The organism is Pararhodobacter sp. CCB-MM2 (assembly GCF_001691415.1).
Classification (GTDB): Bacteria; Pseudomonadota; Alphaproteobacteria; order Rhodobacterales; family Rhodobacteraceae; genus Pararhodobacter.
The window spans coordinates 1-57,671 of record NZ_LRRR01000013.1 but is presented as its reverse complement, the minus strand read 5'-3'; the positions used below and the strand labels follow the sequence as shown (position 1 = coordinate 57,671).

Below are 57,671 nucleotides of genomic sequence, written 5' to 3'. Positions count from 1 at the left end.
TCGAGAACCCGCAAGAGCTGGGCAAATACCTGCCGCAGCGGTGGCGCGATCATATCCGTGATTATGCCCTGCGCACGCCCAACCCGTTCCTGGGGGCGATGACCTATCCGCGCATGACGCCCGGCAACGGTATGCGCCGCGACAGCTGGCCGCCCAGCGGCAAGCCGCCGGCGTCGGACCTCGGGTTTCTATGTGAACAGCTGCTCGAGCAGTGCAACATCGAGCACGGCATCCTGCAGCCGCTGGCGGCGGGGGCGGTGACCAACAATCAGGACCTTGGCGCCGCGCTCTGCGTCGGCATCAACGACTGGCAGATCGACAAGTTCGCGGGCCCGGAACCCCGTCTGCGCGCGTCGATCTGCGTGGCGCAGGAAGACGCGACCGAGGCCGTGGCCGAGATTGATCGCCGCGCCCATGATCGTCGTTTCGTGCAGGTCTCGATCCCGCCGCGCACCATCGAACCCATCGGGCGTCGCCGCTATTGGCCGATCTTTGAAGCGGCCGAGCATTACGGTCTGCCCATCGGCCTGCATACCGGCGCCTTCGGGCAACGGCCCAACACGCCCTCCGGCTGGTCTTCCTTCTATCTGGAGGAACATTACGCAGCCTCGAACAGCCTGCAGACGGTGATCGTCTCGATGATCATGGAAGGCGTGTTCGAACGATTTCCAAAGTTGAAGATCGTCGTCGTCGAGGGCGGGTTCTCGTGGGTGCCGTCGCTGGCTTGGCGGATGGACCGGGAATGGAAGCGAATGGGCGGGGAGGTGCCTCAGGTGAAGCGCAAGCCCAGCGAGTACCTTCGCGACCACTTCTGGTTCACCACGCAGCCCATTGAAGAGCCCGAGGAGAACCGGCATCTCGCCGACCTCGTGCGTTGGATTGGCGCGGATCGGCTGATGTTCTCGACCGACTATCCGCATTGGGACTTCGATGATCCTCGCTTTGCCTTCCGGACGCCGCTGGATCCTGACGATCGGGCAAAGATCTTCCGGGAGAATGCGATGGCGCTGTTCCGGTTGGATCATAGGTGAGGCGATTGAGGGCCCGTGGGTTGTGCTGGTGCATACATTGAGTGCGAAGGCAAAGCTCACGGGGTTCTTTGCTGTCTTGGCCTTGCGCCCTGACATCTGAGCTTTTTCGTTCGTGAGATCTGCAGGCGCCTCTGTGAGGAAGTGCTGTTAGAGATATGAATAAAAGAGAGAAAATGTATCTGCCGGTATTGCCGGTGGGGTGATCTCCTATGCCGGAATGATCGCGATCTTCATGCGTTAAATATAACTGGAAAATGATGTGACTCCGATGTTGCTTAATAAAATTCGCTGTGTTTGCATACATTGAGGAGAGGCGGTGTTTGCCAACTCGCGGCCCCGGAAACGGGGCGCTGGGCGGCAGAGCCGGAGGCGCGGACGCAGGTCCGCACGGGAGGAAGCACATGTCCGCTACAGCGGCCAAAGGGCCTGTTGCTGGTCCTGAGACTGGCATGGCCACCGATAAAGTCCTGCTCAGTGTCGAGGATCTGAAACTCGATCTGCGCGACGAAAACGGCTGGGTCCGTGTCCTCGACGGGGTCTCGTTCGACATCCGTCCCAAAGAGACGCTGGGCGTTGTCGGTGAGAGCGGCTGTGGCAAGTCGATGACGGCCCTGTCGATCATGCAGCTGTTGCCGCCGCGATCCGCCCGGACGGAGGGACGGATCAATTTTGCCGGCCGGGATTTGCTGTCGCTCTCTCGCCGCCAGATGAGCCGGATCCGGGGACGCAATATCTCGATGATCTTTCAGGAGCCGATGAGTGCACTGGACCCGGTGTTCACCGTGGGCGCGCAGATCCGCGAGACAGTGCAATGCCATTTCGACGTCTCCAAGCGCGAGGCCGACGAGCGCGCGATTGACGCGCTGGACAGCGTTGGTATCGCCGCGCCGCGTCAGGTGGCGCAGCTCTATCCGATGAGCCTGTCGGGCGGTATGCGCCAACGGGTGATGATCGCCATGGCGCTGGTCTGCGAGCCCGATCTGATCATTGCCGATGAGCCGACGACGGCGTTGGATGTGACAATCCAGTCGCAGATCATGGACCTGCTGCTGAACCTGTCGCAAAAGCGCGGGACAGCGATCCTGTTCATCACCCACAACCTCGCGCTGGTGTCGCAGAATTGCGACCGGATGATCACCATGTATGGCGGCCAGATCATAGAAGGCGGCCCGGTGTCCGAGGTGCTCGCCCGGCCCCTGCATCCCTACACGACGGGCTTGTTGCACTCGATCCCGGATGCAGGCCGGGCGCGGGGGACGCTCAATGCCATTCCCGGCCGCGTGCCGTCCTTGAGGGCGATGCCCCCCGGTTGCCGGTTCGAGCCGCGCTGCCCTCATGCCACCGCACATTGCACGCAAGCCGTCGCGCTTGAGCGGATCGCTGAGCGGCAGATCCGCTGCCATCGCTGGCAGGAACTGGCCGGTTCGGCAGCTCCGATGACGGCAGGTGCGCTATGACGATGGCAGGCGTGGACGTACCCGCCCTGAGCGTTCAGGACATGACGGTGTCCTTCGGGCGCACCCGCACCATCGTCCGGGCCGTGGACGGCGTGTCTTTCAGCGTCGCTCCCGGCGAGATCTTCGGGATCATCGGCGAATCCGGATCGGGCAAGTCGACCCTGGGACGGGCGGCTGTCGGCATGATCACCCCCTCGGCCGGGGCCGTGCGACATGGTGATGTGGATCCCTTTGCGCTGAGCAGGGCCCAGATGAATGCCCATCGGCGCAAGTACCAGATCATCGCGCAGGACCCGAATGCGGCCTTCAACCCGCGGATGACGATCCTGGAAAGCGTGATCGAGCCGATGGCCATCGCCCGCACCGGGACGCGCGCTGAGAGACGGGCGCGAGCGCTGGAGATGCTGGACACCGTCGCGCTGTCGCCCGAGATGGCGATGCGCTACCCGCATGAGCTGTCGGGCGGCCAGAAGCAGCGCGCGAATATCGCCCGTGCTCTGGTCCTGGATCCCGAGGTGCTGGTCTGTGACGAGGTCGTCGCGGCGCTTGATGTGTCGATTCAGGCGGACATGCTGAACCTGTTCTGGCGGCTCAAGCGTGATTTCAACCTGACCTACCTGTTCATCAGCCACGACCTGAACGTCGTCAGCCATATCTCGGATCGGGTGGCGGTGATGTATTTCGGCAAGATCATGGAGATCGGCCCGGCCGACGACGTGATGAACCGTCCGCTGCATCCCTATTCCGAGGCCCTGCGCTCGGCCGAGCCAGAGATAGCAGCTTACGAACAACGGGCGCGTGAGCGGATCATCCTTCAGGGTGAGATCCCCAGCGCGCTCAATCCGCCTGCGGGTTGCCGTTTCCACACCCGGTGCCCCCGGGCGGTGGACCTCTGCGCCAGCAATGAACCTGACCAGCGTGAGCTGATCCCGGGCCGCTTCGTGGCCTGCCATTTCGCCGAAGAGATGCTGGCGCGCTTCCTGCCCGTGGGAGGCGGGCAAGAAGCTGAATGCGTCAGCCAAGAGTGAAACGTCGCGGCAACGCATGCCGCAAACAGGGAGAGAGAAATGCACAGAGTGATCTATGACAACACCCTGCGCCCGAGCCGTCGCTCGGTGCTCAAGGGCGCCGCTGCTCTTGGTGCGGGGATGATGCTGCCGCATGGCGCCATGGCGCAGGACAGCACCCCCCGGCGGGGCGGGACCTTGCGGGTTTCCATGCCGTATAATCCGGCCTCGCTGGACCCGATCACCGGGCGCAACCTGCCCGACTTCAACTCGCTCTTCACGATTTACGATGCGCTGATCGGCTTCGACGACACCACGCTGGAGCTGAAGCCGATGTTGGCGACCAGCTGGGACTGGGCGGACGACACCACGCTGGTGCTGGAACTGCGGGAGGGTGTCAGCTTCCACGACGGTACGCCCTTCGACGCGGAAGCGGTGGTGTTCAACTTGCGTCGGGGGCTCGATTACGCGCGCTCGAATGTGAAATCCGACCTCAATGGCGTCGAGGAGATTACCGCGACCGGGCCGCTTCAGGTCTCGATCCGTGTGGGGGCCCCGAATGCGGCGCTGCCGGCGGTGCTGTCGAACCGGGCGGGCTGTATGGTGTCGCCGGCCTCCGTGCAGGCGGCCGAGGAAGGGAATATTGATCGCGCGCCGGTCGGCACCGGACCCTTCCGCTTCGTCGAATGGCGTGACAACGACCTGATCAGCGTGACGCGCAACGATGATTACTGGCAGGGCCCGGATCTGCCGTATCTCGATGCCATCGAGTTCCGGATCATCAATGAGCTGAACACCGCGGCGCGGACCGTCACCTCGGGGCAGGCGGATGTGGCGCTGAACCTCGCGGCGCAGCAGATCATGGTCGCCCGCCGGTCCGAGGACATCATTGCCACGGCGACAACGTCGATGACTTACTACACCGCCTTCTTCAACTACGCCCGCGGCCCGCTGGCGGATGTGAAGGTACGGCAGGCGATGAACTATGCCCTGAACCGCGCGGACCTGCAGCAGGTCCTGATGCTGGGCCTGGGCGAGGCGACCTCGACCATCTTCCCCAGCGAATTCTGGGCGACCGGACCGGATGCCGCGACGCATTATGCCTACGATCCGGACCGCGCCCGTGCGCTGCTGGCCGAGGCAGGCCATCCCGACGGTCTGGTGATCGAAACGCTGTCATGGCCGGATCAGGCCGCGATGCAGCGCACCGAGATCATCGGCGAGCAATTGGCGCAGGTGGGTATTCGCCTGAACGTCACGCCCGTGCAGCCCGCGCAAGCCATCCAGGTCTTCATGATCGAGGAACAGGGCGACATGCTGATCTCGCCTACGGGGGGCAACCCCGATCCCTCGCTGGCCTATGATCGCCAGTTCTCGGGGACGGCGTTGCGCAACGCGGGCAAGATCGAGCTGCCGGGTTACCGCGAGCTTCTGGATGCCACGCTCTCGACGCTGGATTTCGATGCCCGTCGCGAGAAGCTGCTCGAGCTGGAGCAGTTCGTGATCGAGAACGCCCTGCACCTGCCGCAATACATGTCTGCCGGCATGTCGATCCAGACCGGCAAGGTGAAGGATTTCACCTACGGCATCCTGACGGCACCGCGGCTTGAAGCCGTGTGGCTGGACGAAGCCTGACGGACGACGCCTGATCAGGGCGAGAAGGGGAGGAACGCCATGCATGGCGTAGGCAGAATGGTGCTCCGGCGCCTGGCGCAGCTGATACCGGTGATGATCATCGCGACCTTCGTGGTGTTCGCGCTGGTGTTCCTGATGCCGGGCGATCCCGCCGTCACCTTGGCGGGCGAGTTCGCCTCGGAGGCCCGGATTGAGGAAATCCGTGCGCTCTATGGCTTCGATCAACCGTTCCTCGTGCAATATGCGAACTGGTTATGGAACGCGTTGCACATGGACCTCGGTCGGTCGCTGTTCTCGAACGAGGAGGTCAGCACGCTGATCCTCTCGCGTCTTCCCCATACCGTCCTGTTGGTGGTCTACGCGCTGATCCTTGGCGCGGTCACGGGTGTCCCCTTGGGCATTCTGGCTGCGACAAGGCAGGGCACACGGCTGGACAAGGCGATCACCAGCTTCGCCTCGCTGGGCGTTGCGGTGCCGAACTTCTGGCTCGGCATCATCCTCGTCTCGACCTTCGCTCTGGATTGGCGGCTGTTACCGGCGACGGGGGCGGTCTCGATCTTCGAGGACCCGCTGCAGGCGATCTACTATGCGACCCTGCCGGCCTTCGCGCTGTCGACCAACGTGACAGCGGTGCTGACGCGGCAGGTCCGGTCCGCATTGCTGGAGGTGCTGGGCTCACAGTTCATCCGGACGCTTCGGGCGAAGGGCCTGCGCCCGCACGCGGTGCTCTGGAGCCATGGCCTGCGGAACATCGCTGCCACCATCCTCACCGTGGCGGGGTTGCAGTTCAACCTGCTGTTCTCGTCTGCGGTGATCGTGGAATCCGTCTACGCGGTGCCGGGCGTCGGCTCGCTCATCAGCTACTCGGCGCTGAACAAGGACTTCCCTGTCGTGCAGGGCGTGGCGCTGGTTCTGGTGGTGCTGGTCATCGGCATCAACCTGCTGGTCGATGTCCTGAACTCCATTCTTGATCCCCGCGTGGCGGCCTCGACATGACCGATCTCAATGCAAACGGGCGCAACATGGCTCGGACAACCACCCCGTCGCCATCGGTGACGCCCTCGCGTCTTGCGGCGTTCCTGCGCTGGCTGCGTAGCGATCTACGCGCGGCCTTGGCGCTGACCTATCTGCTGATCCTTGTGCTGGCGGCCGTACTGGCCCCTTTGCTGGCACCTTATTCGCCGACCGATCAGAACATCATGAACATGCTGGCCGAACCCTCGGCCGAGCATTGGCTGGGCACCGATGATCTGGGGCGGGACACCCTCAGCCGCCTGATGTATGGCGCCGGCAACGCGCTGTATGCGGCCGGGCTGGCGGTTGGCGTCGCGGTGGTGATCGGCGTGCCGGTGGGCGTGTTCATCGGCTTCGTCGGCGGCTGGATCGACGAGGTCGTCAGCCGGGTCATCGACGCCGTGCTGGCTTTCCCGCCGATCGTGCTGGCCGTCGCCATCACCGGCGCGCTGGGCATCGGGCTCACCAACGCCATGCTGGCTGTGGGCTTCGGGTTCGCGCCGTATCTGGCGCGGACGATGCGGGCCCAGACTTTGGTGGTGCGCGGCTCTCTCTATGTCGATGCCGCGGTCGGCTTTGGCGCCTCGCGGTTCCACTTGATCCGCAAGCACATCCTTCCCAACGCTATCCAGCCTGTTATCGTCGAAGTGACGCTTCTGCTGGCCGTGGCCCTTCTGGCTGAAGCGGGTCTGAGCTTCCTGTCACTGGGCGTGCAGGCGCCCGAAGCCAGCTGGGGCGGCATGCTGGCACGCGCCTATTCCTATATCGAGATCGCCCCCGCGCAAATGTACGCGCCGGGCTTCGCCATCCTCTGCACAGCCCTTGCTTTCAACGCCTTGGGCGAGTCGATCCGGGTGCTGCTGGACCCGACGGTCAAGCGGCACTGACGACCCCTCTTTCGCGTGTCAGCGAAGGCCCGGACCATACATTCGGGGGCGGAGCGACTAGATTGGGCCATGACGGCGGGTTCGCATCGGCGAGGTTGCCGTCATGGCGTGCAGGAGCCGCGCGGCCTTTGTCCCTTGCTGCTGACTGCCGTTGGTTGCACGCCACGCGTCCGCTGCCACAGCAGGCGGTGACCGGGCGTCAGAGCCGTCCTAGTCGCCGCGCCAGCCGTCCGCCCACGCGGCTTCAATACGCTTCACCGTCTCGTGCAACATGCCGACGTAAGCCGGCACCTGATCATCCCCCAGCCGGTCGATCGGGCCCGAGATGCTGACCGCGGCGACAACGGCGCCATGCCGGTCGCGCAGCGGCACCGAGACGCCCTTTGCGCCCTCGTTCACCTCGCCGACGGCCACGACATAGCCCTGCTCGCGGATCTGCTGCAGCTGGGCGCGCAGCACGGCGGGATCGGTGACCGAGCGTTCCGTCACCTTGACCAGATTGGTGCAGACGCGCTCGATCAGCGCCTCGGGGGCCCAAGCCAGCTGCGCCTTGCCGCCCGACACCAGTTGCAGCGGCGCCCGCGCGCCCAGATGCGCCAGCGTGCGCACGACCGAGCGGCTCTCGATCCGGTCGGCGACGAGGTTCATCAACCCGTCGCGCGTGTTCAGCATGACATTCTCGGGCACTTGCTCGGCCAGCCGGATAAGCTCGGGATGGGCGGCCGTGACCAGCGAGTTGCGACCGACCGCCAGCGCGCCGATCTCGAACATCTTGTAGGTCGTCTCGTAGAGGGTGCTGTCGTCGACCTGCCGGACGTAATCCAGCTCCTGCAGCGTCTGCAGCAGGTGGAAGGCGTTCGAGCGGGTCATCTCGTTCTGCCGGGCGATATCGCTCAGCCGCATCGGCCCGCCGGCGCGCGACATGGATTCCAGCATGCGAAAGGCCTTGGCGACGGATTTCAGCATGCTGTGTCTCCCCGGATCGCGGCCAGCGCCCGGTCGCGTTCGCGTTCCAGCAGGGCCAGATGGCGCGGCCTGTCCTCAGGGCGGAAACGGCTGGCCGGGCCGAGGATGCCGATGGCCCCCAGCGCGGGCGCGTCCCCCGCACCGAAGCGGATCGCCAGCTCGAACGTGTGGCGCTCCGGATGCTCGGCCAGCAGGGCCACGCCGTCGCGGGTGGTCAGCGCGGTGCCGAAGGCCGTGTCCGCCGGGTCGAAACGGCTGTTCTCGGTCAGGATCGCGGCGGGCGAGCGGCCGGGCAGGGCGGCGGCCATGACCACCATGCCCGAGGGCGTCGGCAGCATGAAGGCCGCGGTCTCGCCGCTCTCACGCGCCAGGGTGTCGAGATAGGGCATCAGCGCATCGCGATAGGGAAAATGCGCCGAGACGCGCTGGCCGAGGCTGACCAGCTTCAGGGACGGCACGTAATGGCGCGCGACGGGGTCGTGCTGCAGATAGCCCGAGGCGGTCAGCGTGGTCAGCGTGCGGTGGATGTTGCTCTTGGGCAGGCCGGTGTTGCGCGCGAGTTCGGTGACCGTCACGGGGGCATCCGCGAAGATCGCGCGCTCGAGGATATCGAGGCCTTTCAGGAGGGTGCTGTCCATATGCGCTCAGGTCCCGGTCGCTGTCCCTTTCCTGATAGAGTTCCAACATGTGGAACGCAACGGGGATGACGTGCGGGACCCGCAGCGCTATGGGGTGGCGGTGACGATGGGGCCCAGCTTGCCTTGCCCCCATTCGGTCCAGGACCCGTCATAGAGCCGCGCCCGCCGTCCGATCCGCGCCAGCCCCAGCGCCAGCACGCAGGCGGTGACGCCCGAGCCGCAGCTGAGTACCGGCTCCGGCCCGACCTCGGCGAACATGTCGCGCAGGGTCTCGGGCGTGGCGAAACGGCCGTCCGGGCCGGTCAGCGTGGCGAAGGGGCGGCAGACAGCGCCCGGCATGGCGCCGGATTTCAGCCCCGCGCGGGGCTCGGGCGCGCGGCCGTCGAAACGGTCCTGCGCGCGGGCATCGACCACCTGTGCCGTGCCCTGCCGAAGGGCCTCGGCCAGCGCAGTGCCGGTCAGGACCCGTGCGGCGTCGAAGGGCCAGTCGCGCGGGGCGACGGGCGTGACCTCGACGGGGCCCGAAGCGACGGCATGCCCCTCGGCCCGCCAGCGCGCCAACCCGCCGTCGAGGACATGGACATTCTCCAGACCAAACAGCGTCAGAGTGAACCAGACGCGCGGCGCGCTGAAATGGTTGAGGCTGCGGTCGTAGACCACCACCGGCCGGGTGCCGTCGATCCCCAGCGCCGCCATCGCCCGCGCGAACGTGTCCCCGTCCGGCAGCATATGCGGCAGCTCGGTGCCCGGCGCGCTGATCGCGTCGATGTCGAAATGCCGCGCGCCGGGGATCCGGGCCTCGACCACGGCGGCGCGGGCCTGTTCCGGCGCGGCGCCAAGGCCATAGGTCGCGTCCAGCACGACGACGTGGTCCAGCCGTTCGGCCAGCCAGCTCGGGTCAATCAGGGGATCGGTCACCATCGCACCTCTCAGGGGAATATCTTGCCGGGGTTCATCAGGCCTGCCGGGTCGAGCGCCGTCTTGAGCCGCCGCATCAGCGCCAGCGCCGGCCCATGCTCGGCCTCCATGTATTTCCGTTTCCCAAGCCCGACGCCATGCTCTCCGGTGCAGGTGCCCTCGACAGAGAGCGCCTTTGCCACCAGCGCGTCGTTGAAGGCCTTCACCGCCTGCATTTCGGCCTCGGAATTGGTGTCGACCGAGAAGACCACGTGGAAATTGCCGTCGCCGACATGGCCCATGATCGAGGCCGGGACCGGCACATCGGCCAGAAGGCCCTTGGCGTGCAGGATGCAGTCGGGCAGGGCCGAGACCGGCACGCAGACATCCGTGGCCCAGCCCTTGGCGCCCGCGCGCTGGTTGACCGTCGCGTTATAGGCCGAGTGCCGCGCGCGCCAGAGCGCGTTGCGCTCCTCCTCGCGTTCGGCCCAGCGAAAGCCGGTGCCGCCATGGCCCTCGGCGATCTCGCCGAACAGCGCGATCTGCTCTTCCAGCGCGGCGGGCGCGCCGTGGAATTCGAGGAACAGCGTGTCGGTCTCGGCCTCGGCGCGCTGCGAGAAGGCGTTGACCGCGCGGATACAGCCCGCGTCCAGATATTCGACCCGCGCCAGCGGCAGGCCCAGCTGGATCGCCTCGATCGCCGTGCGGCAGGCGGCATCCGGATCGGGGAAGCGGCAGACGGCCGAGCGGATCTGTTCGGGCCGCCCGAAGAGCCGCAGAGAGACCTCGGTGATCACGCCCAAAGTCCCCTCCGAGCCGAGGAACAACCGCGTCAGGTCATAGCCCGCGGCGCTCTTGCGGGCGCGCCCGGCGGTGCGCAGGATCTCGCCCTCGGGCGTCACCACGGTGAGCGACAGTACCGCCTCGCGCATCGAGCCATAGCGCACCGTCGTCGTCCCCGAGGCCCGCGTCGCCGCCATCCCGCCCAGCGTCGCATTGGCGCCGGGATCGACCGGGAAGAACAGCCCGCTGTCGCGCAGATGGTGGTTCAACGCCTCACGCGTGACCCCGGCCTGCACAGTGCAATCCAGATCCTCGGGACTGACGCGCAGCACCCGGCCCATGCGCGTCATGTCGAGGCAGACCCCGCCCTGCGGCGCGCTGGCATTGCCCTCGAGCGACGACCCCGCGCCGAAGGGCACGATGGCCAGGCCGTGGCGGGCGCAGAGGCGGACGATGGCGGCGACTTCGTCGGTGCTCTCGGGCCAGACCACGGCATCGGGCAGGCCCGGGGCGTGATGGGCCTCGGTCCCGGCATGCAGGGCACGCTCGGCCTGACTGTCCGAGACGCGCGCGCCCAGCAGTTCCCGCAGGGCGGACAGGGCCGTGTCATCCATCGTCATTCTCCGTCCTCGCTGGTGGGTTTGGTATGGGGTGTTCTGGAATATGGAACATAATGCCAAATAAAGAAACAGATTGCGCCGCCCGACGTCAAGCGCCGTTTGCGGGTCGGTGCCCGGGCCATGCGGCCTCCCGGCTTGACAGGGGCACTTGCTGCGGGCGATATGTTTCTTATCGCGTCAACTTGTTCCGTATTTTGGAACGAATGAGGCTCCCGGAGGGATTATGACCAAACGCACCGCACCGATTTCCATCGACCGCATCATCGAGCCGCATTCGGTTGCCCTGATCGGCGCCAGCGAAGATTACCGGAAGTTCGGTGGCCGGATCCTGCATCACCTCTTGGAGCATGGCTATGAGGGGCGGGTCTTCCCGATCAACCCCAAGCGCGACGAGATCCTCGGGCTGCCGTGCTACGCCTCGGTCGCCGACCTCCCCGAGGCGCCGGATCTGGCGCTTGTCGCGGTGCCCGCCTCCGCGCTGGAACAGACCATCGAGGCCTGCGGCAGGGCCGGGGTCGGCGCCTGCGTCGTCATCACCGCGCAGCTGGGCGAGTTCAGCGCCGAGGGCGCCGCACTCGAAGCGCGCATCGTCGCCCTCGCCAGGGCGCATAACATGCGGCTCATCGGGCCCAATTGCATGGGCCTCATCGTGCCGTCGAACCGCATGGCTCTGTCCTCGACCCCGACGCTGCGCTACGCCGAGGCGATGCCGCAGGGCCGGGTCGCCTTCGTCAGTCAGAGCGGCGCGATGATGGGGACGCTGTTCCTGCAGGCCTATGACCATGGCGTCGGGCTGTCGGGCATGGTCAGCATCGGCAATCAGGCGGATCTGGAGCTTTGCGACTTCCTTGAGGGCTTCATCGATCATGCCGGCACCGAGGTTATCTGCCTCTATGTCGAGGGGCTGAAATCCCCGGCCCGCTTCCGTGACCTCTGCCTGCGCGCGCGGTCCGCGGGCAAGCGCATCCTCGCGGTCAAGGCCGGGCGGACCGAGGCCGGCTCGACCATGGCGCGCTCGCATACCTCCAGCCTCTCGGGCTCGTTCTCGGCCTTCGAGACGCTGTGCCGCGAGACGGGTGTGATCCTGATCGACGATCCCGACGCGATGATCCTCTGCGCCGGCATGCTGGCCCGCAACCCGGCCGCCAAGGCGGCGGGGGCGGGGATCGTCTGCGCTTCGGGCGGCGGCGGCGCGATCCTTGCCGACCAGCTGGCCCTGCGCGCGCTGCCGGTCACCGCCTATGCCGAGGCCACCCGCGCGCGGCTCTCGGCGGATTACCTGCCTTCGCATCAGAACAACCCGCTCGATCTGGGCGGCCATGTCGGCGGGCTGGAATTCGGCATCTTCCAACGCGCCATCGACGCGATCCACGATGATCCCGGCGTCGGCATCCTCGTCTATGTGATGACCCCGCAGCCGATGATGCCCGAGACGCTGGAGCATGTGATCACGACCTGGCAGCGCGGCGAGAAACCGGTGGTGCTGGTCCTGAATACCTCGCGCTTCGGGGCCGAACTGCGCGAGCGGGCGCTGGCCTCGGGGATCCCCTTCGTCACGCGCACCGACGACCTGTTGCGCGTCCTTGCCACCTTCCGCGCGGATGCCGAGGCGGCGGGCGTGATGCGTCTGCGCGAGCCGGCCCGCCCCGCCGATCTGCCCGCGCCCGCGATCGCGGCGACGGGGTTCCTTACCGAACCCGAGGCGAAAGCCATCCTGCGCGCCTATGGCGTCGCGGTGCCGGCGGCGACCCTGTGCGAGACGGTCGAGGCGGCGGTTTCGGCGGCGGCGGTAACGGGCTATCCGGTGGTGCTGAAGGGCGTCGTGGCCGATGTGGTGCACAAGAGCGACCTCGGCCTCGTCAAGGTCGGGATCGGGGACGAGGCGGCCCTGCGCCGTGCCTTCGCCGAGATCGCCGCCGCCATCGCGCAGGCCGCGCCCGGGGCCGCCCTGCGCATCGATGTGCAGCAAATGATCGGCGCGGGGACCGAGCTGATCGTCGGCCTCAGCCGCGAGGAGGGTTACGGCCCGCAATTGGTGCTGGGCGCGGGCGGCATCCATGTCGAGCTGCTGAAGGACGTGGCGCAGAGGCGCGCGCCGGTCTCGCCCGCCGAGGTGCGGAGCATGCTCGAGGGGCTGCGGATCTGGCCGCTTCTGGACGGTGCGCGGGGGCAGGCGCCGCTGGCGGTCGACGCCGCCTGCGAGGCCATCGCCCGACTGTCCTGGCTGGGCGCGGACCTTGGCGAGAGGCTGACAGATTTCGAGGTGAACCCGTTCCGCGTCACCGAGGACGGGGCCTATGCGCTCGACGGGCGCGGCACGCTGGCCTGAAACCCGCCCCAGTTCTGCACGAAGCCGCAGGCGTTCCTCGCCTGCGGCTTCGTCGTTCCGGGGCGGCGGCGGAGGGAATCATGCGTGGCCTTAGGGCGAGGGGCAGGGGGCGCGTAGCGGGACCCGTGAGGGATCTGCCGAGGCTTTGTCGGCGCGCGTGATGGGCAGATGCGGTGAAGCCTGAGAACGCTGGGCGCTCTCACGCAAAATTCTCTCATATAATCAGAGTTCTGCGAGCACGATGCTCAAGGATCTCGTTCGTCGTACCTCGGCTGGAGTTCCATTATTTGGAACATAATATCTGTTTACGAAACACTTTGCGCTATGTTACGAATTTCCATGGGAGGCGCACTTGGGGAGAGTTGCGCCGTCATTGGGAGGATGAACCATGAAATTCAGCGTTTTCGCTTTGGCCGCTGCTGGCGCCTCGGTGCTCGCCGGGGGCGCGTCGGCACAGGACTGGCCCGCGCGGCCGGTGACGATGATCGTCCCCTACAACCCGGGCGGCACGACCGACATCCTCGCCCGTCTCGCCGCCGATGCCATCGCCGCAGCGATCGGCCAGCCGGTCGTCGTCGACAACCGTCCGGGCGCCGGCGGCGTCGTGGGCGCGACGCTGGCCGCAGGCGCGGACAATGACGGCTACACGATCTTCTTCGGCAACAACGCCACCAATGTTGTCCAGCCGCTGATCAACCCGGCCGTGATGTATGACGCCGTTACCAGCTTCGACGGCATCGCCACCACCGCCGACGCCGCCGTTTTCATCGGCGTGGGCTCGGCCACCGGGGTCACCGATCTCGACGGCATGGTCGCCTATCTCAACGCCAATAGCGCCAAATACGGCTCGGCCGGCGTGGGCTCGATGGGGCAGTTCTCGACCGAGTATTTCCTGCAGCAGACCGGCACGCAGGCGACGCATATTCCCTATCAGGGCAGCAACAATGCCGTCGCCGCGATCCTGTCGGGCGAGATCGAGTTCATGGCCGACCCGGCGGTGACCCGGCAGATCGACTCGCCGATGATGAATGTGATCGCCGTCCTCTCGGCCGAGCGTCACCCGGGCTATCCCTCGGTGCCGACCGCCGTCGAGCAGGGCTATGACCTCAGCCTGACCGGCTGGTTCGGCATCTTCGCGCCCGAGGGCACCGACCCCGCCATCATCGCCGCGATGAGCGCACCCTTGGCCGACATGGTCGCCAGCGAGGCCTATCAGGAGCAGGTGCTGACCATGGGCCTGCTGCCCAACTACCGCGACGCGGCGGCGACCGACGCGGTCGTGGTCGACGACACCGCGGTCTTCACCCAGATCCGCGACGCCGCCGGCATCTCGATCAACTGACCCTCCTCCCCGGCGGGCCGCGGGCGCTCACGCGTCGGCGGCCCGTTTGGACCATCACACGCGAGCGGGCCATGATCTCTCAGCACATCCATTATTCCGAAGCCGACGGCATCGCCGAGATCACCCTCGACCGGCCGGCCAAGCGCAATGCCCTGACCGGCGCGATGTTCGCCGATCTCGAGGCCTGTTGGACCCGTTTCGCCGAGGGCGACGCGCGGGTCGCCATCCTGAAGGCGAGCGACGACGCTGTGTTCAGCGCCGGGGCTGACCTCACCGACCCGCCCGAGCAGTTCTGGCATGGCGTGCCCGAATTCGGCTTTCGCTGCGACAAGCCGATCATCGCGGCGATCAGCGGCAAGGCCATTGGCGCGGGGCTGGTGATGGCGCTGATGTGCGACTTCGTGATCCTCTCCGAGACCGCCGAGCTGATCTATCCCGAGGCCCGGGTCGGCATCGCCAAGGGCGCGGCCAGCGTGCTGGTGCGGCGCGGCCCGCTTCGGGTGATCATGGAGATGCTGATGACCGGCGATCCGCTTTCGGCACAGCGCGCCTATGAGACCGGGATCGCCAACCGGCTGGTGCCCGCGGGCGAGCATGTCGCCGAGGCCCGCCGCATGGCGCGGCAACTGGCCGACAACGCGCCGCTGGTGGTGCAGATGCTCAAGCGCCTGTCGCTCGACGCGGCCGGCTATGCGCCGGTCCAGACGATGTTCGACGTCACCAGACGGGTCGAGCAGGTCGTCGGCAGTCAGGACGCCATCGACGCGCTCGAGGCCTTTCGCAACAAGCAGAAGCCCGTGTTTCACGGGCGCTGACCCCCTACGCTGACCGGAACCGCTGAACGGGAGGATCCCGATGACCAAGACGGCGCGACAACGGCCCCCGCTACGCCATATCCTGACCTCGAAATCCGGCCTCGGCGCGCTGCTGCTGTTCCTCGCGGCGGCGGTGACCTTCTCCGAGGTCGCAAAGCTCCGGCTGGGCACGGCTAGCGCGATGGGGCCGGGCTATTTCCCGGCGCTCTTGGGCGGGCTCTTTGTCCTTTTCGGCCTGATCCTGGCCGTCGAGGCCTGGCAGAAGCCCGATGAGCGCCTCAACCCCGGCCCGCTGAAACCCGCGCTGCTGGTCATGGGCGCCATCGTCCTCTTCGCGCTGCTTTACCGGATCGCGGGGGGCGCGCTGGCGATCACCGGGCTCCTCGTCGTTTCGGCGCTGGCCGAGCCGAACCGGACGTTGAAGGAGCTGGCGCTGCTGGTGCTGGGGGTCATCGTCTTCGTCTGGCTGGTCTTCGTGCTGGCCCTCGATTTGCAATTCGACATGCTTCCGACGTGGTTGACGCGATGATCGACAATCTTCTTCTGGGCTTCCAGGTCGCCCTTTCGGCGCAGACGCTGATGTATTGCTTCATCGGCGTGTCCATCGGCATGTTCATCGGCGTGCTGCCCGGCGTGGGGCCGCTGGCGGCGATCTCGATGCTGCTGCCGATCACCTATTACATCACGCCGACGGATGCGCTGATCATGCTGTCGGGCATCTATTACGGCGCGCAATACGGCGGCTCCGTCGCCTCGATCCTGATGCGCCTGCCGGGCACGGCCTCCTCGGCGGTGATCTGCCTCGACGGCTACGAGATGACCCGCAACGGTCGCGCCGGCGCCGCGCTGTTCCTCTCGGCCATCGCGTCTTTCATCGGCGGCACCATCGGCATCATCCTGATGGCCGGCTTCGCCCCGGCTCTGGCGAATTTCGCGCTGCGCTTCGGCAGTCAGGAATACTTCCTGCTCATGGCGCTGGGCCTAGTCGCCGCCTCCACCCTGTCCGAGGGCTCGGCGGTGCGCGGGCTGGCCATGGTGGTCTTGGGCGTGGTGATCGGCATTGTCGGCCTCGACCATACCTCGGGGACGATGCGCTTCGTCTATGGCCAGTTCGAGCTGATGGACGGCGTGAGCCTCGTCGCCTCGGCCATGGGCCTCTTCGGCCTGTCCGAGATCCTGTCCAACATCGGCGGCCGCGACCGGCCCCTGCCGACCGAGAAGGTCTCGATGCGCACGATGATCCCGACCCGGCGCGAGTTCCTGGATTCGCTGCCGGCGATCTGGCGTGGCACGGCCATCGGTTCGTTCTTCGGCACGCTCCCCGGCACCGGATCGACCATCGCCTCGTTCTTCTCCTATGCCTCGGAGAAGAAGCTCTCGCGCAACCGCGCGCGGATGGGGCAGGGCATGGTCGAGGGCGTCGCCGGGCCCGAGGCCGCGAACAACTCGGCCGCGCAGACCGCCTTCATCCCGACCCTGACGCTGGGTGTGCCGGGCGACGCGGTGATGGCGCTGCTGCTGGGCGCGATGATCGTGCATGGCGTCAATCCGGGCCCGCAGATGCTGCAGGAAACGCCCGAGATGTTCTGGGGTCTGGTCGCCAGCTTCTGGCTGGGCAATTTGATCCTGTTGATCTTCAACTTGCCGATGATCGGTCTCTGGGTCGGCATGCTGCGCATCCCCTACCGGGTGATGTATCCGGCGATCCTGGTGCTGGTGGTGATCGGCACCTATTCGATCCGCTACTCGGTCTTCGACATCTACCAGCTGCTGGCCTTCGGCGTCCTCGGCTACATCCTGCGGGTGCTGGCCTTCCCGGCGGCGCCGCTGGTGCTGGGCCTCGTCCTCGGGCCGCTGATGGAGGAGAACTTCCGCCGCTCGCTGATGTTGGCGGACGGGCATTTCACCACCTTCGCGACGCGCCCGATCAGCGCAGTGCTGCTGGTGGCCATCATCGCCATTCTCGCCGTACAGATCGTGCTGCCGCTGGTCAGCTGGTTGCGGCGCCGGGGCGAGGCGCAGGTGTAGGGCGTCCCAAAGCGGCTGCGCATCGCAGCGCCGTGTCGGGTGGCTGCCTCGTGCGTGCCAATGGACGCTGTGCTCAACAGAAATGCCCCGTCATGAGACGCACGGAACGCTCTGCGCTTTCCACGATTCTGTCTCAGGGGAAGTGGTGCCGGCGGAGGGACTCGAACCCCCGACCTTCTGATTACAAATCAGCTGCTCTACCAACTGAGCTACGCCGGCCGTCCCGCGGGCGCGGCGTTCCGAAATCCGCGTCCGACGGGCTGGTGATAGCGGCAATCCCGCAAGGCGACAAGTAGGACCTGACGGCCGCCCCGCCTGAGCCTGGAGAGAGCTTTCGGAACAAAGGCTTGGCCTGCCGGATCAGGGGCGCAAGGGGGCGCATGGGCTTGCCATCCAAGATTGGGCAAGGCTAGATGCGGGCATGGAAATCGCCTTTCATCTTGGCGTTCATCAGACGGACAAGGATTTCCTTGTCCGCTGCTTGATGCGCAACCGCGAGGCCCTGCTGCAGCAAGGCATCGCCGTACCCAGTCCGAGTCGGTATCGCCAGCAACTACGCCAACTGGCGTTTGAAATGAGGGGCGCGGAAACCTCGGCCGAAACGCAGGAGGCCCTGCTCGACGGTATTCTCGATGAGGATGACGTGCAGCGCGTGGTCTTCTCGGCTGAGAACCAGCTGTCGCTGCCACGTTGGGTGGTCAGCGACGACCAGCTGTACCACGCAGCGGCGGATCGGGTAGCCTTGCTGAAGCACCTGTTTCCTGAGGCGTCGCTGCAACTGTATCTGGCAATCCGCAACCCGGCCAGTTTCCTGCCGGCGCTGGTGGCTGACGACAAGTCCGGCAAGATCCTCGAGCAGATCCAGAAGAGCGACCCCTTGGCCCTGCGCTGGTCGCGCCCCATCGCCGAGATCGCCGAGGCGCTGCCCGATGTGCCGATCACCGTCTGGTGCGAGGAAGACGTGCCGCTGCTATGGCCCGAGGTGTTACGCGCGGTATCGGGACATAGCCCTGAGTTGGTTCTGGACGGCTGGCTTGCGCGATATTGGTCGATGGTCACGCCGGAGGCCCATGAAGCCATGCGCCGATGGTTCCAGAACAATCCCCCGATCGACGATGCGTCTCGCCGCAAGACCCTGTCGGTCATGCTGTCACGAATGGCCAAGCCCGAGGCGGTTGAAAGCGAGCCGATGCTGCCGGGCTGGACCGAGGCGACCGTGGACGCGCTCGATGCGCTCTACGAGGAAGATATCGACCTGATCGCGACCCTGCCGGGTGTCACGCTGCTCGAAATCTGAAAGGGCCGCCCCGGACCGATGACACGGGGCGACGCCGTCGTCACTGCATGCCCAGGGCCGCTTTGTACAGGTCGAGGACGGCCTCTTCCTCGGCAATCTCGTCGGGCTTCTTCTTGCGCAGCGCGATGATCGTGCGCAGGGCCTTGGTGTCATAGCCGCGCCCCTTGGCTTCGGCCATCACTTCCTTCTGTTGGTCGGTGATGTCCTTCTTCTCGGCTTCGAGATGCTCATAGCGCTCCACGAACGAGCGGAGCTCGTCGGCGGTCACGTCATAGGCGGTGTCGGTGCTGCTCATGTCCGGCCTCTTCGGGTTGTCTGGATGCGGTGTTCCTAGCCAAGCGGGTCGCCCGGGGCAAGACTGATGGGGCAGAGGCCTTGGCCCTGCGGCGACGCTGCGCTTGCCGCGCCGGGCGGGGGAGGCTAGAGCGGGCGCGTTGCAACAAGGAGACGCCGATGACGACGGGCGAGATCTTGATCTGGGCTGGGGCCGTGGTGACGCTGGCCGGCGTCGCTGGGCTGGTGGCCTGCGTGCTCTACGTCCTGCGCCTGCGCCGCGCCGGGCTCGATGACGAGAGCCTGCGCAAGGGGCTGCAGAAGGGCGTGATGTGGAACATGGCGTCGCTGTTCGTCTCGGTGCTGGGCCTGATGGCGGTGATCGTCGGCATCACCCTCGGCTGACCCTCGGGGAAGCCGGGCAGGGCGGCCAAAACCGTCTCCTGCCCACTTCGACCACCCACGCACCACGCGCGGGTCACCCGAATAGCGCGTTGCCCTCGCCACGCGCCCCTCTCATCTTCGTTCCGAAAATATCCCGGGGGTGAGCCCGCAGGGCGAGGGGGCAGCGCCCCCTTCCTTCCAGGGGCCGAGTGCAGCGACGCCCCTCGGTCGCCCAAGACCTGCGTGCCGGAGGCATGCCGGGCAAGGGCGAAACCCCTCACCCGTCGTCCTCAGAACTCGGTATGCCGCATGACATGCCGCGCATGGCCGACGATCAGTGGATCGGGCTGGCCGACGATCTCGGGATCCTTGCCCGGATAATCCAGCGACGCGAGGAAATGCTTCATGCAGTTCAGCCGCGCACGCTTCTTGTCCTTCGACTTGACAATGGTCCAGGGCGCATCGGCGGTATCGGTGTAGAAGAACATCGCCTCCTTCGCCGCGGTGTATTCGTCCCACAGCCCCAGCGAGGCCTTGTCGATCGGCGAGAGTTTCCAGCGCTTCAGCGGATCCGTCTCGCGCTCGGCGAAGCGGCGGCGCTGCTCGTCCGGGGTGACCGAGAACCAGAACTTGTACAGCCGGATGCCGGAGCGCACCAACATCCGCTCCAGATCCGGGGCCTGCCGCATGAATTCGAGGTATTCCTCGGGCGAGCAGAACCCCATCACCCGCTCGACACCGGCGCGGTTGTACCAGCTGCGGTCATAGAACACCATTTCCCCCGCCGTCGGCAGATGCTCGACATAGCGTTGGAAATACCATTGCCCGCGCTCCTCCTCCGAGGGTTTGTTCAACGCGACGACCCGGGCGAAGCGCGGGTTCAGGTGCTCGGTGAAGCGCTTGATCGTGCCGCCCTTGCCGGCTGCGTCCCGCCCCTCGAACAGGATGACGAATTTCTGCCCGGTCTCCTGTGCCCAGAGCTGGACCTTCAACAGCTCGGCCTGCAGCCGGGCTTTTTCCAGCTCATAGGGCCTGCGCGCCATCTTGTGCGGATAGGGGTAATGCGCGCTCTCGAAGGCGGCTTGAAGTTCCCCCTGCGTCAAGGCTTTCGGCGCGGGCTTGACGGCCGGGTCGGCAGGGCCGGCGGGGGCCGCGGCGGCCGGGGGGCCGTCAGCAAGGGGCTCGGTGATCCGGGAGGCGGCTGCGAGATCGTCCATCGGGGGCTCCTGTGCTGCAAATACAGGCGACAGATATCTGAATTTGCACCGCAAGACCTTGATCTGTCTCAACGCAGGCGACACTAAAGCGCAGGGCTGACACCCTGCAATCCGGCGTTAGCGCGCACATCGCCTTGTGAAATAATCTTGCGCGCGCTATGCCACGTCGGGAACGAAAACATCGGGCGGCGCCTCGCCCGGCCCTTGAAACGGAGGACCAACGTGAAGATCGGGGCACCGAGAGAGATATTCCCGGGTGAAAACCGGGTTGCCATGACGCCGGAGTCGGCGCTGCAACTGCAAAAGCTGGGCCATAGCTGCATCATCGAGACCGGCGCCGGTGCGGCCGCGGGCTTCGAGGATGAAGCCTATGTTGCTGCGGGCGTCGAGATCGCGCCCAGTGCCGACGCTTTGTTCGCTGCAGCCGACATCGTGGTGAAGGTCCGCGAGGCCACCACCGAAGAGATGGGCCGCCTGCGCGCTGACCAGACGCTGATCGCCTTCTTCTGGCCCGCCCAGAACGCCGAGATGCTGGAACTGGCCAAGGAGCGCGGCGCGACCGTCGTCGCCATGGACATGGTGCCGCGGATTTCGCGCGCGCAGAAGATGGACGCGCTGTCGTCGATGGCCAACATCGCCGGCTACCGCGCGGTGATCGAGGCCGGCAACAACTTCGGCCGCTTCTTCACCGGTCAGGTGACCGCTGCGGGCAAGGTGCCCCCGGCGAAGGTGCTGGTGGTTGGCGCCGGTGTGGCGGGTCTCGCCGCGATCGGGACTTCGACCTCGCTCGGCGCGATCACGCTGGCGTTCGACGTCCGTCCGGAAGTGGCCGAGCAGATCGAATCGATGGGCGCCGAATTCGTCTATCTCGATTTCGAGGAAGCCCAGCAGGACGGCGCGGCGACCGGCGGCTATGCCGCGCCCTCGTCGCCCGAATTCCGCGAAGCCCAGCTGAAGAAATTCCGCGAGCTGGCGCCGGAAGTCGATATCGTCATCACCACCGCCCTGATCCCCGGCCGCCCGGCACCCAAGCTGTGGACCGAGGACATGGTTGCGATGATGAAGCGCGGCTCGGTCATCGTCGACCTCGCGGCCGAGCGCGGCGGCAACTGCGATCTGACCGTCAAGGACGAGAAGATCGTGACGCCGAACGGCGTGACCATCGTCGGCTACACGGATTTCCCGAGCCGCATGGGCACGCAGGCCTCGACGCTGTATTCGAACAACATCCGGCACATGATCTTCGATCTGACGCCGGGCAAGGACGGTGTCATCAACCACAACATGGAAGATGACGTGATCCGCGGCGCCACCGTGGCGCATGCCGGCGAGATCACCTTCCCGCCGCCCCCGCCGAAGATCCAGGCGATCGCCACGCAGAAGCGGGAGAAGCCGAAGGAGCTGACGGCTGAGGAAAAGCGCGCGCAGGAAACCGCCGCGTTCAAGGCGCAGACCCGTCAGCAGCTGATCCTTCTGGGCGTCGGCGGTGCGGTGCTGTTGCTTGCGGGCCTGTTCGCGCCCGCCAGCTTCATGGCGCACTTCATCGTCTTCGTGCTGGCCTGCTACGTCGGCTTCCAGGTGATCTGGAACGTCTCGCACTCGCTGCACACGCCGCTGATGGCCGTTACCAACGCCATCTCGTCGATCATCATCCTTGGTGCGCTGATGCAGATCGGGTCGGGCAGCTGGCTCGTCGTGATCCTCGCCGCACTTTCGGTCTTCATGGCCGGCATCAACATCTTCGGCGGCTTCATGGTCACGCGGCGTATGCTGGCCATGTTCCAGAAGTCGTAAGGGGAGCGGAACTATTATGGCTTATGGTTTCACGACCGCCGCTTACGTCGTCGCGGCCGTCCTGTTCATCCAGTCGCTGGGCGGCCTCTCGGGGCAGGAAAGCGCGAAACGCGCCGTCTGGTACGGCATCGTCGGCATGGCGCTGGCGGTGGTTGCCACTCTCATGGGGCCGGGCGCCGGTAACTGGCTGATTTCGTTGGTGATGATCGCCGTCGGTGGCGGGATCGGCTGGGTCGTCGCACAGCGCGTGCAGATGACCGAGATGCCGCAGCTGGTGGCCGCGATGCACTCGCTGGTCGGTCTGGCCGCGGTGTTCATCGGCTACAACGGCCACATCGAAGTGGTCCGCGTCGCCGGTCTGCATGACAACCCTGAGGCTCTGGCCTCGCTCGTCGGCTTCGCTGCGACTGTCGCGCACAAGACCGCGGCCGAGCTGTCGGTGCTGAAGATCGAGATCTTCCTCGGCGTGTTCATCGGTGCTGTGACCTTCACCGGCTCGGTCATTGCCTATGGCAAGCTGGCGGGCAAGGTTGACGGCAAGGCGAAGAAGCTTCCCGGCGGTCACATGCTGAACGCGGGTGCGGCGCTGCTGTCGCTGCTGCTGCTGATCCTGTACTTCCAGAGCGCCTCGAGCTGGTCGCTGATCCTGATGACGCTGCTGGCGTTCTTTATCGGCTACCATTTGATCATGGGCATCGGCGGCGCCGACATGCCGGTCGTGGTGTCGATGCTGAACAGCTACTCGGGCTGGGCCGCGGCGGCGATCGGTTTCTCGCTGTCGAACGACCTGCTCATCGTCGTGGGCGCGCTGGTGGGTTCCTCGGGCGCGATCCTGTCCTATATCATGTGCAAGGCGATGAACCGCTCGTTCATCTCGGTGATCCTGGGCGGCTTTGGTGGCACCACGGGCCCGGCGATGGAAATCACCGGCGAGCAGATCGCCATCGACGCCGACGGCGTGGCCTCGGCTCTGAACGATGCCGACAGCGTCATCATCGTTCCGGGCTATGGCATGGCCGTGGCGCAGGCGCAGCAATCGGTCAGCGAACTGACCCGCAAGCTGCGCGCCAAGGGCAAGAACGTCCGCTTCGCCATCCACCCGGTGGCGGGCCGTCTGCCCGGGCACATGAACGTGCTGCTGGCCGAGGCGAAGGTGCCTTACGACATCGTGCTGGAAATGGACGAGATCAACGAGGACTTCCCGGAAACGGACGTGGTGATCGTCATCGGCTCGAACGACATCGTCAACCCGGCCGCGCAGGAAGACCCGAACTCGCCGATCGCCGGCATGCCGGTTCTGGAAGTGTGGAAGGCGAAACAGGTGTTCGTCTCGAAGCGCGGGCAGGGCACGGGCTATTCGGGCATCGAGAACCCGCTGTTCTTCAAGGACAACACGCGGATGTTCTACGGCGACGCGAAGAAGTCGATCGACCAGCTTCTGCCGATGGTCGAGTGATCGACCGGACAAGCAAGAAAGAAACGGGGGGCTTCGGCCCCCCGTTTTCATGATGATGTCTCAGGATCCTGGGGGTTACTGTGCTGGTCCGTCGAGAGCCGCACCGTCCGATCCGCTCGTCGCCGCTTGCGCGGCACCGGCCACAGGGTCGATGCTCGGCAGGCCGTCAGGCCGGCGCGTGCCCTCGAAATTGGTAAGCCGGTAGTTGAGGGCGGTCTGCGCGGGCCGGGCGGAGTAGCCGGTGAAGAAGGACGGCGTCGTTCCCACGGTCGATCCGACCCGAGCGACAGCTTCGATGTCGCTTGAACCGGAAGTGTAGGCGATCCTCAGCACGCACTGGCGATCAACGGTCGCTCTTCCGGCGAAGGTCCACGTCCGGTCCGTCCCGGAGTTATAGCACTCTCCCGCAACCCTTCCGCGTCGATTGATCGTGACGTCGCAGAAATTCATGTAGAGCGCGGGCGGAACGAAGCCGCCGCTTGAATCGACGTATTCCGCGATCGGCAAGGTGTAATTGATCAACCAATCACCGGCAATCGATCGGGCCGTGCAGGTCGTGTCAGCGGATGCGACGGTTGCCGTGGAGATCAGCAGGACAAAGGACAGGGGGGAGGGGGCTAACTTCAAGACGTTCATACTTGTACTTTCCGAAAGCGGTGTGGGTTCCGCAGGTGGCTTGTCAATGTGTTGGGGCCTCGGGGATTTCCCCAAGGCAGACATAGGCCATCCCGGACCGTGGTGAGCGGACCGTGGGTGACGTTTGGCAAACGAGATAAGCGAATCTTGGAAGAAAGTGACGCGGCATGACCCGCGCAAACGGACGCTAGCATTCCGTTTCACGGCCCGACAAGCGTCTTTCTCAGGCGCCGCAGAGGGGGGCACATAGCCGCTGCGACGCCGGAGACGCCGCTGCCCGTTCGTTCGTGACGATGAGGGACCGATCTTCCCGGCAGGGGCCTCCACTCACCACAGCGTGGGGCCCCTTCCTTGACGCTGCGCCGCGGCTACCGGATAGTCGCAGGGCAATCTGGCAGGTGGCATAGCGGGAGACCACATGCGCGTTCTCATCGTCGGCGATTCCCACACCGGTGCCCTCAATCGGGGGCATGAGCGACTGGTCGACGATGATCGGCTGCCCGAGGGGATCCACTTCGACATCCATCCCCTCGGCTCCGGGGCGCGGATGCATACGGCATTCTGGACCCAAGAGGGGGACGTCGCGGTCCTGACCGACCCGATCTATCGGCGCCGCATTCCCGTCTTGCCACCGAATCCTCACCCGGATGCAATCGGGTTGTCGATGCCGCTATGGTCCGGGCGCGTGATGCGCGGTTTGCTGCAACAGGGCAGTACTGTCGCGGGCTTGCCTGTCGTGCAATCGAACACAGGCCCTCTTATCTCTGCGGCGATGCTTCGGTTGCTGGTTGCGCAGGATATGGCTCCGGCCCTGCGTCTGGCGGAGTTTCTGGCGGGGCAGGGGATCCCGGTCTTCGTCATTGAGCCGCCCGCCGCCTTCCGGGCCTATCGCTATGTGCGTCACGCCGGGGCCGAGGCAGTCGTCGCCCTCCAGTCCGCCATCCGGCAGCTACAGCGCGATGCCATCGGCGCCGCGGGGCTGGCCATTGTCAACCAACCGGCGGAGATGCTGGATGCAGATGGCTTCACCGCCGACGTCCATGCCCATGAAGACCCGTCCGACAGCCATCACGGCAATGCCGCCTTTGGCGCGTTGATGCTTGAGGCCTGCGTGCCTCTGCTGCGCCAGATCGCATCGAGCGCCAAGGATACTCATGTCGCATCCCTATAATTCACAGCCCGATCACGCTTTCTGGCGGCGCGCCATCGGTGACCGCGCGCCCGATGAGATCGGCAACTGGTACCGCCGCCGCTTCAGCCTTGAAGGGAAGACCATCGCCACGGCCGGCAGCTGCTTCGCCCAGCAGCTCGGGCGGCAGTTGCGGCGCGCGGGGTTCCAGTATCTCGACGCCGAACCCGCCCCCGTCGACCTGCCCGAGGACCAGCATCTGGACTGGGGCTATTCGATGTATTCGGCGCGCTACGGCAACATCTACACTTCGCGCCAGCTGGTGCAGTTGTTTGACCGGGCGACCGGGGCGTTCGACCCTATCGAGGACCATTGGGAGAAGGACGGCGGTGTCGTCGATCCCTTCCGCCCGACGATCGAGCCCGAGCCTTTCGGCAGCGTGGCCGAGCTGCGGGCGCTGCGGCGCGATCACCTCGACCGCGTGGCCGAGGTTCTGACTAAGGCCGATGTCCTCGTCTTCACCATGGGCCTGACCGAGGCGTGGCTGTCCAAGCGGGACGGGTCTTGCTTCCCGCTGTGTCCCGGCACGGCCGGCGGCACCTTCGACCCGGCCCTGCACAGCCTGCGAAACCTCAGCTCGGCCGAGGTGCGGGCGGATATGGAGGCTTTCCTCACCCGGGTGCGGGCGATCAATCCGCGCCTTGAGGTGCTGCTCACCGTCTCGCCTGTCTCGATGATGGCGACGGCCACGGCGCAGCAGGTCTCGGTCGCCACGGTCTATACCAAATCCGTCCTGCGCGCCGTCGCCGGAGAACTCTACGACAGCCACGATTTCATCGACTATTTCCCGTCCTACGACATGGTGACCGGGCCCGCCTCACGCGGGTCGTTCTACAAGGAGGGCATGCGTGAGGTCTCGCCCGAGGGTGTGGCCTATGTCATGTCGCACTTCCTGTCCGAACATCCCTCGCCACTGGCGGCACCTGCGGCCCCGTCCGAGCCCGCACCGGTCCAGACGGGATTGAAGCCCCGCATGGCGCCGGGCATGGCGGCACCGGCCCCGAAACCGCGCATGGCCCCCGGCACTATGCCGCCCAAAGCCAACATCCCCGCCGACCTGACGGACGACGAGGATGTGAAATGCGACGAGGAATTGCTGAACTCCTTCGCCCCGAAAGCAAAGGATTGAGCGCTCAGAAGTCGGTCGGCGCGCCGCCTTCTTCCTTGCGGCGGGCGACGAAGGCCTGAAGCTCCTCGCGAATCGCCTCGTCCATCGCCGGGGCTTCGAAATTCTCGACGATGCCGCGGTAGATGCGATGCGCGCGCTCGGGGCTTTCGACTGCGCCATCCTGCGCCCAGGCCTCAAAGTTGCGCCAATCCGAGGCGATCGGGTTGTAGAAGGCGGTCTGGTAGCGCTCCTGCGTGTGCTGGCAGCCGAAATAATGCCCGCCCGCGCCGACCTCCTTGACCGCGTCAAAGGCGATGGCATCGGGGTCTGTCGCGGTGATCGAGGTCTCGAAATAGCGCTGGATCATCTGCAGGACCTCGCAGTCCATGACGAATTTCTCAGGGCTGGCGATGAGCCCGCCCTCCAGCCAGCCAGCCGCGTGGTAGACGAGGTTGGACCCGGACTGGACCGCGGCCCAAAGCGAGTTCGAGGTCTCCCACATCGCCTGACCGTCCGGCACGTTCGCGGTGCAGACACCCGACGAGCGCATCGGCAGGCCATAGAAGCGCGCCAGTTGCCCGGTCATCTGCGTCGCCCGCATATATTCCGGCGTGCCGAAAGCCGGCGCGCCCGAGCGCATGTCCACGTTCGAGGTGAAGGTGCCGATGGCCACCGGGCAGCCAGGCGAGACGTATTGCACCAGCGCAATGGCGGCGAGACCCTCGGCGATGGACAACGCCACCGCGCCCGACATGGTCACCGGCGCCATCGCCCCCGCCAGCGTGAAGGGCGTGACTACCACCGGCTGGCGGCGCCGGGCGAGCCTGAGCGCGCCATCAATCATCGGGAAGTCATGCTTCAGCGGGCTCACCGAGTTGATGTTGGTATACATCCGCGGCGAGGCGTCGAATTCCGCATGGCTCAGGCCGCCTGCGATGCGCACCATCTCCATGACGTCCTCGACCCGTTCCTTGCCCAGCGAATAGGCATGGCAGACCTTGTCGGTGAGGGTCAGCTTCTCGTAGAGGCAATCGAGGTGGCGGACCGAGGGGTGGATGTCGATCGGCTCAACCGGATAGCCGCCGGCGACATGGATGCAGTTGAAATACTGCGTCAACATCATGAATTCGCGGAAGGTCGCGAAATCGCCGGATTGCTTGCCGCGCACGATGTCCCACGAGTTGGGCGGCGACGAGACGTTGACGAAGACCATGTGGCCGTCGCCGATGGTCACCTGCCGCTCAGGGTTCCGCGGTGTGATGGTGAACGAGGCCGGTGCCCGTCGCACCATCTCCATCACGAAATCCTCGTCCATGCGGACATTTTCGCCGCTGACCCGGCATCCGGCCTGTTTGAAGATCTCCAGCGCCTCGGGGTTCAGGAACTCGATGCCGATCTCGGAGAGGATCCGCATGGCGCCCTTGTGGATCGCCAGCACGCCCTCATGGTCAACGGGCTCGGTCGGCCGGTCGGGATTATGCGGAATGCGCCACGGCATCTGGTCCATCTGGAACCCGCTTGCCCGACGCGTATTCGCGCCCCGTCCACCACTGCGTTTGCGGCGCACCGCGCTTTCGTCACCCATGATCGTCTCCGTCGTCTTTGGCCGGAGCGTAAGACCGCCCGCGGCGCCGCGGCAAGCGGAGTGAAGTCGGCACGTCGGTGACGGGACGAAGCATAGGATTGGCGGTGGGCGGGCGCTCGGGGGCATCGAGCCCCCTCGCGCCCGGCCCGGTCCTGCGGCCCGGGCGCGGGAGGGTTTTGCACCCTCCCGGACCCTCCCGCAGGATATTTGGAGAGTAAAGACGAGGGGCGCGCGGCGCGGTCCGGACGATTTGAGTCAAATCGCGCATCTTTGCTCCAGAAATATCCTCGGGGGGTGAGCCCGAAGGGCGAGGGGGGCAGACAGCCCCCGGCGACGCCTACCGCACGCGCAGGGTCCGGACCCAGCTTGCCGCTTCATGGGCATGGATCTCGGCGTGGCGGATATGGCTGTCGAAACCCTGCGCAAGGTCGCGCACCAGCGATTTCGCGCGGATCAGCAGATAGGTGTCGCCGGTATAGACCGCGGCGCGGAGGTAGCCGAAGATCGTCATCGGCGGGGCGAAGCGCTTGCGGCCGTCGAAGAGATACATGCGGAAGGCGGGGTAGAGCTCGTCCATTGTGGCGGCGATATGCGCCAGTTGCTCTCGTCGCGCGTCGGCGTCGAGGCCCTGCCAATTGCCCGCGCCCTCGGCGAAAAGTTCCAGCGTTTGCAAAGGCATGCACATCTCGATATCGCTTTCAGGCATGCGCGAGACGGTGAGCCGGCGGTCGGTCTGGCGCTGCAGGCGGCGGCGTTCCTGTTCATTGGACGCAGCCTGGAAGGCGATGACGGCGGGGGTGCGCATCAGGTCCGGCAGCCAGGCCGGGACATAGCGCACCTTCTGGCCGGTGGCCTCGTGATGCCAGCGCTCCATCGCCGTGCGGTTCTCCTCGTCGAGGGCCTGCTCGGTCTCGACGGCGTTCAGAACCTGCGCCGTCTGGCCGCGCTCATCCGTCAGCCCCAGCAGCCAGTCCGAGGAGACCTGGAACCGTGCCGCCAGCGCCAACAAGGTTTCGGCGCGGGGCAAGCGCGGGTTCTGGCCCGAGGTCAGCTGCGACAGCGCCGAGCGGTCGATGCCGATCATCGACGCGAAGGCGGTTTGCGACAGGCCGGACTGCGTCTGCACCTGCGCAAGCCTTTGACGGAACAGCGCCGCCGTCTCGCGTTTGCCCATGATTGGTCTCCTGATATGCTGACTTCAGTAAACACCGTTCACGGAAAACGTCAATCCGGGCCGCAAGTGACGCTTAAACGCGCCTTGCCCGATTTCGCGTTTCGGCCACACTGGACATCACTGTCAACAAGGAGTCGGAATGCGCGCGCCCCTGCGTCTGGAGTGGCCCACTTTGGGTCTGATCGGTCTGTGCTACGGGGGCTGGCTGTTTGCCGGCTTCTGGCTGTACCCCTCGCTGCCCCTTTTGGCGTTGGCGATCATGGCGGTGCTGGCCGGGCTGCATTCCTCGCTGGTGCATGAATGCCTGCACGGGCATCCGACGCGCTACCGGCTGCTGAACGAGGCTCTGGTCACGCTGCCGCTGTCGTTGGCCTATCCCTACCGGCGCTACAAGGCCACGCATCTGGCACATCACCATGACGAACGGCTGACGGATCCTTTCGACGATCCCGAGAGCTATTACCGCGCGCGCTGGCAATATGAGCGCCTGCCGGGCTGGTTCCGCACGCTTTTGACGCTGAACAACACGCTGCTGGGCCGGGTGATCCTCGGGCCCTGGCTGGTGGCCGGCGGCTTCTTCATAGACGAGGCGCGGCAGGCCATTGCCAACGAGCGCGGCGTGCGGCTGGCCTGGGCGATCCATCTGCCGGCCATGGCCGTGGTCCTGGCGCTGGTCTGGGCGATGGGCATCCCGCTGTGGCTCTATGTCCTCGGCGTCTGCTGGCCCGGCCTCTCGCTGATCGGCATCCGCACCTTCGCGGAACACCGTTGGCATGAGACCCCCTCGGGCCGGACGATCATCGTCGAGCGCAGCCCGCTGGCCTGGCTCTTTCTCTACAACAACCTGCATATCGTGCATCACAAGCAGCCCTCGGCGCCCTGGTATGAACTGCCGCGCCTTTACCGTGAACGCCGGGCCGAATGGCAGGCGATGAACGGTGGCTATGTTTTTCCGAACTACTGGGCGCTCTGGCGCCTTTGGGGAGTGACCATGAAAGAACCCGTCATCCATCCGGCCTTGCATCAAGAGCCGCAAGCCGGTGTCGGCGCCGTATGACGACCGACACGACCCCCAAAGCCAGTCTCCCGATGTATGACTGGCCCGACGTCCATGCCGAGACTGACGCCGACTACGCCCGTTTCCGCGATGCCTTCCGCGCCGCTATCCCGGGGATCGAGCTGCCCGAAGGCCTGACCCGTCCCGATGATCGGCCCGGCTTCCTCAACGACCATTGGCGCGATCCGGCGCTGATCTTCGGCCAATGCTGCTGGGGGCCGCTGGATGTCGGCATGATCGACTACCTGCTGCCCATCGCGCAGCCCGATTACGGCGCCTATCCGGGCGGGCGGGACATCTATTACCGCTCGGCCATGGTGGCGCGGCGCGATTCCGGCATCGCTCCGGAGGTGGGGCTTCCCAAGGGCCCCAAGGCCGAGATCCCCGAGGGCGTGCTGAAGGGCCGTCGCTTTGCCTACAACGACACGGAATCCATGTCGGGCTACCGCGGGCTGATGGCCGATCTGGGCGCGGACCCGCTGAGCCTCGCGGGCTCGGGCGTCGAATCCGGCGGGCATCGGAACTCGGTGAAAATGGTCGCGGCGGGCGATGCGGATCTTGCCGTGATCGACTGCCGCTCCTGGGCGCTGGCGCAGCGCTTCGAGCCCGAGGCGGCCTCGCAACTCATGGTCATCGGCTGGACGGGCGAGCGCAAGGGCATCGCCTATGTCACCTCGCGCGCGACCGATCCCGCTATCGCTGAAGCAATGAAAACCACCCTACTTGCAATGGGTTGCCTGCCGGCACCCGACGGAGACGTGAAATGACCAGAACTTATCGGGCCGTGGTGATCGGCGGGGGCGTGGTAGGCTGTTCGGTGCTGTTCCACCTGGCGAAGGCCGGCTGGAAGGACGTGCTGCTGATCGAGCGCTCGGAACTGACCTCGGGGTCGAGCTGGCACGCGGCGGGCGGCTTCCACACGCTGAACGGCGACCCGAATGTGGCGAAGCTGCAGGCCTATACCGTCTCGCTCTATGAGGAACTCGAGAAGATCTCGGGCCAGAGCTGCGGTCTGCACCTCACCGGCGGCGTGATGATGGCCGACAGCCCCGAGCGGATGAACTTCCTGCGCATGGTGCAGGCGCGTGGCCGCGCGCTGGGGATGGAGACAGAACTCATCACCCCGACCGAGGCCAAGGCGATGTTCCCGCTGATGGACGAGACCAACTTCGTCGGCGCCCTCTGGGACCCGGTCGAAGGGCATCTCGACCCCTCGGGCACCACGCATGCCTATGCCAAGGCCGCTCGCGTGCTGGGCGCCGAGATCGAGCTGCGCAACCCCGTCAAGGAGATCACGCAGGACCCGGACGGCATGTGGAACCTGCACACCGTCAACGGCGCCATCCGCTGCGAGCATGTGGTCAATGCCGGTGGCCTCTGGGCGCGCGAGGTGGGCCGGATGGTCGGCCTCGAGCTGCCGGTGCTGGCGATGGAGCATATGTATCTGCTCACCGACGACATGCCGGAAGTCATCGAGTTCAATCAGTCCACGGGCCGCGAACTGATCGGCGTCATGGACTTCAAGGGCGAGATCTACACCCGTCAGGAACGCCAAGGCATCCTGCTGGGCACCTATGAGCGCGCCTGTGTGCCGTGGAGCCCGGTCAACACGCCCTGGGACTTCGGCCATGAACTGCTGCAGCCCGATATCGACCGTATCGCGCCCTCGCTGGAGATCGGCTTCAAGCATTACCCGGCGGTCGAGAAGGCCGGCATCAAGCAGATCATCAACGGCCCCTTCACCTTCGCGCCCGATGGCAACCCGCTGGTCGGTCCGGTGCAGGGCCTGACCAACTATTGGTCGGCCTGCGCGGTCATGGCGGGCTTCAGCCAGGGCGGCGGCGTGGGCCTCGTGCTGGCAAACTGGATGACGCAGGGCGATCCCGGCCACGACGTGTTCGGCATGGATGTCTCGCGCTTCGGCGAATGGGCGACCCTGCGCTACACCAACGCCAAGGTGCGCGAGAACTATTCCCGCCGCTTCTCGATCCGCTTCCCGAACGAGGAACTGCCCGCCGCCCGTCCGGCCGAGACGACGCCGCTCTATGACGTGATGGTGCGCGACAACCACGCGGTGATGGGCGACAGCTGGGGCCTCGAGACGCCGCTGTGGTTCGCCCCCTCGGCGGAAGAGGCGCATGATATCCCGTCCTTCCACCGCTCGAACGATTTCGAGCATATCAAGCGCGAGGTGAAGGCCACGCGCGAGAGCGTCGGCGTCACCGAGATCGCTAACTTCGCCAAATACGAAGTGACCGGTGCGGGCGCCGAAGCCTGGCTCGACCATCTGATGACCAACACCATGCCCAAGGTCGGGCGCATCGTGCTGACGCCGATGCTGAACGACAACGGCAAGCTGATAGGCGACTTCACCATCGCCAAGGCGGCCGAGGGTCGGTTCATGATCTGGGGCTCGCTGGGCGCTTCCAAGTATCACATGCGCTGGTTCGAGCAGCATCTGCCCAAGGACGGCTCGGTCGCGATCAAGCGGTTCCATATGGACCTCGTGGGCCTGTCGATCTGCGGTCCGAAATCGCGCGATGTGCTGGCGAAGCTGGTGGATGTGGATGTCTCCAAAACCGGCTTCCGCTTCATGGACTTCCGCGAGATGGACGTGGCCGGCGCGCCCTGCATGATCAACCGGATCACCTATTCCGGCGATCTGGGCTACGAGATCTGGATGAAGCCCGCTGCCCAGCGTCGCGTCTACAGCGCGATCAAGGAAGCGGGCGCCGAGTTCGGCATCGTCGATTTCGGCATGCGCGCGCTGCTGTCGATGCGTCTGGAGAAGAACTTCCCCACCTGGTTCGCCGAACTGCGCCCGATCTACGGCCCGTTCGAGGGTGCCATGGACCGCTTCATCAAGCTGCAGAAGCCTGATTTCATCGGGCGTGAAGCCGCGGTGAAGGAGCGTGACGAGGGGCCGCACCTGCGCCGGGTCTCGCTGATGATCGACGCGGGCACCGCGGATGTCATGGGCGACGAGCCGATCTGGGCCAAGGTCGGCGACACCGACTATGGCACCATCGAGGAGCCGCATGGCTATGGCGCGCCGCGCTTTGACGCGCAGGGGCAGGAGATGGCCAAGGCCGATGTCGCGCGTGATGGCGATTGGCGGGTTGTCGGCTGGGTCACCTCGGGCGGCTATGCGCATTACGTCGAGAAATCGATGGCGCAGGGCTATCTGCCGGCGGCTTTGGCCGAGCGCGGGGAAGGGGGCCTCTTCGAGGTCGAGATCATGGGCGAGCGTCGCGCCGCGACCATCGCCATCGATCCGCCCTTCGATCCCGACGGCTCGCGGATGCGGATGTAAGAACAGGGGCGCGGCGTCTCGGGCCCCCGCAAGGGGGGCCGCTCGACGCCGCGGCGGGAGGCGCTTCGCCCTCCCGCACCCTCCCGAGGATATTTCGGGAGTAAAGATGATGCGGGACGGCGCGGGCGGAGGTGACAGCGCGACACGATGACAGCATGGGCGCAAATTCTTCCTTGTGAAACTTCGGCTTGGGCCGTGGGGTCAGACTTGCCCCGACGCCTTGCCGCATGCTCACTGAGAGCCACACTCAGGGAGGAATGAGAATGAAAGCCGCTGTCTGCCGCGCCTTTGGCGAAAACCTGACCTTTGAGGAGGTCGTGCTGCGCGATCCGCAACCGGGCGAGGTCCGGGTCGGGATCGAGGCGGTCGCCATCTGCCATTCCGACATCGGTTATCTCGACGGGCTTTGGCACAGCCAGCTGCCGGCGGTCTATGGCCATGAGGCCGCTGGGCGGATTCTGGCCTTGGGCGAGGGTGTGCAGGGGCTGGCGGTGGGCGATGCGGTCGTCGTGTCGATGATCCGTTCCTGCGGCCAATGCCGCGCTTGCCGGACCGGCAAGCCCTTCCTATGTGGCGCGCCCTACAACCGCTCGAACGGGGTGCTGTCGCTGCCCGATGGCACGGTGGTGGAGCATGGCCTCGCGACCGGCGCCTTTGCCGAGGAATGCGTGGTGCACGCAAGCCAGGTCGCCAAGGTGCCGGACGATCTGCCGATGGAGCTCGGCGCCTTGCTGGCATGCGGGGTGATCACGGGCACGGGCGCGGTGATAAACACGGCGGGTGTGAAGGCGGGCGACTCGGTCGTGGTGATCGGCGCGGGCGGGGTGGGCCTGAACGCCATTCAGGGCGCGCGGCTGGCCGGGGCCTCGAAGATCATCGCAGTCGATCTGGCGGACGAGAAGCTGGAAGCGGCCACGGAGTTCGGTGCGACCGATGTGTTGAAGGCCGATGTGAAGGGCCTGCGCAAGATCATCATGGGACTGACCCAGGGCGGCGCGGACCATGTCATGGTCGCCGTCGGCGCCATCGCGGCCTATTCCCAAGCGCCGTCCTTTGCCTGCAAGGGCGGGCAGGTGGTCATGGTCGGCATGCCGCCCTCGGGCGCGAAGATGGAGGTGGAGCCGGTGATCGTCGCCGCCACCGCCCAGACCCTGAAGGGCAGCTTCATGGGCGCGACCGTGGTGCAGCGCGACATTCCTTATCTCGTCGAGATGTGGCGGCAGGGGCGGCTGAAGCTCGAGGAGCTGGTCACCGCGCGCTACCGGTTCGACCAGATCAACGAGGCCATTGCCGAGAGCCGCAAGGGCCATGTCCGGCGCAATGTGATCCTCATGGACAAATCCGACTGATGGAGAATTCTGCTTGAAACTCAAAGATCTCGAGGTCTTCGTTATTGGAACGCCTCCGCCCGGCTGGGGCGGCCGCTACTGGCTCATCGTGAAGCTTACGGCGGATAACGGGATCTCGGGATACGGCGAGGTCTATGCGGCCTCGGTCGGGCCCAAGGCCATGGTCGCGGTGATCGAGGATGTCTTCGAGCGCCACATGGCGGGCGAGGACCCCTCGAACATCGAGCTGATGTTCCGCCGGGCCTATTCCGCGGGCTTTACGCAGCGGCCGGACCTGACGGTGATGGGCGCCTTCTCGGGGCTGGAGATCGCCTGCTGGGATCTGATCGGCAAGGCGCTGGAGCGGCCGGTGCATGCGCTGATCGGCGGGCGGATCAACCAGCGCCTGCGGGCCTACACTTACCTCTATCCGCTGCCGGGAATGGACCCGAAGGAGTTCTGGTCCTCCCCCGAGATGCAGGCCGAGGCCGCGCTCGATGCGGTGAACCTCGGCTTCACGGCGGTGAAGTTCGACCCCGCCGGGCCCTATACGATCCATGGCGGGCACCAGCCGGCCTTGTGGGACATCGACCTTTCGGTGCGCATGTGCGCGGCGATCCGCAAGGCGGTCGGCAACCGCGCGGACCTGTTGTTCGGCACGCATGGGCAGTTCACCCCCTCGGGCGCGATCCGGCTGGGGCAGGCCTTGGAGCCCTACAGCCCGCTCTGGTACGAAGAGCCGATCCCGCCCGACAACCTCCTCGACTTCGCGCAGGTGGCGCAGGCGGTGCGCATCCCGCTGGCCACCGGCGAGCGGATGACGACGAAGGCCGAGTTCGGCACGTTGCTGCGGTCCGGCGGGGCCTCGATCCTGCAGCCGGCGCTGGGGCGTTCGGGCGGGATCCTCGAAACGAAGAAGATCGCCGCCATGGCCGAGGCCTTCGGCGCGCAGGTCGCCCCCCATCTCTATGCCGGGCCGGTCGAATGGGCGGCCAATGTCCAGCTGGGCGCGACGCTGCCGAACCTGCTGTTGGTGGAGACGATCCAGATGGGCGGTGAATTCCACCTGCCGCTGATCCGTCACAGCCTTCAGGTAGAGGACGGCCATATCCCGGTGCCCACCGCACCGGGGCTGGGCATCGATTTCGACGAGGCGCTCGCGCGCGCTCATCCTTATGCCGACACCGGGCTGCATCTGCAGATGCAGGAAGCCCCGTGCGACTATTCCGCGGCCAATGCCTTCCAGGGCGGCGCCCCGCGAGACTGACGTTACGTCCGCCTGAAGGGGTGGTCGGAACAAAACCTGACTTTTCAGTCAAGTGCGAAAAACGGGTTGTATCTTGGGACTCGTCGCGTTTGGATAGGTTCGGGTCGTATTTAGAGCGGCGACAAGGCTGTCCTTGGGGCCGCATGACATCAATCGGACGACGCGGAAAATCTGCGTCAGAATACCGAGTTAATCAGGGAGCTTCTCAATGAAAGATACTCTTCACACGGACGCCCAGCAGCGGGTTCATCCTGCCGCAGCGATGTATGCCCGCGAGCATACCGAAGGCAAACTGAGCCGCCGTGAGTTCCTCACCCGCGCCACGGCGCTGGGTCTGACCGCCACCGCCGCCTACGGCCTGATCGGTGCCGCCGCGCCCGCTGCCAAGGCGCAGGAAGCCGTCATGGGTGGCACCCTGCGCATGCAGATGATCATCAAGGCACAGCGCGACCCGCGCACCTGGGACTGGTCCGAGCATGCCAACGCCTGCCGCGGCTGGCTGGAATACCTCGTTGACTACCAGCGCGACGGCACGCTGAAGCCGGTGCTCATGGAAAGCTGGGAAGCCTCGGACGATGCGACCAGCTACACGCTGCATCTGCGTCAGGGCGTGACCTGGAACAACGGCGATCCCTTCACTGCCGCCGATGTCGCCCACAACATCGCGCGCTGGTGCGACACCACCGTGGAAGGCAACTCGATGGCCACCCGTATGGGCGCGCTGGTCGAGGATGGCCAGCTGCGTGAAGGCGGCGTGGAGATCGTCGACGACCACACCATCGTGCTGAACCTCAACACCCCGGACATCGCGCTGATCGTGTCGATGGCTGACTATCCCTCGGTCATCCTGCACCCGTCCTTCGACGGTGACGACGTGATCGCCGAGCCGATCGGTACCGGCCCCTACCTGCCGGTCAGCTACGAGCCCGGCATCGGCGCCGTCGTCGAGCGCAATGCCGACCACACCTGGTGGAACGAAGGCAACGGCGCCTATCTCGACCGCATCGAATTCGTCGACCTCGGCACCGACCCGGCGGCCTGGATCGCGGCGGCCGAAGCCGGTGAAATCGACCTGAACTACCAGGCTCAGGGCGACATCATCGACATCTTCGAAGCCGTCGGCTTCCCGCGTTCGGAAGCGGTCACTGCCGCGACCATCGCCGTCCGCTTCAACCAGGACAGCGAGCCCTACAACAACAAGGACGTGCGCAAGGCCCTGCAAATGGCCGTGTCGAACGCCATCGTGCTGGAGCTGGGCTACAACGACCTCGGCACCGTCGCCGAGAACCACCATGTCTGCCCGATCCACCCGGAATACGCGGAACTGCCCGCGCTGACCGTAGATGGTGCTGCTGCCGCCGCAGCGATCGCCGAAGCGGGTCTCGCTGATTTCGAGTTCGAGCTGATCTCGGTCGACGAGCCGTGGCAGTCGGAAACCTGCGATGCCGTGGCCGCGCAGATCCGTGACGCGGGCATCAACATCAAGCGCACGATCCTGCCGGGCGCGACCTTCTGGAACGACTGGACCAAGTATCCGTTCTCGGCCACCGAGTGGAACATGCGTCCGCTGGGCGTCCAGATCATGAACCTGGCCTACAAGTCGGGCGTTCCGTGGAACGAAGCCGCGTTCTCGAACGAAGAGTTCGACACGCTGCTCGATCAAGCCAATGGTATCGTCGATGCCGATGCGCGCCGCGAGGTGATGCAGCGTCTCGAAGAGATCATGCAGGAAGAGGGCGTGCTCATTCAGCCCTACTGGCGTTCGCTGTTCCGCAACGCGGCCGAAAATGTTCATGGCGCCGAAATGCACCCGACCTTCGTGGTCGACTACGTGCATTACTGGAAGTCGTGATAGACGGGGCAGGGCGCGCGAAAGCGCGCCCTTCCTTCATCCCTCCCAGGCTATACTGAAAACCACCCTCCCGGCGTGATGCAGCGTCCGGGCCGGTTTCCTGTTTCCTAGCCCGCAGCCAATGGAGACGCCATGCTGCTGTTCCTCGCCCGCCGCATCGGGTTGATGCTGATCACCGCCCTCTGTCTTACCTTCATCGTCTTTGCCCTGACCAACATGCCGGCCAAGCTGACCACGCTGGCCAAGACGCAGGCCGGGGGACGATTGACCGACGCCGAGGTCCAAAGCTGGATCGTCGAGAATGGTTACGGGGGGCCACTGCTGACCCGATACGGCGAATGGCTGGGCGTCCTGCCCGGCTGGGTGCGAGAAGAGAATGGCGAGGTCGTCCGTGGCCGTTGCGTCGATCTCTATGACGACGTCGAGGCCGCCGGTGACCGCTGCGGCCTGCTGCAAGGCGAATGGGGCTATTCCACCCGCTTCCAGGGCGAGGTCGACTCGCTCCTGGGCGCGCGTCTCGGCGCCACCGGCGTGCTGATGCTCTGGGTGCTGATCGTCATGGTGCCGATGGCGCTGATCGTCGGCGTGCTGGCCGGCATGCGCGAGGGCTCACGCACCGACCGGGCGCTGTCGACCTTCGCCATCGCCTCGACCGCGACGCCGGAATATGTCTCGGGCGTGTTGTTCATCGCTTTGCTGGCCTCGTCCACGGTGGGCATCTCGCCCCTGCTGGCCGAATGGGGCTGGATCGAGGGACGGGTGCTGTTCCAAGGCAATGCGCGTTCGGCAATGGATGACATCACCCTGTCGAACTTCACCCTGCCGGTGCTGACCGTGGCGCTTTACGGCATGGGCTATGTCGCCCGTATCACCCGCGCCTCGATGACCGAGGTGATGACCCAGCAATATATCCGCACCGCGCGACTGAAGGGCGTGAGCTTCCCCAAGATCGTGCTGCAACACGCGCTGCGCAACGCGCTGATCGCGCCGTTCACCGTCATCATGCTGCAGATCCCGTGGCTTCTGAACGGCGTGGTGATCACCGAGGTGCTGTTCAGCTACCCGGGCTTCGGCTGGACTCTCTACGAGGCCGCCATCAACAACGATATCGAACTGCTCCTCGCGTCCTCGGTGGTCGCCGTGGTGGTGGTTCTGGTGACGCAGCTGATCTCGGATATCGGCTATGTCTACCTCAACCCCCGCATCCGGATTTCGTAAGGAGAACCGCCCATGGACCCCTTGAGCTGGTTCGAGATCCTCGCCCGTGTCGCGCAGCAATTGCTGCCGGTCTGGGTTGCGTTGGTGGTGACCTATGCCGTCTCCATCCGTTTCAAGCGAAAGCTGGGCCTCTATGGCAAGCTCTTCGACTCCACGGTGGGCATGATCGGCTTCGGCATCGTCATGTTCTGGCTGTTCGCGGCTCTGTTCGCGGACCTCATCGTCACCCATAACGCCCTGAGCCAGGTCTCGGGCATGCGCAACGCCGTCCCGGGCACGCCGCTGCGTGACCCCGGCGAGCTTTATCCCTACTACCTGTTCGGCGGCGACGCGCTGGCCCGCGACGTGTTCTCGCGGATGATCATGGGCGCCCGCGAGGTGCTGCGGATCGCGCCCTTCGCGGCGATGATCTCCTTCATGATCGGCATCACGCTGGGCCTGCCCGCCGGCTATTTTGGCGGCAAGCTGGACACGGGCCTGACCTTCATCGCCAACCTCGTGCTGGCTTTCCCGGTGATCTTGCTGTTCTTCCTGCTGGTTGCGCCGGAAATTCAGGAGACGATCATCCCGACCGTGATGGCGGGCGTGCTGTTCATCGTGCCGATCCTCTTCGTCACGGTCCTTCTGAACGCGCGCTTCTTCACCCAGCCGGGCAAGCGCAACCTCTATGTCGGCGTGGTCCTGCTGGTCGGCGCCTGGGCCTATCTGGGCCTTGTGTTCAACGCCGATCCCTCGGGCCTGTGGTCGATGTCGCCCAACATCCTGAACGTCTTCGTGGCGGTGGTCTTCGTGAACGCCCCCACCGTGTTCCGGATCGTCCGCGGCATCACGCTGGACATCAAGACCCGCGACTATGTCGCCGCCGCCCAGACCCGCGGCGAGGGGCCCTGGTACATCATGCTCTGGGAGATCCTGCCCAACGCCCGGGGTCCGCTGATCGTCGATTTCTGCCTGCGCATCGGCTACACCACGATCCTTCTGGGCACGCTGGGCTTCTTCGGCCTCGGCGTCAGCCCTGAGAGCCCGGACTGGGGCTCGACCATCAACGCCGGTCGCCGCTTGCTGACCGTCTATCCGCATCCCGCGCTCGTGCCCGCCCTCTCGCTGATGAGCCTCGTTCTGGGTCTCAACCTGCTGGCGGACGGCCTGCGCGAAGAAAGCCTGAAGGACTGATCCCATGACCCAGACGGCAACAGACTGGACCCCGGACCAACCGATCCTCGAGATCGAGAACCTGTCCATCAGCTTCTTCACCCGCCTGCGAGAGATCCCGGCGGTGATGGATTTCTCCTGCAAGGTCATGGCCGGCGAGGCCATGGGTCTGGTCGGCGAATCCGGCTGCGGCAAGTCCACCGTGGCGCTGGCGGTGATGCGCGACCTTGGCGTGAACGGCCGGATCGTCGGCGGCTCGATCAAGTTCAAGGGCCGCGACCTCACGACCATGTCGGCCGAAGAGCTGCGTGGTTTGCGCGGCTCGCAGATCGCCATGATCTATCAGGAACCGATGGCGTCCCTGAATCCGGCAATGAAGATCGGCCAGCAGCTCGCCGAAGTGCCGATGATCCACGAGGGGATGTCCAAGGCGGACGCGTTGAAACTGGCGCGCCAGCTGGTCGCGGACGTGCGCCTGCCGGACCCGGACCGGATCATCAACTCCTACCCGCACCAGCTCTCGGGCGGGCAGCAGCAGCGCATCGTCATCGCCATGGCGCTGATGTCGAAGCCGGCGCTTCTGATCCTCGACGAGCCGACCACCGCGCTCGACGTGACGGTCGAGGCGGGGATCGTCGATCTGGTCAACGACCTCGCTGAGAAATACGGCACCTCGATGCTGTTCATCTCTCACAATCTCGGGCTGGTGATGGAGGTCTGTGACCGCATCACCGTGATGTACTCGGGCGAGGCGGTCGAAACCGGCGGCATCAAGGATGTCTTCGACAAGATGCGCCACCCCTATACGCAGGCCCTGTTCCGCTCGATCCCGCTGCCGGGTGCGGACAAGACCTCGCGCCCTTTGCAGGCGATCCCGGGCAACTTCCCTCTGCCGCATGAGCGCCCCAAGGGCTGCAACTTTGGCCCGCGCTGCGAGTATTTCGAGGGCGGGCGCTGCGACGCGCGCGATATCCCGATGGTGCCGGTCGAAGGGGACGCGCGCCACGACTCGCGCTGCCTCAAGTTCGACGAGGTCAATTGGGATGCCCCGCTGAAAGCCGGCAAGCAGCATGACGACAGCCATATCGGCGATGTCGTTCTGTCGATGGAGAACGTGCGGAAATACTACGAGGTCGCGGCCTCTTCGCTGTTCAAGGGCGGCGAGACCAAGGTGGTGAAGGCCAACGAGACCCTCAGCTTCGACGCGCGCGAGGGCGAGACGCTGGCCATCGTCGGCGAATCCGGATGCGGCAAGTCGACCTTCGCCAAGGTGCTGATGGGGCTGGAGACGGCGACCGGCGGGCAGATCATGCTGTTCGACGAGAACGTGCAATCAACCCCGATCCAGTCGCGCAACACCGATACCGTCTCGTCCCTGCAGATGGTGTTCCAGAATCCGTTCGACACCCTGAACCCGTCGATGACCGTGGGCCGGCAGATCGTGCGGGCGCTGGAGATCTTCGGCGTGGGCGAAACGGATGCTGAGCGTCAGCAGCGCATGCTGGAACTGCTCGATCTGGTGAAGCTGCCGCGCGAATTCGCCACGCGCATGCCGCGCCAGCTTTCAGGCGGGCAGAAGCAGCGGGTCGGCATCGCACGGGCCTTCGCCGGCAACGCCAAGGTGGTGATCGCGGACGAGCCGGTCTCGGCGCTCGACGTGTCGGTGCAAGCCGCCGTGACGGAACTGCTCATGGATATCCAGCGAAAGAACCGCACGACGCTGCTGTTCATCTCGCATGACCTGTCGATCGTGCGCTATCTCTCGGACCGCGTGCTGGTGATGTATCTCGGCCATGTGGTGGAACTCGGGACCACCGATCAGGTCTTCGCGCCGCCCTATCACCCCTATACCGAGGCGCTGCTCTCGGCCGTGCCGATCGCCGATACCTCGATCGAGAAGAAGCGAATCGTGCTGGAGGGCGACATCCCCTCGGCCGTGAACCCGCCGCCGGGCTGCCCCTTCCAGACGCGCTGCCGCTGGAAGTCGCAGGTGCCGGGATCCCTGTGCGAGACCGAGATGCCGCCGATGGTTCAGCTGGAAGGCGGGCATCAGCTCAAGTGCCACCTCTCGGCCGAATTGCTGGCGTCGATGGAGCCGGTGTTCAAGGTCGCGGCCGCCGAATAAGCGCGCCGCCCGTGTCGAGCGCCGGGAGGGTTTTGCACCCTCCCGGACCCTCCCGCAGAGTATTTTCGACAAGGTGAAAACACGGGGCGGACGCCTGCCCACACGCCCCGCATCTTTACTCCAGAAATATCCTCGGGGGTGAATTTGCGCAGCAAAGGGGGGGCGGAAACCCCCCCAATTCTTGTCCACCGTGAGGGCTGGACTCAGCCGTTGCCGCGCATGAACAAACCCGCGCCCTCAGCCGCAGCGCGCAGGGCCTTGGCCTTGTTGACCGATTCTTCCCATTCGCCTTCGGGCGAGCTGTCGTAGACGACACCGCCCCCGGCCTGAATGTAGAGCACCCCGTCCTTCAGCACCGCCGTGCGCAGCGCGATGCAGAAGTCCATCTCCCCATTCGCCGCGAAATAGCCGACGCCCCCGCCATAGACGCCGCGTTTCTCCGGCTCCAGCTCGTCGATGATCTGCATGGCGCGGATCTTCGGCGCGCCCGACACCGTGCCCGCCGGCAGGCCGGCCAGCAGGGCCGAGAGCGCGTCTTCGTCGTCGCGGATCTCGCCGACCACGTTCGAGACGATGTGCATCACATGGCTGTAGCGCTCGATGATGAACTTCTCGGTCGGGTGCACTGTGCCGATCTTGGATACCCGGCCCACATCGTTGCGGCCAAGGTCCAGAAGCATCAGATGCTCGGCCAGCTCTTTCTTGTCGGCCAGCAGGTCCAGCTCCAGCGCCTTGTCTTCCTCGGGCGTGGCGCCACGCTTGCGCGTGCCGGCGATGGGGCGGATCGTCACCTCGTCATCGCGCAGCCGGACGAGGATCTCGGGCGAGGCGCCGACGATGTGGAAATCGCCGAGGTCGAAATACAGCATGAACGGCGAGGGGTTCGTGCGCCGCAGCGAGCGGTAAAGCGCGAAGGGCGGCAGGGGAAAATCCTGCGCCCAGCGTTGCGAGGGGACCACCTGGAAGATGTCGCCCGCGCGGATGTACTCCTTGGCCTTCTCCACCGCGGCCATGTAGCCGTCCTTGGTGAAGTTCGAGCGTTGCTCGCCGACCTGCGCCATATCCCCCAGCGCGCGGCCATGACCGACCGCCTCACGTTCGAGGTCGCGCAGCGCGTCCATCACTCGCTCGGCCGCCTGCGCATAGGCGGCGCGGGCCGAGAGGCCGGTCGCATGCCACGCGGGCGACACGACGGTGACTTCGCCTTTCACGCCATCCAGCACCGCGACGATCGACGGACGGGTCAGCACCGCGTCCGGCAGATCGAGGGGGTCGGGGTTGTTTTGCGGCAGATCCTCGACCAGACGGATCATGTCATAGCCGAGGTAGCCGAACAGGCCAGCAGCCGCGGCGGGCAGCTCGTCCGGCATGTCGATCCGGCTTTCGGCCAGAAGGCCCCGCAGCGCGTCCAGCGGATGCTGGTCCAGCGTGACGAAGGCGTCGTCGTCGAAGCGGGCCTCGCGGTTCACGCGGCTCGATCCGCCCCGGCATTGCCAGATCAGATCCGGCTTGGTGCCGATGATCGAATAGCGCCCGCGCACCTCGCCGCCGGTCACCGATTCCAGCATGAAGCTGTCCTTCCGGTTGCCGACGATCTTCAGCATCAGCGAGACCGGCGTGTCCAGATCGGCCGCGAGGCGCGCATAGACGACCTGGTTCTCGCCGCGCGCCCAACCGGCTTCAAACTCGGCGAACGAGGGGATCAGGAGAGCGGATTGCGACACGGGACGGGACCTTTCAGTACCGGGGCCTTGGGACAGGTCAGCGGAAGTTGGCGTGCACCGCGTCGACCGCGGCCTGGTTCAGCGTGAAGCCGGATTCGGCCTGCAGGGCGCGGGCGAAATAGGTGAAGACGTCCTGCGCCAGCGCCTGACCGACCTGCTGCTCGATGGCGGTCATCAGCTGTTGGGTCTGCTCGGCCTCGGGATCGGCGGCTTCGGTCTCGCCCACCAGCGCCAGCAGGGCACGGCCCTCGGTCACCTGCAGCACCGGGGTGCCGGGCTCGGCGTCCAGCACCGATTCCATCATCGTCTGCGGGAATTGCGGCAGCGGGTCCAGACGGGTGATGTCGGCGAAACTCTCGGCGGCGATGCCATGGGCTTCCCCGAAGGCCTCGACCCCGTTTTGCGACAGCTCGACGCTCCAGTCGCGGCCTTGCTCCATCAGCGCGGCTTCCACGGCGCGCTGACGGGCACCGGCCTCGGCAGCCTCGCGGACCTCGTCCAGCGGACGGGGCGTCGGCGGGGTCACGGCATCGAGACGCAGGGCGAACAGGCCGCCGTCCGACAGCGAGCCCAGCTCGGGGAAGTCGTCGCTGCTGACCGCGGCGGCGGCATCGGCGAATTCCTCATAGGCGGCGATGCCTTCATTCGACTCGGTCGTCCAGTCGATGGTGCCGAGCTGCATGTCGGTTTCCTCGGCCATCTGCTCCAGCGTGGCGCCACCGGCCAAGAGGTCGTCGAGCATCTCGCGCTGATCGGCGATGGCGCGGCGGGCGGCATCGGCGGCCAGTTCGCCACGCAGCTCGTCACGCACTTCCTCGAAGGTGGTTTCCTGTGCGTTCAGGATCGCGTTCATGCGATACAGCGCCGGCCCGAGGTTCGAGGGCAGGGGACCCGCCACCGTGCCTGCGTCTTCCAGAGCGAAGATCGCCTCGCCGGCCGCGCCCAGCTGGGCCTGCGACACGTCGCCGAGGTCGGCATCTTCCAGCGTCAGGCCGCGTTCCTCGACCAGCGCGTCGAAGTCGATCTCGCCGGCGTCGATGCGGGCCTTGGCAGCGGCGGCATCCTCGTCCGAGTTGAAGACCAGACGCTCGACCAGACGGCGCTCGGGCTGGACGTAATCCGCGATGCGCTCGTCATAGAGGGCGCGGATCGCGTCTTCGCTGACCTCGACACTGTCGAGCAGCATCTCGGGGTTGATCCAGGCGAAGGTGATCGCGCGGCTCTCGGGGGCGGTGAACTGGGCGATGTTCTCGTCGTAATAGGCCTGAACGGCGGCGTCGTCGGGGTCGGCCACAGGCGCCGCGAGTTGTTCCTCGCCCAGCGTGAAGACGTCGAAGGCGTGGCGCGTGGCGTAGAAGTCGATCAGCGCGCCGCTGAGGTTGGCGGGCGTCTCGATCCCGGCGGCGGTGGCGGCCTGCAGCAGGCCACGGGCCGCGTCACGGCGCACGCTTTCCTCGAAGCTGGCCGGGGTCTCGCCGGCGCTTTGCAGCTGGAAACGATAGGTCTCAGGATCGAAACCGCCGGTCGGGCCCTGGAAGGCACGCATCTCGACGAGGGTTGCGCGGACATTGGCGTCCGACACCGAGATCCCGAGGCGGTCGGCCTCGTTCTCCAGCGCGGCTTGGGTGATCAGCTGGCCCCGCACCTGCTCGTCCAGGCGCAGCTGCTGCGCCAGCGTCAGCGACACGGGCTGGCCCAGCTGCTGGGTATAGGCGTTCATCTCGGCCTGCAGGGCGCGGGCGTATTCCTGCGTGGTGATCTCACGCCCGCCGACGGCCCCGATCGAGGTCACCCGACTGCCGAGGAAGTTGTCGATCCCGAAGCCGCCCAGACCGGCGATGAGGATGATCATCAGCATCCACATCAGGATGTTCGACGCGCTCGTTTTCTTGGCCATGAAGGGGCTCCGGCAATCTGGGCGGTATCAATGCTGGCCCTGTGTATGGCCTTGTGACGCAAGGGGCAAGCGGCTTGCCCACCCCGGCGCTGCGGCACGGATGCACCTTTGCGTCAGGCGGTTGCCGCCACCGTCGCGCGATGCCATTGTGGCCCGCGCATCACGGGAGAGAACGGATGAAACTCGCCAGCTTCAACATCAACGGGGTCAAGGCCCGCGCCGAGGTTCTGGGACGCTGGCTGGATGAGGCGCAGCCCGATGTCGCCGTGCTGCAGGAGATCAAATCCGTCGACGAGAATTTCCCGCGCGACCTGATTGAAAGCCGGGGCTATCAGCTGGAAACCCACGGCCAGAAGGGGTTCAACGGCGTCGCGATCCTGTCGAAGCTGCCGCTGTCCGACGTGCGCCGGGGCCTTCCGGGCGATGACAGCGACGAGCAGGCCCGCTGGATCGAGGCCGTCGTGGGCGATACCGGCCTGCGGGTCTGTGGCCTGTACCTGCCGAACGGCAACCCGACGCCCGGTCCGAAATACGACTACAAGCTGGCGTGGATGGCGCGGATGCAGGCGCGGGTCGAGGCCTTGCTGGCGGAGGAAGTGCCGGTCGCCTTCGGCGGCGATTACAACGTGATCCCGCAGCCGATGGATGCGGCCCGCCCCGACGCCTGGCGCGAGGATGCGCTGTTCCTGCCGCAGACCCGCGCGGCCTTCCGCCGGCTGGAGCGTCTGGGCCTTTATGACGCGCTACGTCTGCTGCGCCCGGGGCCGGGTGAGTACAGCTTCTGGGATTATCAGGCCGGCGCCCGGCAGCGCAATGACGGCATCCGGATCGACCATTGGCTGCTGACCCCGCAAGCCGCCGACCTGCTTCAGGATTGCTGGATCGAGACGAAGCCCCGCGATTGGGAGAAGCCCTCGGATCACACGCCGATCTGGGTCGAACTGGCGGCGTAAGAGGCGACGCCAAGCGTCGTCTCTTACAGGGCTGTTGTCAGCGTTTCAGCGTCGATGCAGCCGCCCGTGCGTGCGGGCCGGGGTTGATGTCGTGACCTCCGTTCCAATTCCAAGCTCACCGCGACGATTTGAGCCCCAACACAAAAGCCGGCCAATTCGATTGATTGCGCAGGTATGGGTGCTAACTGAAGCGGCTGCGATTTGACTGACACCAGCCCCCAACCTTGTTACCGGTGTCGGCACCGAACGGTCAGTTGCTGTTCCGTCCCCGAGTTGGCCGTAGTCGTTGTCCCCCCAACAATAGGCACGACGGTTCCGGTTCAGCGCACAAGCATAAGCGTGTCCCACATGGTCCGCCCCCATAGTAATTTCTGTCATGCCAAGAGGGGTCAATGCACGGACCGGAAGATTTGCGTGCGTCGAGGTGCCATCACCAAGTTGGCCGTTGCCGTTGCTTCCCCAGCAAAACAACCGCCCACGCCGATTAATGGCGCAGCTTGAGTATCCTCCCGTAGCGATCGTGCGATTGCGTCGACCCAATCCAGCGACTTGGGTCGCCATATAACGATCGGTGTTGGTAGAATCCCCAATCTGCCCGAAGGTATTATCGCCCCAGCAATACACCCGGCCCTCAGTACTCAAAGCACAAGTGTGATTGTGGGCCGCGGCGACACTGACTGCGCCGGTATTAAGTCCGATGACGCGAACGGGGCCAGACCGGGGTTCTCTGGACCCGTTTCAGAGCTGGCCAGCGTAATTTGCTCCCCAGCAGATCACCCGCGCGTGCGTGTTGACAATGCAGGTATGGTACTTGCCAGCACTTAGCGACACCACGTTGTCTCGCAAACCCACGACACGGACTGGCCGGTCTTGGTTCTCTCTCGGACCAATACCCAACTGTTGCCAATAATTGCCTCCCCAGCAGAACACTCGTTGGCTCGCACTTAAGGCACAACTGTGATGCATTCCTGCTGATACTTGCACGAAGCGCCCGGTCAGGCCGACGACTCGGGTTGGAACATTTCGACCTTCCGTCGTTCCATCTCCAAGCTGACCTAAGTTATTGTTTCCCCAGCACCAAACGTTGCCGCGCCCGCTTATCGCACAGGTATGGTTTCCGCCCGTGGCAATGGATTGCACACCTTGGGAAGCCAATGGTCCGGTGATTTCGCCATCCGCCCAATCCTCGTCGGGCTGAGAGGCGAGGTCACTGACCAAGTCCTGGTCTGCCCCCTCAATGATCGGTGTATGTTGTGCCGAGGCGCTGCTCGAAAACATGCCGAGCATCAACAACGCGAAAACTCTGCTTCTCCAAAAGGTTCCGTTCAAAGGAATTCCCTTCTCGTACACAAAAGAAACCAGCGAGCGGAGCCATGAAAACCGGCCCCGACGCGCGATACCTGATCAGTATTGTCGATAATGGGGTCTCTGGGAACCTTAACAGGCTCAATTTTTCAGACAGGTGGGTCTGTGACATCGGCGCGACGACGTCGCGTGATCAAGGGCGGAAGTACCGGGCACTTGCGATGAAGCCGCACGAAGGTTCAGCGGAGTGGCTCAGCGCAGCGTCGGGATCGGGCCCTCGGTCTCGCCGCGGGTGAACTGGCGCAAGACCGGATCGTCGCTGGTGAAGGCCTCGGCCGCCGGGCCCTGCCAGTGGAAGCGGCCCTCGTGCAGCATCGCCACCCGGTCGGCCACGTCGCGCAGCGTCGTCATGTCGTGGGTGATCGTCAGCGCCGTCGCGCCCAGTTCGGTCACCACCGATCGGATCAGCCGGTTGATCACCGAGGCCATGATCGGGTCGAGGCCCGCCGTCGGCTCGTCGAAGAACAGGACCGGCGGGTCGCCGGCAATGGCGCGGGCCAGGCCCACGCGTTTCTGCATCCCGCCCGACAGCTCGGCCGGGTACAGATCCGCCGTGGCGGGGCCAAGGCCCACGCGGGCGAGTTTCTCGATCGCCAGCGACTTCGCCTCGGTCTTGCCCATGCGCCCGGTGCCGCGCATCAGGCGGAAGGCCACGTTCTGCCAGACGGGCAGGCTGTCGAACAGCGCGGCGCCTTGAAACAGCATGCCGATATGGGGCGCCAGTGCGCGCGGGCCGGCGTCGGTCAGACCGGCGAGGGTGACATGGCCGCTGTCCGGGCGCTCCAGCCCCAGAAGGCATTTCAGCAGTACCGACTTGCCGGTGCCCGAGCCGCCGATCACCACGAGGCTCTCGCCCTTGGGCAGGTCGAAACTGACACCGTTCAGGACCGTCTTGGCCCCGAAGGACTTGTGGAGGGCATCGGCGCGGATCATGCGGAGAAGAAGGCCTCGGTCAGCAGGTAATTGGCGGCGAGGATCAGCACCGAGGCGAGGACCACGGCGGATTTGGTCGCCTCGCCCACGCCCTGCGCGCCCCGGCCCGAGTTCATGCCGAAATAGCAGCCCGACAGCGCCACGAGGAAGCCGAACACCGCGCCCTTCACCATCCCCGAGGCCACGTCCCAGAATTCAAGGAAATCCAGTGTGTTGTGCAGATAGGTCGGGCCGTCGAAGCCCAGCCGCGACACGCCGACCGCATAGCCGCCGAGGATCCCGATGGAATCGCCCACCGCGACCAGCACCGGCATCGCCAGCGTCGCCGCCACGAGGCGCGGGACGGTCAGATATTGCATCGGCTCAACCGCGAGGGTGCGCAGGGCGTCGAGCTGTTCGGAGACCTTCATCGTGCCGATCTCGGCCGCGATCGACGAGGCGACGCGCGCCGCGACCATCAACCCGCCCAGCACCGGGCCCAACTCGCGCACCATGCCGATCGCGGTAATCGAAGGGACGGCAAATTCTGCGCCATAGCGGGCCGATCCCGCGAAGATCTGCAGCGCCAGTGCGGCGCCGGTGAACAGAGCGGTCATGCCGACCACGGGCAGGGAGAACCAGCCGATCTGCATCAGTTGGGCGCCGAGTTCACGCAGATGGAAGGGCGGGCGCAGCATCCAGCCCAAGGATTGCAGCGCGAAGCCGAGGAACCGACCCAGCGCGCCCATGGCATTGGCCGTCGCGCGTCCTGTCGCCCCGAACAGCCGCGCGGCGACCGGGGACGAAGAGGTCACGCCCCGGCTCCGATATAGCGGCGGCGATAGCGCGCGCCCAGAGAGGTTAGGATCTCGTAGCCGATGGTCCCGCCCTGATCCGCCAAGGCGTCGACCGTCTGGTGACGCGAGAGGATGTCCAGCGCCTCGGGTTCCTCGGGCAGGTCGGTGACGTCCACGGTGATCAGGTCCATTGATACGCGGCCCACGACGGGGCAGGGCGTGTCGCCGGCCCAAAGGGTCGCCTTGCCCGAGAGCGTGCGCAGAAGGCCATCCGCATAGCCCGCGGCGACCGTCGCGATGCGCGACGGACGGGACGCGACCCAGGTGCAGGAATAGCCCACGGCCTCACCCGGTTCGACATCGCGCACCTGCACGACGGGCAGCGACAGGGTGACCACCGGCTGGGCTTCGTCGAAGGGCAAACCGCCGTAGAGGCCGATGCCAGGACGGCACAGATCGAAGTGGTAAGACGGGCCCAGAAGTATCCCGCCGGTGGCGGCCAGCGAGCGCGGCGCCTCCAGTCCACGGGTCATTTCCTGAAACTTATCCAGCTGTTCCGCGTTCATTAGATGTTGCGGCTCGTCGGCGCAGGCGAGGTGCGACATGATCAGTTGGGGGGACGCCCCCAGACCGACCTGACGGACGGCGGCCCATTCGGCGGCCTCCATGCCCAACCGGTTCATGCCGCTGTCCAGCTGCACGCCGAACGGATGGGCCGGCAGGCTTTCGGCATGGCGGGCCATCTGCTCGGCCGAGTTGATCAGCGGGATCAGGTCGAGGTTGCGCAGGGGTTGCGCATCACCGGCCATGTGGCCCGAGAAGACGAAGATGCGAGGACCGGTGCCAACGGCTTGCCGGATCGCGGCGCCTTCCTCGGCCAAGGCCACGAAAAAGGTGCGGACGCCCGCATCGGCCAGTCGGCGCGCTACCCGTGCCGCGCCAAGGCCATAGGCGTCGGCCTTGATGGTCGCCCCCGTTTCCGTACGGGAGAGACGGGAAAGCCGCTGCCAGTTGCTGGCAATGGCGTCGAGATCGATGGTCAGGCGTGCGGCACTCATGCTGGCAGGTTTGGCCATCGGGCCCGGCTCAAGTCAAGCGCGAAAGCACGCTGGGCGACCTTCCGCCGAGGCTGTCGCGCTTTGGCCCAGAAAACGACGCAATGCTGATTGAACCTCTTGCGATCGGCACGCGACAGATGGATGTAACCGGCGCGATTCGAAGACGGATCGTGGCAGTAAAACCAAGGACAGGAAAATGTCGACCAACCAGCGCAAGAACGCCCCGCAGCCGGCCCCGCAAAAGCCGGGACCGACCCATCGTTTCACTGACTGGGCGATGCTCTGAGCGCGACGAGATAGGCCGCGATGGCCGCCCTGTCCGGGGCGGCGATCCGGCTTAAGTTGGCGACGACATCCGCCATTTCACCCCCGGCCGAGTCGAATTCCGGGGTGAAGCCGGTCTCCAGATAGGCCGAGATGTCCAGCGCGCCCCAGCCCTCGGGCGGCAAGGCCGGGATGTGACCCTCACCCACGAGGTTGTCTGCCCCCGCCAGCCAGGCGCTACGATCCATGCCGCCCAGCGCATCGCGCGGCGTGTGGCATTCGGCACAATGCCCCAAAGCCTCGACCAGATAGCGGCCGCGATCCAGCTCGGGATCGTCAAAGGCGGGCGTGGCGAAGTCTTCGCTGAAATTCAGGAATTTCCAACCGCCGAGGATGCGGCGCTGGTTGAACGGGAAGCTGACCTCATGCGGCTGCGACGGCGTCGCGTCGGCGGGCAGCGTCTGCCAGAAGGCCCAGAGGTCGGCGATATCCTCGGGCGTGGCATGGGTGTAGGTCGTGTAGGGGAAGGCCGGGTAGTAATGCGCGCCCTCGGGTGAGACGCCCTGCATCACGGCGCGGGCGAAGTCCGGCAGCGTCCAGCTGCCGATGCCCTGATCCGGATCCATCGAGATATTCGGCGCGTGGAAGGTGCCGAAGGGCGTGGCGAAGGCCCGCCCGCCCGAAAGGGTCAGCCGTTCCTCGTCGCTGGCACCGACGGACAGGCCGGGCGCGGTGTGGCAGCTGGCGCAGCCCGCAGTCCAGAAAACGGCCTCGCCGGCCTCGGTATCGCCGGGATGGGCCTCCAGTGCGGCGCGTGTGTCGGCCGACAGGTCGGAGGGTTCGGTCAGGACCCAGAAGACACCCCCGCCGATCACGGCGAGGGCGCCCAGTCCTACGGCAAGCTTACCCAGCATGCACTTAGTCCGTTCTTATTCCGGCTGACGGTAGGTCTGGTGGCAGGCACCACAAGCGCGACCGAGGCCGCCCATTGCACCCTGCAGCGACGCGAGGTCGGTGCCAGCCGCTTCCATCATCGCCTCGGCGGCGGTGACCAGCGCGGCTTCATGCGCCTCGAAGTCTTCCGCATTGTCCCAGATGGCGGGCAGGGCTCGGGTGCCTTCGACGCTCATGTTGTCGGTGCCTTCGGCCCACATGCGCTCGGTCCCGGCCATCGACAGATGGTACAGGCTGGTCGCGGCGGCCGAGGCGAGGTCGGCATCATAGTCGATGCGGGCTTGGGCCATGCCGCCCAACACGCCGAGGTTGTAGGCGTAAAGGTCCATCAGCGACTGGCGAGCCGCAACATTGGGGTCCATGTCCTGGGCATTGGCGAGGCCGGGCAGAGCGAGCGCGGCGACAGTGGCGAGCGCGGTCATGAGGCGGGGCATCGGAAACTCCTTGGGTGAAACGTCGTCGCGCAAGGATAGGCCGAGGTCGCGCCGAACGGGGGTCGCGAATGCGTGATCGCTCGTCCCTGAGTGCACAGGTTTGTGCAGATGCGCGCAGAGTGGCGTGCGGTGACGCCAGATACACAGACCGCGATCAGTCGGCGGTCGGTGCCGGGATCTGCGCGATGACGGCCTCCATCGCCGCCAAGGCCTCGTCCAGCGGGTGCATATTGGCGGCAAGGACCCGGCTGGCGCCCTCGACATAGGGCCGGCGGAAGGCGGGATCTTGCGCCGCGATGATAGCACGGGCGAGGGCAGGGCCGTCCGCCACTTCCAGCGTGCCCCCCTCGGCCTTGAGCCAGGCATAAGCCTCGGCAAAGGAATTCACCTCGGGGCCGTGCAGGACCATGGCGCCAAGGGCCGCGGGTTCGAAGGGGTTGTGTCCGGTCATCGGCTGCGGGCCCGAGGGCAGGGAATTGCCGACAAAGGCGATGGGCGACAGGCGATACCACAGACCCATCTCGCCGATCGTGTCGGCGATATAGACCTGCGTCTGAGACGTGATCGGCTCCCCGCGAGAGCGGCGGGCAACATACGCGAAGCGGGCGCGGGCGGCGGCCTCGGTCTGGTCGCAGGCCTTGGGCTGGCGCGGGGCGATCAGGCACAGAAGGCCCGGCACCGTTTCGGCTGCGGCAATTGCGGCATCAAGGATCTGCGGCTCCTCCACCGCCCAGGTGGAGGCGGCCAGCCAGACCGGCCGGTCGCCGATCTCTGCCGCAAGGCGCGCCCGCTCGTCGGGCAGGTCCGGCAGTGGGTCCGAGGCGGCCTTGAGGACGCCCATCACCGACATTTTCGACGCCGGCGCGCCAAGGTCCTTGAACATCTCCAGCGACTCCGCGTCCTGCACGAGGATCCGGTCGAAGAGGTTCATCAGATAGCCGTTGGTCCGCGCCATGCGCCGCCGGCGACGGTAGCGGCGCGGCGTGACATGCGTGTTCATCAGGACCATCGGCAGTCCGGCGCGGTGGGCCCGGGTCAGCATCACCGGCCAGAGGTCGGCCTCGGCGACGATCAGCGCATCCGGGCGCCAACGGGCCAGAAACCGCCCAAGGATGGCCGGATGGTCGGCGGGGGCGAATTGGTGGAGGACCCGGGACGGCAGGTTCCGCGCCGCCAGCGCCTGTTCCGAGGCGACGGAATGCGTGGTGATCAGGATGTTGAGCGCCGGATACGCGGCCAGAAGGCGGTTGATCAGCGTGATCAGCGCCAGCGCCTCGCCGACGGAAACGGCATGGAACCACAGGAGCGGCCCCTCGGGGCGCGGCTGCGTGTATTGCCCCAGCTTCTCGGTCGCGCGGGTCGCGTGTTCCTTGCCCTGTGCCAGCCGGCGCCGCAGCATCCAGCGCCAGAACGGCCCTGAGATGGCAGCGAAACCCAGATACAGGCGCAGGAGCAATGGCATCGGCAGGAACCCTTTCCCGCCGGGGATAGCCGCGGCGCGCTCAGGGTGCAAGCGCGCCGCCGTAGGGTGGGGTTTCACCCCACCTGTGCCGGGATCAGCAGCCTTTCCAGACCGGGTCGCGCTTCTCGGTGAAGGCGATCTGGCCCTCCATCAGGTCCTCGGAGCCATAGAGCTTGTCGACCGTCGCCAGCTGCCGCTTGGTGATGCGGTTCAGTGCATCCTGGAAGCGCATCGCCTCGGCCTCGCGCACCACTTCCTTGATCGCCGCAAAGACCAGCGGAGGGCCCGATTCCAGCAGCCGCGCCAGATCCCAGGCCTTCTCGCGCAATGCGTCCTGCGGGCAGATCTCCTTGATCAGCCCCCATTGCTGCGCCTCCTGCACGTCGAACCAGCGGCCCGTCAGCAGCAGGTCCATAGCGACGTGATAAGGGATACGCTTCGGCAGTTTGATCGAGGCCGCATCGGCCACGGTGCCCGAGCGGATCTCGGGCAGCGCAAACGTCGCATTCTCCGACGCGAGGATCAGATCCGCGCTCAAGGCCAGTTCCAGCCCGCCGCCGCAGCAGATGCCATTCACCGCCGCGATCACCGGCTTGTTCAGGTTCGGCAGCTCCTGCAAGCCCCCGAAGCCGCCGACGCCGTAATCGCCATCGACGGCATCGCCGCCCGCCGCGGCTTTCAAGTCCCAGCCGGGGCAGAAGAATTTCTCGCCCTCGGCGCGCAGGATCGCCACGCGCAAGCCCTCGTCATCGCGGAAAGCCTTGAACACGTCGCCCATGATCCGGCTGGTGGCGAGGTCGATGGAATTGGCCTTGGGCCGGTCCAGAGTGACCTCCAGAATGCCGCCGACGCGGCGGGTCTTGATCGGGCCCTCGGTGATATCGTGGCTCAGGTCCATCAGCTTGTCCTCCAGATAACTGCATCTACCGCGACCGCTTCCGTTGCCGTCAGGATCAAGGGGTTCACCTCGATCTCCTGCAGCGCCGGATCGGCCGCCATCATTGATTGCATCGCCAGCGCGGCGTCGATGGCCCGGCCTACTGCCGGCCTCGCGCGGCCCCGCCAGCCGTCGAGCAGCGGCCAGAGCTTCAGCCCCTTCAGCGCCGTCTCGATCTCGGCCCGGGTGACCGGCGCGACCAGCGTGACCGTATCGGCCAGCAGTTCCGCCGTCACGCCGCCCATGCCCAGCGTCAGCGTCGCGCCATAGACCGGGTCGCGACGGATACCGACCAGCAGTTCGGCAAGGCCCCCCACGACCATCTCCTCGCAGAGATAGCCAACTGCGCCCGGCATTTCGTCCTCGTCGCAAGGATCGGTGACGCCCAACCGGACCGCCCCGGCCTCGGTCTTGTGCGCGAAGCCCAACCCCTTCAGCGCGAAGGGGGCCTTCAACCCGAGCACATCCAGCGCCGTCAACCCGGCCGCCGTCACGCCCTTCGGCACACCGATCCCAGCCTCGGCCAGCATCGCCTTTGCCTTCGCTTCGTCGATCAACACGGCCTCACCGGCGTCAACGACGCGCCACGGCCGCCACCCTGACAATCCGGCCGGACGCTGCGCCGCAACCAGCGCTTCTAGGGCCGTCTCCAGCCCCATCAGCGGGGCGATGCCTCGCTCGATCATCGCCGCTGCGCGCTCTTCGTCGAAATTCTCGGGCAGCGAGGAGACCGGGAAGGCGGGCTTGCCCGTCACCGCCTGCGCTACCTCGATGGCCTTGATCGCGGGCTCGAAGCTGGCCGGATCGCAGCGGTCGGGGCGTGGCGGGTCGATGATGTAGATGCCGGCGTCATAGCCTTCCAACATCGCGGTGAAGACCTCCTCGGTCTTCGGCCCGTCGCCCCAGATGAAGGTGTGGTAATCCAACGGGTTGGCCAGTGCGACCAAGGGGCCGAGCACGGCGCCTAGCCGGTCCTTTTGCGCGTCAGTCGGCGGCTCGAACGTCACGCCCGCCCGCGCCCCCAGATCGGCGACCAACCCGGCCTCGCCACCCGAGCAGGACAGCGAACACAGCCGCGCGCCGATCCCCGGCCCGTGCACATGGAACACAGTCAACACCTCGATCAGCGCGGCGAGGGTGTCGACCTCGGCGATCCCCGCCTGCCGCAGGTAGGCGGACGATGCCGCGCCCCCGCCGGCCAGAGAGGCGGTATGCGAGGCCGCCGCCGCGCGTGAGGCCTCGGTCTTGCCGGACTTCACCACGACGATGCCCTTGCCCGCCGCCCGCGCGGCCTCGGCCAAGGCGGCGAAAGCCGGCGCGTCGTCGATCCCCTCGACATACATGCCCAAAGCCGTGACCCGCTCATCCGCCAGTACCGCGCCCGCGAGTTCGGCCAAGCCCACCTGCGCCGCATTGCCCAGGCACGCGACATAGGCCACCGGCAGCCCGCGCTTCTGCATGGTCAGGTTGATGACGATGTTCGACGACTGGCTGATCAGCGCGACGCCGCTCTCGACCCGTCGCCCGCCATGTTCATCGGGCCACAAAAGCGCACCGTCGAGGTAGTTGATGACCCCATAGCAATTCGGCCCGAGGATCGGCATCGCGCCCGCGGCCTCGACCAACTGCGCCTGCAGGCCGGCCTCGCCCGATTCCTCCCAGCCCGAGGCAAAGCAGATCGCGCCGCCCGCACCCATCGCCGCCAATTCGCGCACGACCTCGATGGTGGCGAAGCGGTTCACGCCGATGAAGACGGCATCCGGCGCCTCCGGCAGCTCGGCCAGAGATCGCACGCAGGGCACGCCCGAGATCTCCTCGCGCGTCGGATGCACCGGCCAGACCGGCCCGTCAAAGCCCATCTTGCGGCATTGGTCGATCACGTTCTTCGCCCAACCGGCACCCAGCACCGCGATGGAACGCGGACGCATCAGGCGCGACAAGCGCGTATTGGCAGACAGGATCGCGGGCTCGCTGCCCATCTTTAATCTCCAAATATCCACGGGGTTTCCAAAGGGGGGCGTGCCCCCCTTTGGGCGGGGG

The 57,671-nt window shown here is 66.0% G+C and carries 48 protein-coding genes and 1 tRNA gene (1 of these 49 running past the window's edge); 27 read left to right on the top strand and 22 right to left on the bottom strand.

Annotation, left to right across the window (positions count from 1 at the left end; genetic code table 11):
- The 6 genes from BCY78_RS13825 to BCY78_RS13800 form a co-directional block, all read left to right on the top strand.
- Positions 1–1,031 carry the 3' portion of an amidohydrolase family protein gene (locus BCY78_RS13825; RefSeq protein ID WP_068302861.1) on the top strand. 79 nt of this gene lie to the left of the window's left edge, so 1,031 of the gene's 1,110 nt are visible here — the last part of the coding sequence; its start codon lies off the left edge, out of view; its stop codon occupies positions 1,029–1,031.
- Between the two features lie 449 nt (positions 1,032–1,480).
- Positions 1,481–2,488, top strand: a complete 1,008-nt coding sequence (locus BCY78_RS13820) for an ABC transporter ATP-binding protein (RefSeq protein ID WP_083195034.1) — start codon at positions 1,481–1,483, stop codon at positions 2,486–2,488.
- Between the two features lie 11 nt (positions 2,489–2,499).
- On the top strand, positions 2,500–3,516 hold the full coding sequence (locus BCY78_RS13815; RefSeq protein ID WP_199523156.1) for an ABC transporter ATP-binding protein: 1,017 nt from the start codon (positions 2,500–2,502) through the stop codon (positions 3,514–3,516).
- Positions 3,517–3,555: 39 nt separating this feature from the next.
- A complete protein-coding gene (locus tag BCY78_RS13810) occupies positions 3,556–5,130 on the top strand; it encodes an ABC transporter substrate-binding protein (RefSeq protein ID WP_068302855.1) in 1,575 nt (524 codons plus the stop codon).
- Positions 5,131–5,187: 57 nt separating this feature from the next.
- Positions 5,188–6,126, top strand: coding sequence for an ABC transporter permease (locus BCY78_RS13805; RefSeq protein WP_199523155.1), 939 nt, complete (start codon positions 5,188–5,190; stop codon positions 6,124–6,126).
- 26 nt (positions 6,127–6,152) lie between these two features.
- Complete coding sequence (locus BCY78_RS13800; protein WP_068302985.1) at positions 6,153–7,031, top strand: ABC transporter permease; 879 nt, start codon at positions 6,153–6,155, stop codon at positions 7,029–7,031.
- Between the two features lie 210 nt (positions 7,032–7,241).
- Here BCY78_RS13800 and BCY78_RS13795 read toward each other — a convergent pair whose 3' ends face one another.
- The 4 genes from BCY78_RS13795 to BCY78_RS13780 form a co-directional block, all read right to left on the bottom strand.
- A complete protein-coding gene (locus BCY78_RS13795; protein ID WP_068302853.1) occupies positions 7,242–7,997 on the bottom strand; it encodes an IclR family transcriptional regulator in 756 nt (251 codons plus the stop codon).
- Positions 7,991–8,635 carry an IclR family transcriptional regulator gene (locus BCY78_RS13790; protein WP_068302851.1) on the bottom strand — a complete coding sequence of 215 codons (645 nt, stop codon included), beginning with the start codon at positions 8,633–8,635 and terminating at the stop codon, positions 7,991–7,993. The genes BCY78_RS13795 and BCY78_RS13790 overlap by 7 nt, the downstream gene beginning before the upstream one ends.
- An 87-nt stretch (positions 8,636–8,722) precedes the next feature.
- On the bottom strand, positions 8,723–9,556 hold the full coding sequence (locus BCY78_RS13785; RefSeq protein ID WP_068302850.1) for a sulfurtransferase: 834 nt from the start codon (positions 9,554–9,556) through the stop codon (positions 8,723–8,725).
- 8 nt (positions 9,557–9,564) lie between these two features.
- Complete coding sequence (locus BCY78_RS13780; RefSeq protein WP_369808703.1) at positions 9,565–10,929, bottom strand: FAD-binding oxidoreductase; 1,365 nt, start codon at positions 10,927–10,929, stop codon at positions 9,565–9,567.
- Positions 10,930–11,158: 229 nt separating this feature from the next.
- Here BCY78_RS13780 and BCY78_RS13775 point away from each other — a divergent pair, with 229 nt between their 5' ends.
- The 5 genes from BCY78_RS13775 (at position 11,159) to BCY78_RS13755 (ending at position 17,449) form a co-directional block, all read left to right on the top strand.
- A complete protein-coding gene (locus BCY78_RS13775) occupies positions 11,159–13,264 on the top strand; it encodes an acetate--CoA ligase family protein (protein WP_068302846.1) in 2,106 nt (701 codons plus the stop codon).
- Positions 13,265–13,652: 388 nt separating this feature from the next.
- The gene (locus BCY78_RS13770; protein WP_068302845.1) at positions 13,653–14,606 is read left to right on the top strand and encodes a tripartite tricarboxylate transporter substrate binding protein; all 954 of its coding nucleotides are present in this window, start codon (positions 13,653–13,655) and stop codon (positions 14,604–14,606) included.
- 71 nt (positions 14,607–14,677) lie between these two features.
- Entirely contained in the window at positions 14,678–15,421 is a 744-nt protein-coding gene (locus BCY78_RS13765; RefSeq protein ID WP_068302844.1) for an enoyl-CoA hydratase/isomerase family protein, read from the top strand.
- A gap of 40 nt (positions 15,422–15,461) precedes the next feature.
- Entirely contained in the window at positions 15,462–15,950 is a 489-nt protein-coding gene (locus BCY78_RS13760; protein ID WP_068302843.1) for a tripartite tricarboxylate transporter TctB family protein, read from the top strand.
- Positions 15,947–17,449 (top strand): tripartite tricarboxylate transporter permease, encoded by a 1,503-nt coding sequence (locus BCY78_RS13755; protein ID WP_068302840.1) that lies wholly within the window; start codon positions 15,947–15,949, stop codon positions 17,447–17,449. Before BCY78_RS13760 ends, BCY78_RS13755 begins: the two co-directional genes overlap by 4 nt.
- Positions 17,450–17,592: 143 nt before the next feature.
- Here the strand turns inward: BCY78_RS13755 and BCY78_RS13750 are convergent.
- Positions 17,593–17,668: transfer RNA gene (locus tag BCY78_RS13750), tRNA-Thr, on the bottom strand.
- Positions 17,669–17,870: 202 nt separating this feature from the next.
- Here BCY78_RS13750 and BCY78_RS13745 point away from each other — a divergent pair.
- On the top strand, positions 17,871–18,746 hold the full coding sequence (locus BCY78_RS13745) for a hypothetical protein (protein ID WP_068302838.1): 876 nt from the start codon (positions 17,871–17,873) through the stop codon (positions 18,744–18,746).
- A 40-nt stretch (positions 18,747–18,786) separates the two neighbouring features.
- On the opposite strand, the gene BCY78_RS13740 is transcribed toward BCY78_RS13745, so the two are convergent.
- Positions 18,787–19,041 carry a DUF2312 domain-containing protein gene (locus tag BCY78_RS13740; protein ID WP_068302836.1) on the bottom strand — a complete coding sequence of 85 codons (255 nt, stop codon included), beginning with the start codon at positions 19,039–19,041 and terminating at the stop codon, positions 18,787–18,789.
- A 158-nt stretch (positions 19,042–19,199) separates the two neighbouring features.
- Between BCY78_RS13740 and BCY78_RS13735 the strand changes: the two genes are divergently transcribed.
- Positions 19,200–19,424, top strand: a complete 225-nt coding sequence (locus BCY78_RS13735) for a hypothetical protein (RefSeq protein ID WP_068302833.1) — start codon at positions 19,200–19,202, stop codon at positions 19,422–19,424.
- 269 nt (positions 19,425–19,693) lie between these two features.
- On the opposite strand, the gene ppk2 is transcribed toward BCY78_RS13735, so the two are convergent.
- Complete coding sequence (gene ppk2 / locus BCY78_RS13730; RefSeq protein ID WP_068302831.1) at positions 19,694–20,620, bottom strand: polyphosphate kinase 2; 927 nt, start codon at positions 20,618–20,620, stop codon at positions 19,694–19,696.
- Positions 20,621–20,842: 222 nt separating this feature from the next.
- Here ppk2 and BCY78_RS13725 point away from each other — a divergent pair, with 222 nt between their 5' ends.
- Together BCY78_RS13725 and BCY78_RS13720 are read left to right on the top strand one after the other, a co-directional pair.
- A complete protein-coding gene (locus BCY78_RS13725; RefSeq protein ID WP_068302829.1) occupies positions 20,843–22,414 on the top strand; it encodes a Re/Si-specific NAD(P)(+) transhydrogenase subunit alpha in 1,572 nt (523 codons plus the stop codon).
- Between the two features lie 16 nt (positions 22,415–22,430).
- Positions 22,431–23,870 carry an NAD(P)(+) transhydrogenase (Re/Si-specific) subunit beta gene (locus tag BCY78_RS13720; protein WP_068302827.1) on the top strand — a complete coding sequence of 480 codons (1,440 nt, stop codon included), beginning with the start codon at positions 22,431–22,433 and terminating at the stop codon, positions 23,868–23,870.
- A 75-nt stretch (positions 23,871–23,945) separates the two neighbouring features.
- On the opposite strand, the gene BCY78_RS13715 is transcribed toward BCY78_RS13720, so the two are convergent.
- Positions 23,946–24,506: a hypothetical protein gene (locus tag BCY78_RS13715; protein ID WP_068302825.1), complete on the bottom strand. Its 561-nt coding sequence runs from the start codon at positions 24,504–24,506 to the stop codon at positions 23,946–23,948.
- A gap of 418 nt (positions 24,507–24,924) precedes the next feature.
- Between BCY78_RS13715 and BCY78_RS13710 the strand changes: the two genes are divergently transcribed.
- Positions 24,925–25,677 (top strand): hypothetical protein, encoded by a 753-nt coding sequence (locus BCY78_RS13710; protein WP_068302823.1) that lies wholly within the window; start codon positions 24,925–24,927, stop codon positions 25,675–25,677.
- Positions 25,661–26,824, top strand: coding sequence for a GSCFA domain-containing protein (locus BCY78_RS13705; RefSeq protein ID WP_068302817.1), 1,164 nt, complete (start codon positions 25,661–25,663; stop codon positions 26,822–26,824). The genes BCY78_RS13710 and BCY78_RS13705 overlap by 17 nt, the downstream gene beginning before the upstream one ends.
- Positions 26,825–26,828: 4 nt before the next feature.
- Here the strand turns inward: BCY78_RS13705 and BCY78_RS13700 are convergent, their stop codons facing one another.
- Together BCY78_RS13700 and BCY78_RS13695 are read right to left on the bottom strand one after the other, a co-directional pair.
- Complete coding sequence (locus tag BCY78_RS13700; protein WP_068302816.1) at positions 26,829–28,388, bottom strand: trimethylamine methyltransferase family protein; 1,560 nt, start codon at positions 28,386–28,388, stop codon at positions 26,829–26,831.
- Positions 28,389–28,725: 337 nt separating this feature from the next.
- Entirely contained in the window at positions 28,726–29,562 is an 837-nt protein-coding gene (locus tag BCY78_RS13695) for a helix-turn-helix domain-containing protein (RefSeq protein WP_068302815.1), read from the bottom strand.
- 139 nt (positions 29,563–29,701) lie between these two features.
- On the opposite strand from BCY78_RS13695, the gene BCY78_RS13690 reads away from it, so the two are divergent.
- From BCY78_RS13690 to BCY78_RS13650, 9 genes are all read left to right on the top strand, one after another.
- On the top strand, positions 29,702–30,619 hold the full coding sequence (locus BCY78_RS13690) for a fatty acid desaturase (RefSeq protein WP_068302813.1): 918 nt from the start codon (positions 29,702–29,704) through the stop codon (positions 30,617–30,619).
- Positions 30,616–31,386, top strand: a complete 771-nt coding sequence (locus tag BCY78_RS13685) for a phosphate/phosphite/phosphonate ABC transporter substrate-binding protein (protein WP_068302809.1) — start codon at positions 30,616–30,618, stop codon at positions 31,384–31,386. Before BCY78_RS13690 ends, BCY78_RS13685 begins: the two co-directional genes overlap by 4 nt.
- The gene (locus BCY78_RS13680) at positions 31,383–33,932 is read left to right on the top strand and encodes an FAD-dependent oxidoreductase (protein ID WP_068302807.1); all 2,550 of its coding nucleotides are present in this window, start codon (positions 31,383–31,385) and stop codon (positions 33,930–33,932) included. The genes BCY78_RS13685 and BCY78_RS13680 overlap by 4 nt, the downstream gene beginning before the upstream one ends.
- 263 nt (positions 33,933–34,195) lie before the next feature.
- A complete protein-coding gene (locus tag BCY78_RS13675) occupies positions 34,196–35,281 on the top strand; it encodes a zinc-binding dehydrogenase (protein ID WP_233499407.1) in 1,086 nt (361 codons plus the stop codon).
- A gap of 13 nt (positions 35,282–35,294) precedes the next feature.
- On the top strand, positions 35,295–36,527 hold the full coding sequence (locus BCY78_RS13670; RefSeq protein WP_068302803.1) for a mandelate racemase/muconate lactonizing enzyme family protein: 1,233 nt from the start codon (positions 35,295–35,297) through the stop codon (positions 36,525–36,527).
- A gap of 208 nt (positions 36,528–36,735) precedes the next feature.
- Complete coding sequence (locus BCY78_RS13665) at positions 36,736–38,379, top strand: ABC transporter substrate-binding protein (protein WP_068302800.1); 1,644 nt, start codon at positions 36,736–36,738, stop codon at positions 38,377–38,379.
- A 132-nt stretch (positions 38,380–38,511) separates the two neighbouring features.
- Positions 38,512–39,597 carry an ABC transporter permease gene (locus BCY78_RS13660; protein WP_068302799.1) on the top strand — a complete coding sequence of 362 codons (1,086 nt, stop codon included), beginning with the start codon at positions 38,512–38,514 and terminating at the stop codon, positions 39,595–39,597.
- A gap of 12 nt (positions 39,598–39,609) precedes the next feature.
- Positions 39,610–40,770, top strand: a complete 1,161-nt coding sequence (locus tag BCY78_RS13655) for an ABC transporter permease (protein ID WP_068302798.1) — start codon at positions 39,610–39,612, stop codon at positions 40,768–40,770.
- Positions 40,771–40,774: 4 nt separating this feature from the next.
- Positions 40,775–42,874: an ABC transporter ATP-binding protein gene (locus BCY78_RS13650; RefSeq protein ID WP_068302795.1), complete on the top strand. Its 2,100-nt coding sequence runs from the start codon at positions 40,775–40,777 to the stop codon at positions 42,872–42,874.
- A 203-nt stretch (positions 42,875–43,077) separates the two neighbouring features.
- On the opposite strand, the gene trpE is transcribed toward BCY78_RS13650, so the two are convergent.
- Together trpE and BCY78_RS13640 are read right to left on the bottom strand one after the other, a co-directional pair.
- The gene (trpE, locus tag BCY78_RS13645; RefSeq protein ID WP_225294206.1) at positions 43,078–44,598 is read right to left on the bottom strand and encodes an anthranilate synthase component I; all 1,521 of its coding nucleotides are present in this window, start codon (positions 44,596–44,598) and stop codon (positions 43,078–43,080) included.
- 37 nt (positions 44,599–44,635) lie between these two features.
- The gene (locus tag BCY78_RS13640; protein ID WP_068302793.1) at positions 44,636–46,495 is read right to left on the bottom strand and encodes a SurA N-terminal domain-containing protein; all 1,860 of its coding nucleotides are present in this window, start codon (positions 46,493–46,495) and stop codon (positions 44,636–44,638) included.
- 176 nt (positions 46,496–46,671) lie between these two features.
- Between BCY78_RS13640 and xth the strand changes: the two genes are divergently transcribed.
- The gene (gene xth / locus BCY78_RS13635) at positions 46,672–47,448 is read left to right on the top strand and encodes an exodeoxyribonuclease III (RefSeq protein WP_068302791.1); all 777 of its coding nucleotides are present in this window, start codon (positions 46,672–46,674) and stop codon (positions 47,446–47,448) included.
- Between the two features lie 45 nt (positions 47,449–47,493).
- Here xth and BCY78_RS26310 read toward each other — a convergent pair whose 3' ends face one another.
- The 10 genes from BCY78_RS26310 to BCY78_RS13595 form a co-directional block, all read right to left on the bottom strand.
- Positions 47,494–48,147, bottom strand: coding sequence for a hypothetical protein (locus BCY78_RS26310; RefSeq protein WP_083195032.1), 654 nt, complete (start codon positions 48,145–48,147; stop codon positions 47,494–47,496).
- A gap of 39 nt (positions 48,148–48,186) precedes the next feature.
- A complete protein-coding gene (locus tag BCY78_RS24685; protein WP_083195031.1) occupies positions 48,187–48,735 on the bottom strand; it encodes a hypothetical protein in 549 nt (182 codons plus the stop codon).
- 270 nt (positions 48,736–49,005) lie between these two features.
- Positions 49,006–49,746, bottom strand: coding sequence for an ABC transporter ATP-binding protein (locus BCY78_RS13630; RefSeq protein WP_068302787.1), 741 nt, complete (start codon positions 49,744–49,746; stop codon positions 49,006–49,008).
- Positions 49,743–50,474 carry an ABC transporter permease gene (locus BCY78_RS13625; protein WP_083195030.1) on the bottom strand — a complete coding sequence of 244 codons (732 nt, stop codon included), beginning with the start codon at positions 50,472–50,474 and terminating at the stop codon, positions 49,743–49,745. Before BCY78_RS13625 ends, BCY78_RS13630 begins: the two co-directional genes overlap by 4 nt.
- A gap of 62 nt (positions 50,475–50,536) precedes the next feature.
- Positions 50,537–51,580: an alanine racemase gene (gene alr, locus BCY78_RS13620; RefSeq protein WP_068302979.1), complete on the bottom strand. Its 1,044-nt coding sequence runs from the start codon at positions 51,578–51,580 to the stop codon at positions 50,537–50,539.
- Positions 51,581–51,843: 263 nt separating this feature from the next.
- A complete protein-coding gene (locus BCY78_RS13615; protein WP_068302783.1) occupies positions 51,844–52,758 on the bottom strand; it encodes a cytochrome c in 915 nt (304 codons plus the stop codon).
- A gap of 15 nt (positions 52,759–52,773) precedes the next feature.
- Positions 52,774–53,232: a cytochrome c gene (locus BCY78_RS25600; protein WP_068302782.1), complete on the bottom strand. Its 459-nt coding sequence runs from the start codon at positions 53,230–53,232 to the stop codon at positions 52,774–52,776.
- Positions 53,233–53,386: 154 nt separating this feature from the next.
- The gene (locus tag BCY78_RS13605; RefSeq protein ID WP_068302778.1) at positions 53,387–54,694 is read right to left on the bottom strand and encodes a 3-deoxy-D-manno-octulosonic acid transferase; all 1,308 of its coding nucleotides are present in this window, start codon (positions 54,692–54,694) and stop codon (positions 53,387–53,389) included.
- 94 nt (positions 54,695–54,788) lie between these two features.
- Complete coding sequence (locus BCY78_RS13600; RefSeq protein WP_068302777.1) at positions 54,789–55,592, bottom strand: carnitinyl-CoA dehydratase; 804 nt, start codon at positions 55,590–55,592, stop codon at positions 54,789–54,791.
- Positions 55,592–57,610 (bottom strand): acetate--CoA ligase family protein, encoded by a 2,019-nt coding sequence (locus BCY78_RS13595; RefSeq protein WP_068302773.1) that lies wholly within the window; start codon positions 57,608–57,610, stop codon positions 55,592–55,594. The genes BCY78_RS13600 and BCY78_RS13595 overlap by 1 nt, the downstream gene beginning before the upstream one ends.
- Between the last annotated feature and the right edge of the window lie 61 nt (positions 57,611–57,671).

What these genes read in the sequence shown, in the direction of transcription:
- BCY78_RS13820 (WP_083195034.1), top strand. Translation starts at nt 1,481, where the DNA reads ATGGCCACCGATAAAGTCCTGCTCAGTGTCGAGGATCTGAAACTCGAT.
- BCY78_RS13810 (WP_068302855.1), top strand. Translation starts at nt 3,556, where the DNA reads ATGCACAGAGTGATCTATGACAACACCCTGCGCCCGAGCCGTCGCTCG.
- BCY78_RS13805 (WP_199523155.1), top strand. Translation starts at nt 5,188, where the DNA reads ATGGTGCTCCGGCGCCTGGCGCAGCTGATACCGGTGATGATCATCGCG.
- BCY78_RS13800 (WP_068302985.1), top strand. Translation starts at nt 6,153, where the DNA reads ATGGCTCGGACAACCACCCCGTCGCCATCGGTGACGCCCTCGCGTCTT.
- BCY78_RS13795 (WP_068302853.1), bottom strand. Translation starts at nt 7,997, where the DNA reads ATGCTGAAATCCGTCGCCAAGGCCTTTCGCATGCTGGAATCCATGTCG.
- BCY78_RS13790 (WP_068302851.1), bottom strand. Translation starts at nt 8,635, where the DNA reads ATGGACAGCACCCTCCTGAAAGGCCTCGATATCCTCGAGCGCGCGATC.
- BCY78_RS13785 (WP_068302850.1), bottom strand. Translation starts at nt 9,556, where the DNA reads ATGGTGACCGATCCCCTGATTGACCCGAGCTGGCTGGCCGAACGGCTG.
- BCY78_RS13780 (WP_369808703.1), bottom strand. Translation starts at nt 10,929, where the DNA reads ATGGATGACACGGCCCTGTCCGCCCTGCGGGAACTGCTGGGCGCGCGC.
- BCY78_RS13775 (WP_068302846.1), top strand. Translation starts at nt 11,159, where the DNA reads ATGACCAAACGCACCGCACCGATTTCCATCGACCGCATCATCGAGCCG.
- BCY78_RS13770 (WP_068302845.1), top strand. Translation starts at nt 13,653, where the DNA reads ATGAAATTCAGCGTTTTCGCTTTGGCCGCTGCTGGCGCCTCGGTGCTC.
- BCY78_RS13765 (WP_068302844.1), top strand. Translation starts at nt 14,678, where the DNA reads ATGATCTCTCAGCACATCCATTATTCCGAAGCCGACGGCATCGCCGAG.
- BCY78_RS13760 (WP_068302843.1), top strand. Translation starts at nt 15,462, where the DNA reads ATGACCAAGACGGCGCGACAACGGCCCCCGCTACGCCATATCCTGACC.
- BCY78_RS13755 (WP_068302840.1), top strand. Translation starts at nt 15,947, where the DNA reads ATGATCGACAATCTTCTTCTGGGCTTCCAGGTCGCCCTTTCGGCGCAG.
- BCY78_RS13745 (WP_068302838.1), top strand. Translation starts at nt 17,871, where the DNA reads ATGGAAATCGCCTTTCATCTTGGCGTTCATCAGACGGACAAGGATTTC.
- BCY78_RS13740 (WP_068302836.1), bottom strand. Translation starts at nt 19,041, where the DNA reads ATGAGCAGCACCGACACCGCCTATGACGTGACCGCCGACGAGCTCCGC.
- BCY78_RS13735 (WP_068302833.1), top strand. Translation starts at nt 19,200, where the DNA reads ATGACGACGGGCGAGATCTTGATCTGGGCTGGGGCCGTGGTGACGCTG.
- ppk2 (WP_068302831.1), bottom strand. Translation starts at nt 20,620, where the DNA reads ATGGACGATCTCGCAGCCGCCTCCCGGATCACCGAGCCCCTTGCTGAC.
- BCY78_RS13720 (WP_068302827.1), top strand. Translation starts at nt 22,431, where the DNA reads ATGGCTTATGGTTTCACGACCGCCGCTTACGTCGTCGCGGCCGTCCTG.
- BCY78_RS13715 (WP_068302825.1), bottom strand. Translation starts at nt 24,506, where the DNA reads ATGAACGTCTTGAAGTTAGCCCCCTCCCCCCTGTCCTTTGTCCTGCTG.
- BCY78_RS13710 (WP_068302823.1), top strand. Translation starts at nt 24,925, where the DNA reads ATGCGCGTTCTCATCGTCGGCGATTCCCACACCGGTGCCCTCAATCGG.
- BCY78_RS13705 (WP_068302817.1), top strand. Translation starts at nt 25,661, where the DNA reads ATGTCGCATCCCTATAATTCACAGCCCGATCACGCTTTCTGGCGGCGC.
- BCY78_RS13700 (WP_068302816.1), bottom strand. Translation starts at nt 28,388, where the DNA reads ATGGGTGACGAAAGCGCGGTGCGCCGCAAACGCAGTGGTGGACGGGGC.
- BCY78_RS13695 (WP_068302815.1), bottom strand. Translation starts at nt 29,562, where the DNA reads ATGGGCAAACGCGAGACGGCGGCGCTGTTCCGTCAAAGGCTTGCGCAG.
- BCY78_RS13690 (WP_068302813.1), top strand. Translation starts at nt 29,702, where the DNA reads ATGCGCGCGCCCCTGCGTCTGGAGTGGCCCACTTTGGGTCTGATCGGT.
- BCY78_RS13685 (WP_068302809.1), top strand. Translation starts at nt 30,616, where the DNA reads ATGACGACCGACACGACCCCCAAAGCCAGTCTCCCGATGTATGACTGG.
- BCY78_RS13680 (WP_068302807.1), top strand. Translation starts at nt 31,383, where the DNA reads ATGACCAGAACTTATCGGGCCGTGGTGATCGGCGGGGGCGTGGTAGGC.
- BCY78_RS13675 (WP_233499407.1), top strand. Translation starts at nt 34,196, where the DNA reads ATGAAAGCCGCTGTCTGCCGCGCCTTTGGCGAAAACCTGACCTTTGAG.
- BCY78_RS13665 (WP_068302800.1), top strand. Translation starts at nt 36,736, where the DNA reads ATGAAAGATACTCTTCACACGGACGCCCAGCAGCGGGTTCATCCTGCC.
- BCY78_RS13660 (WP_068302799.1), top strand. Translation starts at nt 38,512, where the DNA reads ATGCTGCTGTTCCTCGCCCGCCGCATCGGGTTGATGCTGATCACCGCC.
- BCY78_RS13655 (WP_068302798.1), top strand. Translation starts at nt 39,610, where the DNA reads ATGGACCCCTTGAGCTGGTTCGAGATCCTCGCCCGTGTCGCGCAGCAA.
- BCY78_RS13650 (WP_068302795.1), top strand. Translation starts at nt 40,775, where the DNA reads ATGACCCAGACGGCAACAGACTGGACCCCGGACCAACCGATCCTCGAG.
- BCY78_RS13640 (WP_068302793.1), bottom strand. Translation starts at nt 46,495, where the DNA reads ATGGCCAAGAAAACGAGCGCGTCGAACATCCTGATGTGGATGCTGATG.
- xth (WP_068302791.1), top strand. Translation starts at nt 46,672, where the DNA reads ATGAAACTCGCCAGCTTCAACATCAACGGGGTCAAGGCCCGCGCCGAG.
- BCY78_RS24685 (WP_083195031.1), bottom strand. Translation starts at nt 48,735, where the DNA reads ATGCTCGGCATGTTTTCGAGCAGCGCCTCGGCACAACATACACCGATC.
- BCY78_RS13630 (WP_068302787.1), bottom strand. Translation starts at nt 49,746, where the DNA reads ATGATCCGCGCCGATGCCCTCCACAAGTCCTTCGGGGCCAAGACGGTC.
- BCY78_RS13625 (WP_083195030.1), bottom strand. Translation starts at nt 50,474, where the DNA reads ATGGGCGCGCTGGGTCGGTTCCTCGGCTTCGCGCTGCAATCCTTGGGC.
- alr (WP_068302979.1), bottom strand. Translation starts at nt 51,580, where the DNA reads ATGAGTGCCGCACGCCTGACCATCGATCTCGACGCCATTGCCAGCAAC.
- BCY78_RS13615 (WP_068302783.1), bottom strand. Translation starts at nt 52,758, where the DNA reads ATGCTGGGTAAGCTTGCCGTAGGACTGGGCGCCCTCGCCGTGATCGGC.
- BCY78_RS25600 (WP_068302782.1), bottom strand. Translation starts at nt 53,232, where the DNA reads ATGCCCCGCCTCATGACCGCGCTCGCCACTGTCGCCGCGCTCGCTCTG.
- BCY78_RS13605 (WP_068302778.1), bottom strand. Translation starts at nt 54,694, where the DNA reads ATGCCATTGCTCCTGCGCCTGTATCTGGGTTTCGCTGCCATCTCAGGG.
- BCY78_RS13600 (WP_068302777.1), bottom strand. Translation starts at nt 55,592, where the DNA reads ATGGACCTGAGCCACGATATCACCGAGGGCCCGATCAAGACCCGCCGC.
- BCY78_RS13595 (WP_068302773.1), bottom strand. Translation starts at nt 57,610, where the DNA reads ATGGGCAGCGAGCCCGCGATCCTGTCTGCCAATACGCGCTTGTCGCGC.